This is a genomic window from Sheuella amnicola (assembly GCF_010499255.1).
GTDB classification, from domain to species: domain Bacteria; phylum Pseudomonadota; class Gammaproteobacteria; order Burkholderiales; family Burkholderiaceae_B; genus Zwartia; species Zwartia amnicola.
On record NZ_JAAGRN010000004.1, the window covers coordinates 286,423 to 342,283 of the forward strand.

General features: G+C 52.9%; 59 protein-coding genes (2 of these 59 running past the window's edge). 33 read left to right on the top strand and 26 right to left on the bottom strand.

All coding sequences use genetic code 11. The features are described from left to right. Together G3I67_RS07895 and G3I67_RS07900 are read right to left on the bottom strand one after the other, a co-directional pair. Positions 1-467: the 5' portion of a response regulator transcription factor gene (locus tag G3I67_RS07895; protein WP_163653864.1), read on the bottom strand. The gene continues 196 nt to the left of window position 1, outside the view; only the first 467 of its 663 coding nucleotides appear in the window; its start codon is at positions 465-467; its stop codon lies off the left edge, out of view. A gap of 21 nt (positions 468-488) precedes the next feature. After that, positions 489-791: a PepSY domain-containing protein gene (locus G3I67_RS07900; RefSeq protein ID WP_163653867.1), complete on the bottom strand. Its 303-nt coding sequence runs from the start codon at positions 789-791 to the stop codon at positions 489-491. Positions 792-993: 202 nt separating this feature from the next. On the opposite strand from G3I67_RS07900, the gene G3I67_RS07905 reads away from it, so the two are divergent. Genes G3I67_RS07905 through G3I67_RS07925 form a run of 5 tightly spaced genes read left to right on the top strand, consistent with a single transcriptional unit; the run spans position 994 to position 3,837 of the window. Continuing rightward, positions 994-1,419: a DUF1924 domain-containing protein gene (locus G3I67_RS07905; protein WP_163653870.1), complete on the top strand. Its 426-nt coding sequence runs from the start codon at positions 994-996 to the stop codon at positions 1,417-1,419. Beyond that, positions 1,416-1,913 (top strand): diheme cytochrome c, encoded by a 498-nt coding sequence (locus G3I67_RS07910; protein WP_163653873.1) that lies wholly within the window; start codon positions 1,416-1,418, stop codon positions 1,911-1,913. Before G3I67_RS07905 ends, G3I67_RS07910 begins: the two co-directional genes overlap by 4 nt. 11 nt (positions 1,914-1,924) lie before the next feature. Continuing rightward, on the top strand, positions 1,925-2,560 hold the full coding sequence (locus tag G3I67_RS07915) for a cytochrome b/b6 domain-containing protein (protein ID WP_163653876.1): 636 nt from the start codon (positions 1,925-1,927) through the stop codon (positions 2,558-2,560). Further along, positions 2,544-3,491, top strand: coding sequence for a DMT family transporter (locus tag G3I67_RS07920; RefSeq protein WP_311197065.1), 948 nt, complete (start codon positions 2,544-2,546; stop codon positions 3,489-3,491). Before G3I67_RS07915 ends, G3I67_RS07920 begins: the two co-directional genes overlap by 17 nt. Positions 3,492-3,543: 52 nt before the next feature. After that, positions 3,544-3,837, top strand: coding sequence for a DUF1330 domain-containing protein (locus G3I67_RS07925; protein ID WP_163653879.1), 294 nt, complete (start codon positions 3,544-3,546; stop codon positions 3,835-3,837). An 83-nt stretch (positions 3,838-3,920) separates the two neighbouring features. Here G3I67_RS07925 and G3I67_RS07930 read toward each other — a convergent pair whose 3' ends face one another. Both G3I67_RS07930 and G3I67_RS07935 read right to left on the bottom strand, forming a co-directional pair. Then, positions 3,921-5,114, bottom strand: a complete 1,194-nt coding sequence (locus tag G3I67_RS07930) for an MFS transporter (protein WP_235931785.1) — start codon at positions 5,112-5,114, stop codon at positions 3,921-3,923. Beyond that, positions 5,114-6,103 carry a Bug family tripartite tricarboxylate transporter substrate binding protein gene (locus G3I67_RS07935; protein WP_163653882.1) on the bottom strand — a complete coding sequence of 330 codons (990 nt, stop codon included), beginning with the start codon at positions 6,101-6,103 and terminating at the stop codon, positions 5,114-5,116. The genes G3I67_RS07930 and G3I67_RS07935 overlap by 1 nt, the downstream gene beginning before the upstream one ends. A gap of 163 nt (positions 6,104-6,266) precedes the next feature. On the opposite strand from G3I67_RS07935, the gene G3I67_RS07940 reads away from it, so the two are divergent. Further along, entirely contained in the window at positions 6,267-7,814 is a 1,548-nt protein-coding gene (locus G3I67_RS07940) for a D-arabinonate dehydratase (protein ID WP_163653885.1), read from the top strand. A 28-nt stretch (positions 7,815-7,842) separates the two neighbouring features. Here G3I67_RS07940 and G3I67_RS07945 read toward each other — a convergent pair whose 3' ends face one another. The 4 genes from G3I67_RS07945 to G3I67_RS07960 all read right to left on the bottom strand — a co-directional run bounded on the left by G3I67_RS07945 (position 7,843) and on the right by G3I67_RS07960 (position 11,523). Beyond that, positions 7,843-8,589 (bottom strand): enoyl-CoA hydratase-related protein, encoded by a 747-nt coding sequence (locus G3I67_RS07945; protein WP_163653888.1) that lies wholly within the window; start codon positions 8,587-8,589, stop codon positions 7,843-7,845. Positions 8,590-8,689: 100 nt separating this feature from the next. Beyond that, a complete protein-coding gene (locus G3I67_RS07950) occupies positions 8,690-9,397 on the bottom strand; it encodes a Bax inhibitor-1/YccA family protein (protein WP_163653891.1) in 708 nt (235 codons plus the stop codon). 153 nt (positions 9,398-9,550) lie between these two features. Then, positions 9,551-9,985, bottom strand: coding sequence for a DNA polymerase III subunit chi (locus G3I67_RS07955; RefSeq protein WP_163653894.1), 435 nt, complete (start codon positions 9,983-9,985; stop codon positions 9,551-9,553). Between the two features lie 8 nt (positions 9,986-9,993). Beyond that, on the bottom strand, positions 9,994-11,523 hold the full coding sequence (locus G3I67_RS07960) for a leucyl aminopeptidase (protein ID WP_163653897.1): 1,530 nt from the start codon (positions 11,521-11,523) through the stop codon (positions 9,994-9,996). Between the two features lie 164 nt (positions 11,524-11,687). Here G3I67_RS07960 and G3I67_RS07965 point away from each other — a divergent pair, with 164 nt between their 5' ends. Further along, a complete protein-coding gene (locus G3I67_RS07965; RefSeq protein WP_163653900.1) occupies positions 11,688-12,635 on the top strand; it encodes a CysB family HTH-type transcriptional regulator in 948 nt (315 codons plus the stop codon). Between the two features lie 18 nt (positions 12,636-12,653). Here G3I67_RS07965 and G3I67_RS07970 read toward each other — a convergent pair whose 3' ends face one another. Next, on the bottom strand, positions 12,654-13,280 hold the full coding sequence (locus G3I67_RS07970) for a C40 family peptidase (RefSeq protein ID WP_163653903.1): 627 nt from the start codon (positions 13,278-13,280) through the stop codon (positions 12,654-12,656). A 99-nt stretch (positions 13,281-13,379) separates the two neighbouring features. On the opposite strand from G3I67_RS07970, the gene G3I67_RS07975 reads away from it, so the two are divergent. The 5 genes from G3I67_RS07975 (at position 13,380) to G3I67_RS07995 (ending at position 19,580) form a co-directional block, all read left to right on the top strand. Continuing rightward, positions 13,380-15,266 carry a propionate--CoA ligase gene (locus tag G3I67_RS07975; RefSeq protein WP_163653917.1) on the top strand — a complete coding sequence of 629 codons (1,887 nt, stop codon included), beginning with the start codon at positions 13,380-13,382 and terminating at the stop codon, positions 15,264-15,266. Then, positions 15,263-15,670, top strand: coding sequence for a GlcG/HbpS family heme-binding protein (locus tag G3I67_RS07980; protein WP_163653920.1), 408 nt, complete (start codon positions 15,263-15,265; stop codon positions 15,668-15,670). Before G3I67_RS07975 ends, G3I67_RS07980 begins: the two co-directional genes overlap by 4 nt. Positions 15,671-15,712: 42 nt before the next feature. Beyond that, on the top strand, positions 15,713-17,014 hold the full coding sequence (locus G3I67_RS07985) for an MFS transporter (protein WP_235931786.1): 1,302 nt from the start codon (positions 15,713-15,715) through the stop codon (positions 17,012-17,014). 110 nt (positions 17,015-17,124) lie between these two features. Beyond that, the gene (acs, locus tag G3I67_RS07990; protein WP_163653923.1) at positions 17,125-19,104 is read left to right on the top strand and encodes an acetate--CoA ligase; all 1,980 of its coding nucleotides are present in this window, start codon (positions 17,125-17,127) and stop codon (positions 19,102-19,104) included. Positions 19,105-19,118: 14 nt separating this feature from the next. Beyond that, on the top strand, positions 19,119-19,580 hold the full coding sequence (locus tag G3I67_RS07995; protein WP_163653927.1) for a CopD family protein: 462 nt from the start codon (positions 19,119-19,121) through the stop codon (positions 19,578-19,580). Positions 19,581-19,601: 21 nt separating this feature from the next. Here G3I67_RS07995 and G3I67_RS08000 read toward each other — a convergent pair whose 3' ends face one another. From G3I67_RS08000 to G3I67_RS08025, 6 genes are all read right to left on the bottom strand, one after another. Beyond that, positions 19,602-21,137: a D-arabinonate dehydratase gene (locus tag G3I67_RS08000; protein WP_163653930.1), complete on the bottom strand. Its 1,536-nt coding sequence runs from the start codon at positions 21,135-21,137 to the stop codon at positions 19,602-19,604. A gap of 8 nt (positions 21,138-21,145) precedes the next feature. Next, positions 21,146-22,012: a carbohydrate ABC transporter permease gene (locus G3I67_RS08005; protein ID WP_163653933.1), complete on the bottom strand. Its 867-nt coding sequence runs from the start codon at positions 22,010-22,012 to the stop codon at positions 21,146-21,148. A 17-nt stretch (positions 22,013-22,029) separates the two neighbouring features. Continuing rightward, on the bottom strand, positions 22,030-22,929 hold the full coding sequence (locus G3I67_RS08010) for a carbohydrate ABC transporter permease (RefSeq protein ID WP_163654137.1): 900 nt from the start codon (positions 22,927-22,929) through the stop codon (positions 22,030-22,032). Positions 22,930-23,021: 92 nt separating this feature from the next. Next, on the bottom strand, positions 23,022-24,344 hold the full coding sequence (locus G3I67_RS08015; protein ID WP_163653936.1) for an ABC transporter substrate-binding protein: 1,323 nt from the start codon (positions 24,342-24,344) through the stop codon (positions 23,022-23,024). A gap of 94 nt (positions 24,345-24,438) precedes the next feature. Beyond that, positions 24,439-25,509: an ABC transporter ATP-binding protein gene (locus G3I67_RS08020; protein ID WP_163653939.1), complete on the bottom strand. Its 1,071-nt coding sequence runs from the start codon at positions 25,507-25,509 to the stop codon at positions 24,439-24,441. Continuing rightward, positions 25,509-26,462 carry a C-terminal binding protein gene (locus tag G3I67_RS08025; protein ID WP_163653942.1) on the bottom strand — a complete coding sequence of 318 codons (954 nt, stop codon included), beginning with the start codon at positions 26,460-26,462 and terminating at the stop codon, positions 25,509-25,511. Before G3I67_RS08025 ends, G3I67_RS08020 begins: the two co-directional genes overlap by 1 nt. A gap of 135 nt (positions 26,463-26,597) precedes the next feature. Between G3I67_RS08025 and G3I67_RS08030 the strand changes: the two genes are divergently transcribed. Together G3I67_RS08030 and G3I67_RS08035 are read left to right on the top strand one after the other, a co-directional pair. Next, the gene (locus tag G3I67_RS08030) at positions 26,598-27,365 is read left to right on the top strand and encodes an SDR family NAD(P)-dependent oxidoreductase (protein ID WP_163653945.1); all 768 of its coding nucleotides are present in this window, start codon (positions 26,598-26,600) and stop codon (positions 27,363-27,365) included. A gap of 23 nt (positions 27,366-27,388) precedes the next feature. After that, the gene (locus G3I67_RS08035; protein ID WP_163653948.1) at positions 27,389-28,459 is read left to right on the top strand and encodes an Ldh family oxidoreductase; all 1,071 of its coding nucleotides are present in this window, start codon (positions 27,389-27,391) and stop codon (positions 28,457-28,459) included. On the opposite strand, the gene G3I67_RS08040 is transcribed toward G3I67_RS08035, so the two are convergent. Then, positions 28,387-29,181: a FadR/GntR family transcriptional regulator gene (locus tag G3I67_RS08040; RefSeq protein WP_163653951.1), complete on the bottom strand. Its 795-nt coding sequence runs from the start codon at positions 29,179-29,181 to the stop codon at positions 28,387-28,389. The genes G3I67_RS08035 and G3I67_RS08040 overlap by 73 nt on opposite strands. Positions 29,182-29,242: 61 nt before the next feature. On the opposite strand from G3I67_RS08040, the gene G3I67_RS08045 reads away from it, so the two are divergent. From G3I67_RS08045 to G3I67_RS08055, 3 genes are all read left to right on the top strand, one after another. Beyond that, on the top strand, positions 29,243-29,992 hold the full coding sequence (locus tag G3I67_RS08045) for an SDR family oxidoreductase (protein ID WP_163653954.1): 750 nt from the start codon (positions 29,243-29,245) through the stop codon (positions 29,990-29,992). A gap of 44 nt (positions 29,993-30,036) precedes the next feature. Further along, positions 30,037-30,888 (top strand): 2,4-didehydro-3-deoxy-L-rhamnonate hydrolase, encoded by an 852-nt coding sequence (locus G3I67_RS08050; protein WP_163653957.1) that lies wholly within the window; start codon positions 30,037-30,039, stop codon positions 30,886-30,888. Positions 30,889-30,951: 63 nt separating this feature from the next. Beyond that, the gene (locus G3I67_RS08055; protein ID WP_311197066.1) at positions 30,952-32,712 is read left to right on the top strand and encodes an IlvD/Edd family dehydratase; all 1,761 of its coding nucleotides are present in this window, start codon (positions 30,952-30,954) and stop codon (positions 32,710-32,712) included. Positions 32,713-32,751: 39 nt separating this feature from the next. On the opposite strand, the gene G3I67_RS08060 is transcribed toward G3I67_RS08055, so the two are convergent. Then, a complete protein-coding gene (locus G3I67_RS08060) occupies positions 32,752-33,975 on the bottom strand; it encodes a diaminopropionate ammonia-lyase (RefSeq protein WP_163653963.1) in 1,224 nt (407 codons plus the stop codon). Positions 33,976-34,162: 187 nt separating this feature from the next. Here G3I67_RS08060 and G3I67_RS08065 point away from each other — a divergent pair, with 187 nt between their 5' ends. Beyond that, complete coding sequence (locus G3I67_RS08065) at positions 34,163-34,621, top strand: Lrp/AsnC family transcriptional regulator (RefSeq protein WP_163654140.1); 459 nt, start codon at positions 34,163-34,165, stop codon at positions 34,619-34,621. Positions 34,622-34,654: 33 nt separating this feature from the next. Continuing rightward, a complete protein-coding gene (locus G3I67_RS08070; RefSeq protein WP_163653966.1) occupies positions 34,655-35,908 on the top strand; it encodes a Zn-dependent hydrolase in 1,254 nt (417 codons plus the stop codon). 3 nt (positions 35,909-35,911) lie between these two features. Here G3I67_RS08070 and lipP1 read toward each other — a convergent pair whose 3' ends face one another. The 6 genes from lipP1 to G3I67_RS08100 all read right to left on the bottom strand — a co-directional run bounded on the left by lipP1 (position 35,912) and on the right by G3I67_RS08100 (position 39,785). Further along, positions 35,912-36,853 (bottom strand): LipP1 family hormone-sensitive lipase, encoded by a 942-nt coding sequence (gene lipP1 / locus G3I67_RS08075; RefSeq protein WP_163653969.1) that lies wholly within the window; start codon positions 36,851-36,853, stop codon positions 35,912-35,914. Between the two features lie 77 nt (positions 36,854-36,930). Further along, entirely contained in the window at positions 36,931-37,674 is a 744-nt protein-coding gene (locus G3I67_RS08080; protein WP_203583578.1) for a sulfite exporter TauE/SafE family protein, read from the bottom strand. Between the two features lie 59 nt (positions 37,675-37,733). Beyond that, positions 37,734-38,132, bottom strand: a complete 399-nt coding sequence (locus tag G3I67_RS08085; protein ID WP_235931787.1) for a nitrile hydratase accessory protein — start codon at positions 38,130-38,132, stop codon at positions 37,734-37,736. Beyond that, the gene (gene nthB / locus G3I67_RS08090; RefSeq protein WP_163653975.1) at positions 38,129-38,791 is read right to left on the bottom strand and encodes a nitrile hydratase subunit beta; all 663 of its coding nucleotides are present in this window, start codon (positions 38,789-38,791) and stop codon (positions 38,129-38,131) included. The genes G3I67_RS08085 and nthB overlap by 4 nt, the downstream gene beginning before the upstream one ends. Positions 38,792-38,794: 3 nt before the next feature. Continuing rightward, on the bottom strand, positions 38,795-39,472 hold the full coding sequence (gene nthA / locus G3I67_RS08095; RefSeq protein WP_163653979.1) for a nitrile hydratase subunit alpha: 678 nt from the start codon (positions 39,470-39,472) through the stop codon (positions 38,795-38,797). Between the two features lie 10 nt (positions 39,473-39,482). Continuing rightward, entirely contained in the window at positions 39,483-39,785 is a 303-nt protein-coding gene (locus G3I67_RS08100) for a putative quinol monooxygenase (RefSeq protein WP_163653982.1), read from the bottom strand. A 210-nt stretch (positions 39,786-39,995) separates the two neighbouring features. Here G3I67_RS08100 and G3I67_RS08105 point away from each other — a divergent pair, with 210 nt between their 5' ends. Together G3I67_RS08105 and G3I67_RS08110 are read left to right on the top strand one after the other, a co-directional pair. Further along, entirely contained in the window at positions 39,996-40,529 is a 534-nt protein-coding gene (locus G3I67_RS08105; protein WP_163653985.1) for a thiamine pyrophosphate-binding protein, read from the top strand. A gap of 10 nt (positions 40,530-40,539) precedes the next feature. Continuing rightward, complete coding sequence (locus G3I67_RS08110; protein WP_163653988.1) at positions 40,540-41,139, top strand: thiamine pyrophosphate-dependent enzyme; 600 nt, start codon at positions 40,540-40,542, stop codon at positions 41,137-41,139. Here the strand turns inward: G3I67_RS08110 and G3I67_RS08115 are convergent. The 3 genes from G3I67_RS08115 to G3I67_RS08125 are packed head-to-tail and all read right to left on the bottom strand — an operon-like array spanning position 41,136 to position 44,054. After that, positions 41,136-41,423 carry a cupin domain-containing protein gene (locus G3I67_RS08115; RefSeq protein WP_163653991.1) on the bottom strand — a complete coding sequence of 96 codons (288 nt, stop codon included), beginning with the start codon at positions 41,421-41,423 and terminating at the stop codon, positions 41,136-41,138. The genes G3I67_RS08110 and G3I67_RS08115 overlap by 4 nt on opposite strands. A 58-nt stretch (positions 41,424-41,481) precedes the next feature. Next, positions 41,482-42,348 (bottom strand): DMT family transporter, encoded by an 867-nt coding sequence (locus tag G3I67_RS08120; protein ID WP_235931788.1) that lies wholly within the window; start codon positions 42,346-42,348, stop codon positions 41,482-41,484. A gap of 59 nt (positions 42,349-42,407) precedes the next feature. Further along, a complete protein-coding gene (locus G3I67_RS08125) occupies positions 42,408-44,054 on the bottom strand; it encodes an electron transfer flavoprotein-ubiquinone oxidoreductase (protein ID WP_163653993.1) in 1,647 nt (548 codons plus the stop codon). A gap of 126 nt (positions 44,055-44,180) precedes the next feature. On the opposite strand from G3I67_RS08125, the gene G3I67_RS08130 reads away from it, so the two are divergent. The 12 genes from G3I67_RS08130 to G3I67_RS08185 all read left to right on the top strand — a co-directional run. After that, entirely contained in the window at positions 44,181-44,621 is a 441-nt protein-coding gene (locus tag G3I67_RS08130) for an acyl-CoA thioesterase (protein ID WP_311197067.1), read from the top strand. A 35-nt stretch (positions 44,622-44,656) separates the two neighbouring features. Beyond that, positions 44,657-45,358, top strand: a complete 702-nt coding sequence (locus tag G3I67_RS08135) for a CoA transferase subunit A (RefSeq protein ID WP_163653996.1) — start codon at positions 44,657-44,659, stop codon at positions 45,356-45,358. Between the two features lie 12 nt (positions 45,359-45,370). Then, positions 45,371-46,027, top strand: a complete 657-nt coding sequence (locus G3I67_RS08140) for a CoA transferase subunit B (protein ID WP_163654000.1) — start codon at positions 45,371-45,373, stop codon at positions 46,025-46,027. Further along, positions 46,024-47,004, top strand: a complete 981-nt coding sequence (locus tag G3I67_RS08145) for an isoaspartyl peptidase/L-asparaginase family protein (protein WP_163654003.1) — start codon at positions 46,024-46,026, stop codon at positions 47,002-47,004. Before G3I67_RS08140 ends, G3I67_RS08145 begins: the two co-directional genes overlap by 4 nt. Further along, positions 47,001-48,911, top strand: coding sequence for a dipeptide ABC transporter ATP-binding protein (locus G3I67_RS08150; protein WP_163654006.1), 1,911 nt, complete (start codon positions 47,001-47,003; stop codon positions 48,909-48,911). Before G3I67_RS08145 ends, G3I67_RS08150 begins: the two co-directional genes overlap by 4 nt. 67 nt (positions 48,912-48,978) lie before the next feature. After that, the gene (gene gsiB / locus G3I67_RS08155; protein WP_163654010.1) at positions 48,979-50,529 is read left to right on the top strand and encodes a glutathione ABC transporter substrate-binding protein GsiB; all 1,551 of its coding nucleotides are present in this window, start codon (positions 48,979-48,981) and stop codon (positions 50,527-50,529) included. Positions 50,530-50,554: 25 nt separating this feature from the next. Then, positions 50,555-51,475: a glutathione ABC transporter permease GsiC gene (gene gsiC, locus G3I67_RS08160; RefSeq protein WP_163654013.1), complete on the top strand. Its 921-nt coding sequence runs from the start codon at positions 50,555-50,557 to the stop codon at positions 51,473-51,475. An 8-nt stretch (positions 51,476-51,483) separates the two neighbouring features. Continuing rightward, positions 51,484-52,350, top strand: coding sequence for a glutathione ABC transporter permease GsiD (gsiD, locus tag G3I67_RS08165; protein WP_163654016.1), 867 nt, complete (start codon positions 51,484-51,486; stop codon positions 52,348-52,350). A 2-nt stretch (positions 52,351-52,352) separates the two neighbouring features. Continuing rightward, positions 52,353-53,372 carry a DmpA family aminopeptidase gene (locus G3I67_RS08170; RefSeq protein ID WP_235931789.1) on the top strand — a complete coding sequence of 340 codons (1,020 nt, stop codon included), beginning with the start codon at positions 52,353-52,355 and terminating at the stop codon, positions 53,370-53,372. An 80-nt stretch (positions 53,373-53,452) separates the two neighbouring features. Further along, positions 53,453-54,100, top strand: coding sequence for a VTT domain-containing protein (locus tag G3I67_RS08175; RefSeq protein WP_163654020.1), 648 nt, complete (start codon positions 53,453-53,455; stop codon positions 54,098-54,100). A gap of 21 nt (positions 54,101-54,121) precedes the next feature. Continuing rightward, the gene (locus tag G3I67_RS08180) at positions 54,122-54,967 is read left to right on the top strand and encodes a M55 family metallopeptidase (RefSeq protein ID WP_163654023.1); all 846 of its coding nucleotides are present in this window, start codon (positions 54,122-54,124) and stop codon (positions 54,965-54,967) included. 21 nt (positions 54,968-54,988) lie between these two features. Beyond that, positions 54,989-55,861 carry the 5' portion of an aminopeptidase P family protein gene (locus G3I67_RS08185; protein WP_163654026.1) on the top strand. 942 nt of this gene lie beyond the right edge of the window, so only the first 873 of its 1,815 coding nucleotides appear in the window; it begins with the start codon at positions 54,989-54,991; its stop codon lies beyond the right edge, outside the window.

Sequence of the window (55,861 nt, forward strand, 5' to 3'; positions counted from 1 at the left end):
TTGAATTCGTGAGCTGTCAATGTAACGGGATGGCCATCGACGGTGACGCGAGCGCTTCGGGTATCCAACAGAATCGGACCACACTGCAGGGTCGAGCTTGCATTGCCGGTTGCGCGACGGATCAACGCACGGATACGGGCAAGCAACTCCTCCATGTGAAAGGGTTTGCTCAGATAGTCATCGGCCCCCGCATCGATTCCTGAAACTTTCTCGTGCCATCCATCCCTTGCTGTCAAGATCAGTACCGGAATCGCGATTCCCTTGCTGCGCCATTGCTTGAGCACCGTCAAGCCGTCGATCAGAGGCAAGCCCAGATCCAGAATGATGGCATCATAGGGTTCCGACTCTCCCATATATGCGGCATCACGACCATTATCGGATCGATCGACAGCATAACCGGCTTCGTGAAGCGATTGGGCAATTTGTTCCGATAGTGTGGGTTCGTCTTCGACCAACAAAATGCGCATGAAACGTTCCTTGGGATGCGTTTATTTTCGCCGGTCTGAGATTACTGTGCCATCCGCGGCGTTAACTTTCAATTTTATTCTCAGTCCGTCGTTCCTGAGCATCTTGATTTCATAAATCCATTGATTGCTTTTGCGTTCGAGTTCGATTTCAAGGATTTGTCCCGAGTAAGTGTTTTCGACTTTCTCGATAATCGTTCGCAATGGCATGATCTGGCCCGACTCAAGCGCTTGTCTGGCCATGTCATGGTCTTTGGCATCATCGGCGTGGACGTTCGGATGCCCCGATAGCAACAGTGCAGCCAGTATCACCGACAATAATCTCATATGCACGGGGATGTGTCCTCTCGGTTCAAATTTTTTCGATTCAAGGTCGTCATTGTCATGCAACGACATCCGTATTCTGATCCTGAGTTCCTGAATACAAGATGAATAAGCGATTCAGATTCAGTACAGTCGCCTGCCCTCAAAATGACGGCATGGAGTGTGAATTTGATTTTTGAACCGTTTAGTTAGTCAGAGGGTGATCATGAAAAAAAATAGGAATTTCCATCATCGGTTCGCATTGTGTGCGAGTTTACTGCTTACGCTTTCGATTGCACCGTTGTACTCGCAAGCTGCCGATACGACTCCAGCCGAGCAGTTGAAGGCATACAACAGTCAGGCGGGACGTGCCGGCGATGCCAGGCAGGGGGAATTGTTCTTTACGCAAAAACATGGCGGAAAGTGGTCCTGCGCGACTTGCCACAATGCTCCACCGGTATCGGATGGCAAGCATGCCTCTACGGGCAAACTGATCAAGCCTTTAGCACCTGCCGCCAATCCTGTTGCCTTTACGGACACAGCCAAAATCGAGAAATGGTTCAAGCGTAATTGCAAAGATGTTCTGGAGCGCGAATGCAGTGCTGCCGAAAAGGCTGATGTGTTGTCCTATTTGATGGGAGTCAAGCCATGAGTCGCTCTATGTTTCGTCAATCTATCTTGCACGCGCTGATGTGTGTCGTATCGGTTTTTTTTGTCATACCCCATGCAACGCAGGCGGGTGAAAAAAAATTGAAACCTGCAACGCTCTCCAAGGCGTATCAGACCGAATGCGCAGCATGCCATCTTGCATACCCGCCGGCGATGCTTCCGGGTCAGTCATGGGACAACATCATGAAAGGGTTGTCCAAACACTACGGTACGGATGCCTCGATTGATGATGTCGATGCCTTCAAGGAGATTTCGCAATGGCTTCAGGATCATGCAGGTACTTACAAGAAGCCGGCGTTGTTTCCGCCTCCGGATGATCGCATCAGCAAAACATACTGGTTTGTGAAAGAACATCGCAAAATCGCATCGGATGTCTGGCTGCGCGATTCGATTAAAAGTCCTTCCAACTGTGCGGCCTGCCACACCAAGGCCGATCAGTTCGACTACCGCGAACGCAATATTCGTATTCCGGATTAAGGAGTGATTTCATGCAAATGCGTAAAGTGACCGACTCAGCAACCAGGATGTTTCACTGGTTATTTGCGTTTTGCTTTCTAGGCGCATATGTCACCGCCGAGAGCGAGACATTCCGTCTGATCCACGTGACGCTGGGTTATACGATGGCCGGTTTGCTGGTGTTTCGTATTCTTTGGGGCTTGTTTGGACCTAAGTACGCCAGGCTTGGCGCGATGTTCAGAAAGTTGTCCCTGGCACCCGAGTGGGGGCGCACCTTGTTGTCGGTGCGCAGTCCGGGCGCATTGTGGAACGTGAACTGGAAGCAAGGACAAAATTTGCTGATGAGTTTCGCCGTTGTCTGCTTGTTGATCATGGTCATTCCGATTACGTTGACTGGTTATGCGACCTACAATGATTGGGGATTCAGGTGGCTGCAGAAGATTCACGAGTCGATCGGCGAATTTTATTTGTTCATCGTGTTTGCTCATCTAGCGATGATTGTGTTGATCAGCCTTATGCGTCGCAAAAACCAGGCGCTGCCAATGATCACGGGTAAAGTTGCCGGGCCCGGGCCGGACTTGATTCGGTCCGAATATTATTGGGTTTCGGCATTACTTGCGATCGCGGTGATCTGTTGGTGGATATGGAGTTTTGTGGCTGCCATATAATCTGCGCATCATGGTTGCAGATCCTTCACGCAAAACCGCACTGTCCAGGCTGGCATTCGCTTCGCTGCTGCTGATCGCATTGCTCATGGGCGCCAACCATGTCGGTGCCCGTGTCGCCTTCAATCACGGTCTGGACGTTGCTACGGCCGTCACGGTCCGCAGCACCTTTACAGCCATCGTTGTCACCATTCTGATATTCCTGCAACAAGTACCATTGCGCCTGACTCGTCGGCATTTAAAGGTGTTGCCTTTGATCGGGATACTGATTTCGATTCAGAGCCTGACAATTTATGCTTCTGTTGCGCGTTTGCCTGTTTCGCTCGCGTTGCTCGCCTTCAATACATATCCGCTGTGGATCGCACTTTGGGCCCGGTTGTTTTACAAGACGAAACCCGAGCCCCAGGTCTTGCGTATCATGCCCGTTATGTTGCTTGGCCTGGCGCTTGCTCTTGACGTGTTTGGCGCCACCTCCGGTCTAGGCTTGAAAGAGCAATGGGGGCAGATCGGTTCAGGCGTGGCATTCGCGCTTACGGCGGGCGCAACATTTGGTCTGGCTATGGTGCTGACTCAACATGAAGCGAGTGACCTGGATGGTCGCGTCCGTACAGCGGCAACCATGTGGATGGTCGGTCTGGTTGCCCTGGCTGCCACGCGTGCAACCGGAAGTTTTCATTGGCCCAATGCGATCGAAGGCTGGTGGGGGTTAGCCGCTTTGGCCGTGTTGTATGGTGCCGGCTTTACGCTGATGTTTACGTTGTTGCCTAAACTTGGCGTGGTAGGTAATTCCGCGATTATGAATGTCGAACCGATATGCGCACTTGTGTTGGCCTGGTTGATACTGGATCAAACGATTGCTCCGGTTCAGGTTGTGGGCGCCTGCATCGTCGTGGGCGCAGTGATCAAACTTGGTTTGAGAAAAAAGTCCGGTTAAGGCATGATGGCGGCTTGATCGAAATTCTTTCAACAATATTCGTGAGGCAAGTATGGCAAAAGCATATTGGATCAGTTCCTATCGTTCAGTTTCGAACCCGGAGGCTTTGGCTGCCTATGCCAAACTGGCCGGCCCGGCTCTGACCGCTGCGGGCGGAACGTTTCTCGCGCGTGGCATGCCTGCCGCAACTAAGGAAAACGGTCTCGAACAGCGTACCGTGTTGATTGAGTTTCCAAGTGTCGAGGCAGCTGTGGCCGCCTATAACAGTGCCGGCTATAAAGAAGCCTTGGCTGCACTGGGTACCAATTCGGTGGATCGCGATATTCGTATCGTCGAAGGGGCTTGATAGCTGCCTGATCGATATTCGAGTTCAACAAAAAAAACGGCCGCAGTGCAAATGCGGCCTTTTTTTTATAGGTTTACAAGATACTACTTCTGATGTTTCTTGTATTTCGGCCAAAGCCAGATCAACGCTGCGCCCGTTAGTCCGACAGGCAAAAACGATCCCCAATTCAGTAGAGTCCAGCCCTGTGTCGTCACGAGCGCACCCGAACTGAAGGCTGTGACGGCCATTGTCGCGAAAACAAAAAAGTTGATCGCACCTTGAGCCTTGTCTTTTTCTTCCGGCCTGTAGGCCGATATGGCCAATGCGGTTGAACCTGTGAACAGAAAGTTCCAGCCCACGCCAAGTAAAAACATCGAGGCAAGAAATTGAGGCACTTCGGTACCCGACAGCGCAACCACGATACAGATCAGGTTCAGCAGTACACCCACCGCCATGATTTGCAGCGTACCGAATCGTTTGATGAGTGAGCCGGTGAAAAAGCCCGGAGCGAACATGCCAATGACATGCCATTCAAGCACAAGCGCAGTATCCTTGAACTCAAGTCCGCATACTTTCATTGCAAGGGGCGTGGCGGCCATGAGCAGATTCATGACCCCGTATCCAAGCGCGGCACCGATTGCGGCAACCATAAATACCGGTTGTTTCATGATTTCCATCAATGGCCTGCCTGGAGGCAGATCTTTTTTGACGGCGACTTCATCCGGAAAGTGAATGAAATGCATGACGCCCAATCCCACAAATCCGGCAACGGTCAAGGTCAGATAAGCACCCAAAAATTCGGTGTCGAACGAATTGCGCGTCCAGTGCGCAAGATTTGGTCCGACGATCGCACCCAAAATGCCTCCGGCCAATACCCAGGAAACGGCTTTTTCGCGCAAGCTGACATCCGTCAGTTCGGCAGCCGCGAATCGGTAAAGTTGGCCATTTGCGCTGTAGTAGCCTGCGACAAATGTTCCGAAAATCAAAAGGGCGAAATTTTTTGAGTAGGCTGCATATGCACAAATCAGCGAAGACACAATTGCAATCAGCAATCCAAGCTGAAATGATTTTTGCCGACCAAAACGTTTTTGAGTTCGCGCAACGATGGATGTCGCAAGCGCGCCTCCAACGACATAGCCCATGATCGGCAATGTTGCCATCCATGCCTTGGTCGTCAGACTCAACCCGACCAAGCCGTTGATTGCGACAAATGTCACGTTGTTTGTCAGGAAGATCCCCTGACACAAAATCAACAACACCAGATTTTTATTGAAGAGTTTAGGTTGAGTTTGCATCATTAGCCCGGTGTGAGTTTGAGTTCACTGGTCAGTTGACGGTAAACCGGCCACACTTCACGAATCATTTTGGTCAGCGGTTCACCGACAAGCACAGGTTCGTCCGAGCCGATCGTGTCTAACAGTTGGGCCATCTTGGGCGATTGTTGTCCACCGGTTGATGCCTTGGTCAATACTTCAATCACTTCCTTTGGCGTGCCGCTTGGTGCCAGCAACATGTTGTATTCGAGTAGTTTGGTGAAGGCAGGGCTGGTAAAGCCTTGTTCAGCCCAAGTCGGCACATCGGGGAATTTGGTGCTGCGGCGATCTGAGATGATTGCAATCACGCGCAATCCATCTTTTTGCGCAAAAGGTCCGATGCTGATGACCGATCCGGTGGCGACATCGGTTTGTTGACCGACCAGATCCGTGAACATGGGCGGTGTTCCTTTGTAGCTCACAACTGTGAATTGGCCACCGGTCTCTTTGGCTAGCTGTGAAAGCAGTAATTGCCATCCTGATCCGATACTGTAGTTGCCGGCATTCAGGGGCTGTTTTTTGGATAGCTCGACCAGTTCTTTCGCGTTTTTGACCGGCAGACTGGAACGCACCGCAGTGGGTAGACCGCCCGCAGTGACTGCAGCGATCGGCACTAAATCTTTATCCGGATCGATCAGTGGTTTTTTGAATAGAACCGGTGCTTGAGCTAGCTGGCTATGCAATCCGACAAACAGTGTGTAGCCGTCAGGCGTGGAGTGCGCCACGTTTTCAGCGGCGATCATGCCACCTGCTCCGGGCTTGTTTTCAACAATCACCGAAACGCCAAGCTTCTGGCTGAGTAAATCGGCAAATGCACGCGCAGTCGCGTCTGTTGTTCCCCCAGGGTTTTGCGATACGACAATTTTGATCGGCTTACTCGGATAATTTTGAGCATGCGCCGTAGCGGTAGAGATTGCTATCAATGTACCGATTGCCGCTGTGAGCCCGGTGGTGAAACGGTGTAACCCGCGCATCTATATTCCCCTTGCGTATAAGTAAATGACTTGTCTTTCTTTGTGTAAAGAATAGCATTTAGACGATATAGGGTTTACCCTTGATTTGAATGTCTTGTGAAAGGAGCGTGAATGCATGCACCATAGAATGTACATATTCATAACCGTAAACAAGACACTTGACATGACCGACACGAATCAAAAGACAATCACCGGACCGATTATTCGTTTACACCCGGGCGACAACGTAGTTGTTGCCAGAGTGGATGTGCCCATCGGTACACCCATCCCGAGTGAAAACATGGTCAGTCGAAGCCAGGTCTCGGCTGGCTACAAGATCGCAGCGCGAAAAATCCTCAAAGGCGAGCCGATCCTCAAGTACAGCGTGACCATCGGTTTCGCCAATACAGATATCGAAGCCGGCACGATGGTGCATAGCCATAACACCGAGTTTCGCGAGTTCGACCGCGATTATGCGCATGCAAGCGCATACCAGCCGGTTGACATGATTCCTGAAGCCGAGCGCGCTACTTTTCAGGGTTATGTTCGCCCCAACGGCACTGTCGGTACACGAAATTTTATTGGCGTCATGTCGACGGTGAATTGCTCCGCGACTGTTGTTCACAAGATTGCCGAATGGTTTACGGCTGAGCGTTTGGCAGAATTTCCGCATGTTGACGGCGTGGTTGCATTAAGTCATTCGATCGGTTGCGGCATGGAAATGTCTGGAGAGCCGATGGCATTGCTCAGACGGACGATGGCGGGTTATGCGCGCCATCCCAACATGGCCGGAGTGTTGATTATCGGGCTCGGTTGCGAGCGCAACCAGCTCAAAGGGTTGCTCGAAGAGCAAGAGCTTGCCGGTTTGCCTAATCTGAAAACATTCGTGATGCAGGAAACGGGCGGTACAACCAAGACGATTCAGGCCGGGGTGGAAGCGGTGCGCGCGATGCTTCCGGCGGCAAATGAAGCGCGTCGCCAGACTGTCTCGGCAAGTCATCTTTGCGTAGGCTTGCAGTGCGGTGGATCCGATGGTTTTTCTTCCATCACCGCTAACCCGGCTCTGGGAGCTGCAGTCGATTTGCTCGCGCGCCATGGCGGTACCGGCATCTTGTCAGAAACGCCTGAGATATATGGTGTTGAACACACGCTGACTCGACGAGCCGCTTCAAAAGAAGTGGGTGAAAAACTGATTGAACGAATCCGCTGGTGGAAGGATGTCTATTCGGTCGGTCGCGACGTGCAGATCAACGGTACTGTCAGTCCGGGCAATCAGATCGGAGGCTTGGCGAATATTTTCGAGAAGTCTTTGGGCTCCTCCATGAAAGGTGGAACCGGACCGCTGATGGACGTGTACAAGTACGCCGAACCTGTCACTACGCATGGTTTTGTCTTCATGGATACGCCAGGATATGACCCCGTTTCGGCAACGGGACAAATTGCAGGTGGAGCAAACCTGATTGCCTTTACGACAGGTCGAGGTTCGATGTTCGGCTCCAAGCCGGCGCCTTGCGTGAAGTTGGCGACAAACACGCCGATGTTCAATCGATTGCAGGACGATATGGATATCAATTGCGGCGAAATTCTGGACGGTACCGTATCGGTTCAGGAAATGGGACGTCGTATTTTTGAATTGTTCCTGCGCACCGCATCCGGAGAGCCCTCCAAGAGCGAACTTCTTGGTCTAGGCGATCACGAGTTCGTGCCATGGCAGATTGGCATCATGGGTTAACGCATGATGCCAATGCACTTGCGACTGATCAGGCTTTGGCTTTAAAAAATCCGGCGAATGCTGCCTGCGCTTCCTCTGATTTCAAGCGCTGCGAGAATAAACCAAGTTCATAGTCGAACGTTTCATGGATTTTGGAGCGTTGCGAATGTTTAAGCATGCGCTTTGACAGTTGCAATGCTTCGGGAGGCAGTGCGGATAGTTCAGCCGCAATTTTTCGTGCATGCGAAAGTGTTTCGCCCGGCCTGCAAAGTCCGGTCAAAAAGCCTGCATCGTAGGCCTCGGTTGCGGTGAACGGCTGCCCCCGGAGCAACCAGTCGGTTGCTCGCCTGGGTCCTACAATTTGCGCAAGCAGCAGGCTTGATGCTCCTTCGGGGCATAGTCCCAGCGGCACGAACGGAATTTTAAAGTTGGCGTTGTCTGCCGCGTAGACAAAGTCGCAATGCTGCAACATTGTGACGCCGATGCCGATTGCACTGCCTTCTATTGCCGCGACGATGGGCAGGTCGCAATTGACCAGGCTGCGCAAGAAAGTCAAGCCGGCGCTGTCGCCCTCAGGACGTGGGGCCTGAAAGTCCTTAAGATCATTTCCCGCTGTGAAGTAGTTGTTTGCTCCAGTCAACACTATTGCCCTGATAGCCTTGATGTCGACTGAAGACACCTGCTCGGCCAGCGTGAGGTAGGTTGCCGTATCGATCGCATTGCGACGCTCCGGTCGATTGATGGTCAGGGTCAGTACGCCTTGAGAAATTTCTGTCAAAACTGTCTGACTAGTCATGAGGTTCTCCGAATTGAGTGTGACTTGATCATAGCGAAAAAAAAGCCCACTTTTGAAAGTGGGCTTCTTGTACCGCCGGGTCGATTATCTGAGGAGAATCTTAGTCTCTGCTGCTGCCACCGAAAATACCGAGGATGGCCAACAAATTCGAGAAAACGTTGTACACATCCAGGTAAATGGCCAGTGTTGCCGACACATAGTTTGTTTCGCCGCCATTGACCACGCGTTGCAGATCGATCAGCATGAATGCCGAGAAGATCACGATAGCGACGACTGAAATCGTCAACATCAGCGCGGGCAATTGCAAGAAGATGTTTGCAATGCTGGCAACCAGCAGAATCACCACTCCGACGAACATGAACTTGGCCATGCCGGACAGATCGCGCTTGACCGTAGTGGCTAGCGTTGCCATCGTGCCGAACACGGCGGCAGTGCCACCGAATGCGAACATGACGAGTTGCGTGCCGTTACTCATGCCTAGAACGAAACCCAGCAGGCGTGACAGCATGATGCCCATGAAAAATGTAAAGAGCAGCAGCAAGCCAACGCCAACCGAGCTGTCTTTGTTCTTTTCGATTGCGAACATCAGGCCGAAGGCGCCGATCAAAAAGAAGATCGCAGTCATGCCAGGACTTGTTGCCATGACGCTGTTCAAACCGCTCATCATGCCGACGGCAGCACCCAGAACAGTCGGGATAAGGGAAATTGCCAGTAACCAGTAGGTATTACGCAACACTCGGTTGCGCACGACCTCTTGCGACGCGGCTTCATAAGGACTGCGGGATAGAGTGGGGCGAAATTCGCTCATGGAATACTCCTGTCAAGAAAAATAAACCCAAGGCCAGTTGGATCCTTGTGTAGCTATGACCGAAAGCATACCTGACAGTTCCCTGAATGGCTAGAGCCAATCAAAATAAAATGAGAATCGTTATTCTCTGATTTTAAAGTGGGCTAATGGCGGTCAGGCCAGTTTATGGGAATGGACATCGTGACCCGCGCCCTGGTAGGCGCGCCAGCGAGCCCTCGCCGTCGCTTTATCGTCCTCATCGTTCGTCACGATTTCAAGCACCCGGGCAACGGTTTGCAGACCATCGGGTATCTGCACGTCCAGATTCAGTAGCCAAATTTCTGCCGAGTCCTGTGAAACAATGGACTCGACATTGCTGCGGTGCGTCATTACTACGGGAGTGACTGGCGCCAGTGGATCCTCAGCCATGACGTGGGGCACGAAGGCTGCGTCGTCGACCGCCCAAAGTTTCTGGTCGAATGCCTTTAAAACCGAAAGGTCACTGCAATAAACAATGATTTTTCGACCGGCCAGAAACTGCCTGAGCGTGGTTTGGCACGCCTGGGACAGTTTTTCGCGGGCTCCGAATGCGAAATCGATTCTGGCCATGCCTTCGATCAGGCCTGGTTGAGCAAATATTGAACCAGAAGCGGAACGGGGCGTCCCGTTGAGCCTTTTGCAGCTCCTCCTTTCCAGGCGGTGCCAGCGATATCCAGATGCGCCCAGGGATAGGCTTTAGCAAATCTCGACAGAAAACATGCGGCCGTGACCGAGCCGGCGGGTTGTCCACCGATGTTTGCCATATCGGCAAAATTGGATTTGAGTTGTTCCTGATACGCGTCGTCAAGCGGCATCCTCCAGGCGGTGTCTCCCGCTTGCTTGCCTGCCTTGAGCAAAGCTTCGGCTAAAGCGTCATTTTTGGAAAACAGTCCGGAGTTCACCGCACCAAGCGCAACCACACAGGCCCCGGTCAACGTTGCGATGTCGATGACAGCTGAAGGCTTGAATCGTTCGGCGTAAGTCAATGCGTCGCATAAGATCAGGCGACCTTCCGCATCGGTATTCAGAATTTCGATTGTCTGCCCGGACATGCTCGTGACCACATCGCCCGGTTTGTTGGCGCGACCGCTTACCATGTTTTCGCAGGTTGGTATCAGACCGATCACTTCGAGCGGCAAGCCAAGTCTGGCCATTGTTTGAAAGGTGCCCAGCACGCTCGCCGCACCGCACATGTCGAATTTCATTTCATCCATTGTCGCGGCGGGTTTGATCGATACCCCACCCGAATCGAATGTGATGCCTTTGCCAACCAATACGATTGGGCCTTTGGCATGAGCATCATGCTTTGCTGCGGTCTTGGAGGGTGCCTTGGCCGGAATTTTGCCTTTGTAGTGCAATACGATGAACTTAGGCGGTTGATCCGATCCCTTAGCTACGGATAAAAACGAACCCATGCCTAATGCGGTAATTTGCTTTTGGTCCAGAACGTTGACCTTGATTGACTTGAATTGCTTGGCCATTTTTTTAGCCATCTCACCCAGATAAGTGGGTGTGCAAATATTTCCGGGCATATTGCCGAGCGTGCGCGCAAACGAGACACCCTCGCCAAGCGCCACGCCTTCTTTCAGTCCTTGTTCGGCGGACGCTGAATCAGATTTGCCGATCCAGGCGGAGATTTTTTTCAGTTTCGGGCGGGCATCGGCATCAGGTTTGCCGAAGCCGGCATCGTAGTGATAGACGGCATCAGCGGTAGCAGCGGCGGTTGCTCGGGCTCGCTCCCTTACTGATGACTCGGGACACGAGATCGATATCAGTGTGGACGTGGCCTCGGCGACGCGAAGTTGAACGCATGTTGCGGCAAAAGCCTGCTCGGCGCGAGCATGCACGCGCGCAGTGTAGTCGGATTGCTTACCCAGACCGACGAGCACGACTCGAGGAGATGCGACACCGGGCAGGTTTCGCAATACAAGCGTGGTGCCGGTTTTGCCGGTGAACTCGGATTTTAGCAACGCCCGAATCGCACCTGAGCTGGCGCGATCGATCATATCCGCCGCAGGGCTGAGAACCCCGTCGGTAAAAATGCCCGCCGATAACGCGGCCGTTTTTGTCTGATGGATAGATACCGAAGTGTTTATGCTGTATTCCATTTGGCTACCTTGAAGCATCGAGTCACAGCCTTCGATTATCCCGCATTTTTGGGCACGCCGACGAACTTTTGGGATGATCGGATTTCGATAGAAGCTAATATCTATTTGTTATTTAGAATCTTTTCTTTATTACTTATAATGCTTCTAATAGAACTGAGGCCTTTATGAACCTGCAACAATTCCGCTTTGTGCGCGAGACGATTCGACGTGATTTCAACCTGACAGATGCTGCTCGCCATTTGTTCACCTCCCAGCCCGGTGTCTCGAAAGGGATTCTGGAGTTTGAAGACGAGTTGGGTGTGCAAATTTTCGAGCGACACGGCAAGAGGATCAAGGGGTTGACAAAGCCGGGTCAGGCGGTGGCCCAAGTTGTCGACCGTATCATGCGCGAAATCGACAATCTCAAAAAAGTCAGCGACGAGTTTGCTCGCAGGGATGAAGGCAGTCTTGTGATTGCGTGTACCCATACCCAGGCGCGTTATGTCTTGCCCAAAGTGATTCCCGCTTTCCGCCAATTATTTCCGAAAGTTCATCTTTCTCTCGCCGAGGGTAATCCACCGCAGTTGGCTCAGATGGTGCTGCAGGAACAAGCGGATATCGCGATCGCAACCGAGTCGCTTGCGCTGACGCCGGGCCTGGAAACGCTGCCGTGTTATGTGTGGGAGCATACGGTTGTGGTGCCGCCTGATCATCCGCTTGTTGAGCTTTCGCGAAAAAAAGGGTTCTCGTTGACTCTGGAACATCTGGCTGCGTATCCCATTGTGACGTATGACCGTGCTTTCTCGGGGCGTCGATCGGTGGACAAGGCTTTCGATGGCAAAGGGATTGAGCCGGATATTGTCCTTGAGGCGATTGATGCGGATGTGATCAAAACTTACGTCGATGTTGGTATGGGGATCGGGATTATTGCCGGTGTGGCGTTCGAGCCTGCTCGCGACACCAATCTGGTGAGCTTGCCGGCAGGACATCTTTTCGGTGAGCAGACTACGCGCATCGCCATCAAATCAGGCGTGTTTCTGCGCGACTATGTCTACACGTTCATTTCCTTGCTGGCGCCGGAGCTCGATCCTGAGCAGGTCAGAGATCAGGTCGAACGCAGCCAGGAGGAGTGACTCCCTTTGTCGATGAGATCATTTGGATAGCTCAGCCAGATCCAATCTGCGTGCGCCGGTGTATCGTTTGTCCCAGTAACGCATTGTCATGCTTTCGACGCGAACGACCCCGCCTTTTGCGGGCGAGTGCACAAAGAGATCGTCACCAATATAAACACCAACATGTGAATAACGGCGTCCCATGGTATTGAAGAACACTAGGTCACCGACTTTCAAGTCCTGACGACTGACATAGCTTCCGAGCAGCGCCTGTTCGTCGGCACGAGGTGGAAGCTTCAATCCCAGAGATTGTTGAGCAGAATACAGCACGAGTCCGCTACAGTCGAAACCCGTGTCGGGGGACTTGCCTCCGTATCGATAGCTGATGCCCAAATGCGACATGGCCTGGGCAGCAAGCGGATGATCTATACGGATGTCTTTGTAACTTTTGGTGGTGCTCGACTTTTGCCGAGATAAAAGCGCACCGATCGGATCGTTCGATGTTCGCCAGTCATAAGGCGTGTTCATGGCGCTTGCGCCGGTTCCGGAATTAGTTGCGCAACCTGCCAACAGAATGCTACATATGGCTGTCAGCAGGCACAGCCATCTCTTGCGAGTCGACTGATCGATTAGAGCTGAAGTGAAGGGCTGAAAAAATATGCGCATGCAGTCCCGAGAAAGGCTCGTGCAAGGTTATCCTGCAACAATCATCATAGTACAAAATCAGATGACAGCTGAAAATCACATTGTTCCGGAGACGAGAAAATGAATGCCGTTCAAGACTTCCATCATCGTTCGATACATGATCGGGATCGCTTCTGGAAAGAGCAAGCAGCAAGCGTCTTTTGGGAAACTCCGTTCACAAAAGTTCTGGATGATTCCAGATTGCCTTTCGCGAAATGGTTTGTCGGCGGCAGGACTAATCTTTGTTACAACGCGGTGGATCGCTGGCTGGATACAAGGGCCGATGAACCTGCGTTGATTTGGGTTTCTACCGAAGTCGATCAGGAAGAAATCTATACGCGTCGACAATTATTCGATGAAGTGAATGCTGTTGCGGCCATGCTTCAGGCACAAGGCGTCGGTCGTGGCGATCGTGTCCTGATTTATATGCCGATGGTTCCTCAAGCGGTGTTCACTATGCTGGCTTGCGCACGACTTGGCGCGATTCATTCGGTCGTGTTTGGCGGTTTTGCTTCTGTTAATTTGGCTCAGCGTATCGATGACGCATCGCCCAAGGTGATCGTTTGCGCCGATGCGGGTTCTCGAGGCGGCAAGGTGACACCATACAAACCTCTTCTGGACAAGGCGATCTCCTTGTCCAAGCATCCGCCAGGCAGGGTTATTGTCGTTAACAGGGGTTTGTTCGAATTTGAACCGGTGGCCGGACGCGATCTGGATTATGCCGCATTAAGAAAACAGTTTGACGGCGCTAAAGTGCCGGTCACCTGGCTCGAATCGTCGGAGCCAAGTTATGTTCTGTACACCTCAGGCACTACGGGCAAGCCCAAGGGTGTTCAGCGCGATACGGGCGGGTATGCCGTCGCGCTGGCATCTTCGATGAAACACATTTTTAACGGCAAACCCGGTGACACCTATTTGTGCACAAGCGACATTGGCTGGGTAGTCGGCCATTCCTACATTGTCTACGGCCCTTTGATCGGTGGACAGGCAACCATACTTTACGAGGGTACTCCGATCCGTCCCGATGGGGGCATTCTCTGGAGTCTTGTCGAAAAGTACAAGGTTCAGACCATGTTTTCCGCACCCACTGCAATTCGTGTGCTTAAAAAACAAGATCCGGGGCTGTTGAAAAAATACGATTTGTCTTCATTGCGTGCACTGTACATGGCCGGCGAGCCTCTGGACGAACCCACTGCTCAATGGATTTCGGAGGGTTTGGGCAAGCCGATCATCGACAATTATTGGCAGACCGAAACCGGCTGGCCGATATTGGCAGGCCAGCCCGGCATCGCCCCGATTCCGACCAAATTCGGTAGCCCATCCTTCCCGGTTTATGGTTTCGATGTTCGCGTGATTGATGAACAGACCGGTCAGGATCTCGGGCCGAATAAAAAGGGCGTGGTTGCGATCGTGCCTCCTTTGCCGCCTGGCGCCATGTCCACCATCTGGAACGACGATGCGCGCTTTGTCGAAACCTATTTTTCCTCCATTCCCAATCGTCAGGTGTATTCGACCTTCGACTGGGGGTTGTATGACGATGATCAATATTGGTTCATTCTTGGACGCACCGACGATGTGATCAACGTTGCGGGTCACCGCCTGGGCACGCGCGAAATCGAAGAGTCGATCAATAGTCATCCGGCCGTCGCCGAGTGCGCGGTCGTTGGTGTGGCCGATCAGCTTAAAGGTCAGGTTGCGGTCGGTTTCGCTGTGCTTAAGGATGCAGGGTTGATCGACCAGCCTCAGGCCGCGATGCGCCTGGAGGGTGAAATCATGAAGGTGGTGGATGAACAACTGGGAGCCGTGGCGCGTCCGGCCCGGGTTCGCTTCGTGACAACACTGCCCAAGACGAGGTCTGGTAAAGTGCTGCGTCGGGCAATTGTTGCCGTCTGCGAGGGACGCGATCCGGGGGATTTGACTACGATCGAGGATCCGAGCGCACTTGAACAAATAAAGGATTCATTATGAAAACAAAAGCTGTCTTGACTGACGCCGATGTATCCAAGATGCTTGCTGCCGCAAAGGCGTGCGCAAATCAGAACAAATGGGCTGTGACGATTGCGATCGTAGATGATGGCGGTCATCTGCTTGGATTGCAGCGTTTGGATGGCGCGCCTCCTGTATCGTCCCACATCGCTCCGGCCAAGGCTAATACTGCTGCACTGGGTCAGCGTGAAACCAAAGTCTACGAGGATGTGATCAACAATGGTCGCATGGCTTTTCTGTCGGCTCCGACCATCTCGGGCATGCTGGAGGGTGGCGTGCCGATCGTGATCGATGGCATGGTGATCGGTGCGGTGGGAGTTTCTGGTGTGAAGTCCTCTGAGGATGCTGAAATCGCACGGGCCGGCATTGCGGCGTTGACAGCGTAAATTCGGCTGACATACCCCCGCCAAGTTTGTTTCTGTTAAGTGATGAGCAAGGTTCCCCGTACGCTTGCCCCTGGGGTGCGTGCGGTTGAAGTCTGGTCATGGGCTATGCTCGACTTCGCCAATTCCGGCTACACGACGGTCGTTCTGACCGCCGTCTTTAGCGCATACTTTGTCGGCGTTGTGGCGGGTGGTGCAGCTTGGGCAACCTTGGCCTGGACTGCTGCACTATCGGCATCCTATTTGCTGGTGATGATGACGCTTCCCAGGCTGGCTGCGCTTGCCGATGCACATGCGGCCAAGAGGCGACTGCTTTTTCTAAGCGTTCTGGGGTGCGTCTCAGGCACGCTGATTCTTTCGCGGGTGGGTGCGGGCAATGTCTGGCTTGCCGTGCTTGGCATTGTTTTTTCCAACTATTGTTTCAGCCTTGGCGAATCCGCGATTGCTTCATTTCTTCCTGAGCTTGCGCAGCGCGAAGCACTGGGTCGAGTCAGCGGATGGGGATGGGGCCTTGGTTACGTCGGAGGGCTTATCTCGCTTGCGATTGCACTGATGATCGTGACGCGAGGCTCAAATCTTGGCTTTGACGCAATCCATACAGTTCCTTGGGTCATGGTCGCGACTGCATGCCTTTTTTTATTGGCTACTGTGCCGGCCTGGTTTTTATTGAAAGAGCGCGCTGTTGCCACGGGTCAAAGTGCGCGTTCAACCCTGGGTGCGATCAAGCATGCGTGGATTGAGACGGGGGGCCGGTTTACGGAGTTTCGACGACTGCTTTTATGCATTGTGAGTTATCAGGCCGGGATTTCGGTTGTTATTACATTGGCTGCGGTCTACGCCGAGCAGGTAATGGGATTCGATATGCCGCGCACCATCCTCCTGATTGTTGCGGTCAATGTGACAGCCGGACTGGGCGCACTGCTTTTTGGTTCGTTTCAGGACAGGGTCGGCCATCGTTTAGCATTGCGTGTCACGCTGCTTGGCTGGATTTTGACAGCGTTCCTGGCGTTTCTGGCCGTGCAAGAGTGGTTGTTCTGGGTAGCGGCCTGTCTGGCAGGACTCTGTATGGGCACGAGTCAGAGTGCAGGGCGTGCTATGGTCGGGTTGATGGCGCCGTCGAGTAGACTTGCCGCGTTTTATGGTTTGTGGACATTTTCGACGCAACTAGCGGCCGCGACCGGCCCACTTGTTTACGGAATGATCACCTGGGTCAACAATGGCAACCAGCGGTTTGCCATGTTGTGTACTGGTGTTTTTTTTGTGTTCGCACTTTTTGTGTTGGGAAGATTATCATTAGACAAAGCAATCGCCGAGCGTGATGCCTCGGCGAGTACCGGGCATGTGTAAGGAAGAAGTAAGAGCGTCAGATTACTGTTTCCGGCAAACTCGGTACAAAATTAGAGACAAAATACAAAACGGCGATCATCGCCGATCCCGGTTATTCAGGAGACTCATCCATGTCAAATTCCATTCAGTCTGTTCTGGTCGAGACGCGTGTTTTTCCCCCACCCCAGGACTTTGCCAAACAAGCCAATGTGTCGGGCGCCGCGGGGTATCAGGCGTTACTCGATGAGGCCGACCAAAATCCTGAAGGATTTTGGGGGCGCATGGCACGTGAGAATCTGCAATGGACCAAACCGTTTACGCAGGTTCTCGATGAATCGCGCGCACCTTTTTATCGCTGGTTTGGCGACGGCGAATTGAATGTTTCGGCGAATTGTCTGGATGCGAATCTCAAAAATGGCAACGCGAACAAGATTGCGATCATTTTCGAGGCGGATGGCGGCGAAGTTAAAAAAGTCACCTATCAGCAGTTGCATGATCTTGTTTGTAAATTCGCCAATGGTTTGAAGTCTCTTGGCTATAAGCATGGCGATCGTTCCATTATCTATTTACCGATGTCGATCGAGGCTGTCGTCGCCATGCAGGCATGCGCCAGATTGGGTATCACGCATTCTGTCGTATTCGGCGGATTTTCCTCAAAAAGCTTGCATGAACGCATCACCGATGTTGGTGCAAGCCTGGTCATTACCGCGGATGAACAGATGCGCGGTGGTAAAGCCATTCCCCTGAAGCCGGCGGTCGATGAAGCGATTGCGATGGGCGGGTGCGAGGCTGTTCGCCATTGCATTGTTTACAAACGCACCGGTGGCAAAATCGCCTGGGATGCCAAGCGCGATATCTGGATGAGCGATTTGGCCGACAAACAGTCGCCCGTGTGCGAACCTGTCGCGGTCAATGCCGAACATCCTTTGTTCATCCTTTACACGTCCGGCTCGACCGGAAAGCCCAAAGGGGTGCAACACTCTTCGGGTGGCTATCTGCTCTGGGCTAAGCTGACGATGCAATGGACGTTCGATGCGAAACCAAGCGATATTTTCTGGTGTACGGCTGATGTGGGTTGGGTGACAGGTCACACCTACATCACCTACGGCCCACTTGCTGCAGGTATGACACAGATCGTGTTCGAGGGTGTGCCAACTTATCCGGATGCAGGTCGTTTCTGGAAAATGATTCAGGACCACAAGGTCACGACTTTTTACACGGCGCCCACCGCGATTCGTTCTCTGATCAAGGCGTCCGAAGCCAATGCCGCTCATCATCCCAAGTCGTACGACTTGTCCAGCCTGAGGCTGCTGGGTTCCGTTGGCGAGCCAATTAATCCGGAAGCGTGGATGTGGTATCACACCAACGTCGGCGGTGAACGATGCCCGATTGTAGATACCTGGTGGCAGACTGAAACCGGTGGTCACATGATTACGCCCTTGCCGGGTGCGACACCGCTTAAACCAGGTTCGTGCACGACGCGCTTGCCAGGAATCACCGCTGCGATCGTGGATGAAACCGGCGGAGACGTTGAGCCAGGCCATGGCGGATTCCTGGTAATCAAGCGCCCCTGGCCATCCATGATCCGAAATATCTGGGGTGATCCCGATCGTTTCGAAAAGAGTTACTTCCCTTCGGAGTTGCGTGGCTACTACCTCGCCGGGGATGGTGCGCAGTGCGATAAGGATGGTTGCTTCTGGATCATGGGTCGCATCGACGACGTGTTGAACGTTTCAGGTCACCGACTCGGAACGATGGAGGTCGAATCCGCACTGGTTGCACACGAGCTTGTGGCCGAAGCCGCCGTAGTCGGAAGACCCGACGATACAACCGGGGAAGCCGTTGTCGCATTCGTCGTTCTCAAACGCTCTCGTCCCGAAGGCGATGAGGCAACCGCGATTGGCAAGCAACTGCGTGACTGGGTCGCGAAAGAAATCGGTCCGATCGCCAAGCCGAAAGAAATCCGTTTCGGAGACAATTTACCCAAGACTCGTTCCGGAAAAATCATGCGTCGTTTATTGCGTGTGGTTGCCAAAGGCGAGCAAGTGACGCAGGACGTCTCGACGCTGGAGAATCCGGCGATTCTGGATCAGTTGTCCAAACCCGTTTAACTCGTATCGAATCCATGTTGCTCGCTTCGCTTTTTACCGTGCATGTTCTGTCCGCCCTGATCTGGGTGGGCGGAATGTTTTTTGCTCACATGGCATTGCGTCCTACTGTTGCGACCGTGCTGCAACCGCCAGAGCGATTAACCTTGCTGGTAGGCGTATTCGCAAGATTTTTCGTCTGGGTCAAGATATCAATCGTGTTGCTGTTTCTGACAGGCTTTTGGATCATCCATATCTACGGCAATTTCGCCAAGGCGGGATGGCATATCCATTCGATGCTGTTGATTGCAGTCATCATGACGATCATTTTCGGTGTGATTTACGCAGGGCCTTACAAAGCCCTGCGTTATGCGGTGAGCTTGCAGCAATGGCCCGCGGCCGGGGCTGCTATGGCAACGATCCGGCGTCTGGTCGGAATCAACCTCGTTCTGGGATTGATTACCGTTGTGATCGGAACGAGCGGGCGCTTTCTGGTTTAAGGATGTGCATCACTGCACGTTTTACATCACAGCGCCGACTTGCCACGGCACAAATTCATTTTGGCCATAACCATGCAACTCGCTTTTGGTGCGTTCGCCCGAGGCGACTTTGATGATTAATTCGAAGATCTGGGCGCCTTTTTCTTGAATCGACATGCCGCTGTCGACGATTTCGCCGCAATTGATATCGATATCCTCGCTTTGTCGCTGCCACAAGGCGTTGTTGGTCGATAATTTGATGGAAGGAGAAGGCGAACAGCCGTAAGCGGAACCCCGGCCTGTCGTGAAGCAGATCATGTTGGCTCCGCCCGCGACTTGTCCGGTGGCCGACACTGGATCATATCCGGGCGTGTCCATATAAACAAAGCCCTTTGCCGTTACGGGTTGCGCGTATTCGTATACCGCTTCCAGACGCATGGTTCCGCCTTTGGCGACCGCGCCGAGCGACTTTTCCAGAATGGTCGTCAATCCTCCGGCTTTGTTGCCTGCCGAGGGGTTGTTGTTCATCTCTCCCTGATTGCGTTCACAATAGTCTTCCCACCAGTGAATGCGCTCGATCAATTTTTCGGCGACTTCTTTCGATGCTGCGCGACGCGTCAATAAGTGTTCGGCTCCGTATATTTCGGGTGTTTCGGACAGAATGGCGGTCGCACCATGTTGCACCAGCATATCCACTGCCACACCGAGTGCCGGATTGGCCGAAATGCCTGAATAGCCGTCGGAGCCGCCACACTGCAAGCCCAGTGTCAAATGACTAATGGGCACTTCGGTGCGGACCACATTATTGGCATGAGGCAGCATCTGTTTGATCAATTCAATGCCTTTCTGCACTGTCTTTTTGGTGCCACCGCTTTCCTGGATGTTGAACGTGCGGAACAGGGGGTTTTCGGAAAGATGTTCGGCTGTCAATAGATCGCTGATCTGATTGGTTTCGCAACCAAGACCGACCATCAGAACTCCGCAAAAGTTGACATGACGCGCGTAACCGGACAAGGTTCTGCGCAGCATATCGATACCTTCACCTGTGTTGCCCATGCCGCAACCACTACCCATGGTAAGTGCAACAACGCCATCAACATTCGGAAATGCTGCCAGGGCTTCAGGATGGGTTTCGCGATCAAAGTGCGCGGCTATCGCACGCGCAGCCGTTGCCGAACAGTTCACGCTGGTGAGGATGCCAAGATAATTGCGCGTGGCGACACGTCCATCGGCACGAACAATCCCCTTGAATGTGCGTGGCGTTTTGACGTATTCGGTTGGTTTGGCATCCACGCCAATAGCGTAGTCGCGCTCGAATGCGCCGCCCTCGGCTCCCATGCCGAGATTCTGGATGTGAACATGCGTGCCGGGTTCGATATCCGCCGTTGCGAAACCAATGATCTGGTTATAGCGACGAACGGGTTCACCTTTGCCGATTTTTCGGGTCGCGATCTTGTGGCCGGGCGGGATGAGTCCACGCACAGTCAGATTCTCGGATTCGATCTTTACGCCGGATAAAAGTTGCTGGCGCGCAATGACGACGTCATCCTGAGGGTGAAGACGAATAATCGGGTCCATCTTGATTCCTATTCTTTTACCGAGCCGGTCATGCCGGACACGTAGTATTCAACAAAAAACGAGTACACGAAGGCAACCGGTAGTGAGCCCAGCAAGGCACCCGCCATCAACGATCCCCAATGATATACGTCTCCTTCGACCAGTTCGGTAATCACCCCGACAGGTACGGTTTTAATTTCGGAGGACGAAACAAATGTGAGCGCGTAGATGAATTCGTTCCACGACAGGGTGAAGGCGAAAATGCCGGCGGAAATCAGTCCCGGTACTGCCAGGGGCAGGATAATTCGCGTCAGAATCTGCCAGCGTGATGCCCCATCGATCATGGCGCATTCTTCAAGCTCGTAGGGGATCGACCTGAAATATCCCATCAGCAACCAGGTACAGAATGGAACAAGAAATGTCGGATACGTCAATATCAGGGCAAGGCGCGTGTCAAAAAGTCCGTACTGATAAACGATGCTGGCCAATGGGATGAAAATGATGGAGGGAGGCACCAGATAGGCAAAGAAAATCAGCATGCCAACAACTTTAGAGCCTTTGAATCGCAACCGTTCGATCGCGTAGGCGGCAAGCACCGAAGTGAACAGCGAGATGAACGTCGCGCATACCGACACGATCACCGTATTGAGTAACCATGATGGGTAGGATGTGTGAAACAACAGTTTCTTGAAATGCGCCAGGGTCGGATTGATCAGCCAGAATGGGTTGCCTGACTTGGAAATCAATTCTTCATTCGGTTTGAACGCGGTCATCCCCATCCAGTAAAAAGGAAAGAGAAGAATGATCAGCATCAGGATCAAAGGGATATAGACGGTCACCCATCGACGCGGTATCGAGGTCAGGAAATCCATACCCTGATTGTTCGTTTTGGACATTGCGATTTTCCCGAAAATTATTTGTCTGCGCCTTGCTGCCATGCGCGGCGCTGCAAGCCAAAGTAACTGAACATGATGGCAGCCAGAAGCAAGGGCACCATCATGGTGGCGATTGCCGCGCCTTCACCCATCGATCCGCCCGGTATGGCGCGCTGAAAAGCAAGTGTCGCCATCAAGTGCGTGGCGTTGAGCGGCCCGCCGCGCGTCAGCACATAGATCAGCTGAAAGTCAGTGAATGTGAACAGCACCGAAAAAGTCATCACAACAGCGATGATGGGCGTCAATAATGGCAATGTGATGAAGCGAAATTGTTGCCATGGTGTCGCGCCGTCAATCGATGCGGCTTCGTAATACGAAGGAGAAATGGTTTGCAGGCCGGCAAGCAGCGATATCGCGACAAATGGAATGCCGCGCCAGACGTTGGCGATGATGACCGACATGCGAGCCAGCCAGGGTTCGCCTAGAAAGTCGATATATGTGTCGATCAGGCCCATTTTGACCAGAGCCCAACTGACCACCGAAAATTGAGAGTCGTAAATCCACCAGAATGCGATTGCGCTCAACGCGGTCGGCACGATCCAAGGCAGCAGTACCACAGCCCTGAAAAAGGATTGAAAAGGCAGATTCTTATTCAAAATAAGAGCGAGCCATAAACCAAGCAGAAACTTGGCGATGCTGGCGACGATGGTGTAGAAAAGAGTATTGAATACCGAGAGTTGAAACACACTGTCTGTGATCAGGTATGTGAAATTCTCAATGCCGATCCAGCTGCCTGCGCGTCCGATTTTTGCATCGGTGAAGCCGAGCCATGTGCCCAGCCCCAAAGGGTAGGCAAGCAGTCCAATCAATAGAATCGCAGCCGGCAACATGAATGCGAAACCGAGCGCATGACGGTTGGACTGGAAGCGTTCCAGCAAAGAAAGGGATTTCATATCAGCCTGTACTGTCAACTTGAAAACAATGTCGACCTTCGAACGAATGTCGCTCGAAGGTCGCGTTCATGTGTTGCTTAGCTCTTGTAGTAACGCTTTGCCCGTTCGGCAGCGCGCGCAGCGGCCTCTTTGGGTGTGCGATTGCCGCTTGATGCTTCCGCAACCATATCGAGCACGATGTAATCGGCCAGACAAGCTGCCGATGCCGCACCCAGTGGTCCCGAGTAGCCGTGGTAAGTCATCATGGCAGGACCTTCGCCATAGACTTTTGCTTTCGGGTCGGCGGTCCAGATCGGATTCTTTTCGTAAGCCTTCAGGGTTTGCGCACCATAACCGATCGATTTTTCCAGCCATGGATTGTACTGATCAGCCTCCATCAGCCAGCGCGCAAGCTCTCGCGTGGCGTTCGGATACTTGGTGTAGGCAAACAGCATCATCTGGGTGATTTGCATCAGCTCCATCGGCTTGCCAACAGGGCCGACAGGGAAGTGCGCATGCTGAATGTCTTTCGCCATTTCCTGCATCTTGGGATCTTGGGACGTCTTGGCTGCGTAGTACACCGAAATGCCGTTGGCTGTCAGGCTGATCTGTCCATCCAGGAATGCTTTGTTGTTATTGGGATCCTGCCAGGACAACGTGCCGGGTACGAAGGTCTTGTAGAGTTGGGCAGCGTACTCGAGCGCCGCGATGGTCTCGGGAGAGTTCACGACAACGTTGCCTTTCTCGTCGACCAGGCGACCGCCGTGGGACCAGAGCAGCCAGTGCACCCAGTTATTGCCGTCACCGACGGCTTTGCCCAGGGCGAAGCCTGCTGGCGTACCCTTGGCCTTGAGTGCCTGGCAAAGCTTCAGAAAGCCAGCCGTATCTTTCGGCATTGTGTCGAATCCGGCCGCTTTCATGTGGCTTTCACGATAAACCATCGCATTGGCGATCACTGCCCATGGCACGGAAATCCATTTATCCTTGAGCATGCCGTATTGTTTCGAAACGTCATACCAGCCACCGTACTTGTTTCCAAGATAATTACAGAGTTCCGTCACATCGAGCAGCTTGGTCGGATACTGAAACGGATCATCAAACCATCCCATGATCATGTCCGGGCCGCTACCGACGTTTGCGCTAACCGCTGCTTTGGGACGGACATCTTCCCAGCCTTCATTATCAACCTTAACTTCGACTCCCGTTGCTTTGCTGAAAGCGGCAACGTTAGCCATGAATTGATCTTCGTCTCCTTGCACGAAGCGCTTCCAGCGCAATACGCGCAGCTTGGCGCCGGCTTCCGGCTTATATGACAGCGTAGGCGCCTGGGCGAGGCTCAAGGGGCTGTAACCGGCGATTGCAGAGGCGCCCGCAACGGCGGCACTGGTTCCGATAAATTCACGACGTGAAAAATGCTTCATCTCTGATCTCCTTTGGTACCGCAGTTAAGAGTGCTTCTTTAAAAAACAAACGCTGCTTGAATATTCAGGTACTTTCTAATCGAAGTACTTTCAACTATTTCATTACGTTGCCTGTAGCCGAATCAAAAAGATGGCACTGCGCAAAATCGGGGCGAAGTTTGATCATTTGTTCCGGTTGTATGTCGACACGATCCCTGAAGACAATTGTCATCTGGGTGCCGGCAAGTTCGCATGCGACGAACGTGTCGGCTCCGGTCGGTTCGATAACGTTAGCCTTGACTGTGATCGGACCGCTCGAGTCGATCATCAGATGCTCCGGACGTGTTCCGAGCAACACCTCCTGTCCCGCATTTCCGATCGCATGTTGCTTGACAGTGACAGTCGACCCGTCTCGCAACTCGACCGCGGTTTTGCCGTCTTGATGGATGATTTTCCCGGGCAGCATGTTCATGGCAGGCGATCCGATGAATCCAGCGACAAAGGTGTTGATCGGGTTTTCATATAGCTCAAGCGGGCCGCCGACTTGCTCGACGCGGCCATCTCGCATGACGACGATTTGGTCGCCCATGGTCATCGCTTCGATTTGATCGTGGGTGACATACACCGATGTTGTCTTGAGTCGCTGATGCAATGCTTTGATTTCGGTTCGCATTTGAACGCGAAGTTTGGCGTCAAGGTTCGATAGCGGCTCATCGAATAAAAACACCTGGGGATCCCGTACGATGGCGCGTCCCATGGCAACGCGCTGGCGTTGCCCGCCGGATAATTGTCGCGGGAAGCGGTCTAGCAATGCAGTCAGTCCCAGAATTTCGGCGGCGCGCTTGACGCGCGCGTCGCTGTCGGCTTTGTCCGCTTTTGCCAGCATCAGCGAAAACGCCATGTTGTCGCGAACTGTCATGTGCGGATACAAGGCGTAGTTCTGAAACACCATGGCGATGTCTCGCTCTTTGGGCTGCATGGTGTTGACGCATTTGTCGCCGATGAATATTTCGCCTCCGGTGACTTCCTCCAATCCCGCAAGCATCCTAAGCAAAGTCGATTTGCCGCATCCGGAAGGGCCAACCAGAACAGTGAAAGATCCTTCGGGAATGGAAATATCCACGCCATGCAGGATTTCGGTGTCCTGAAAGGACTTTTTGACGCCTCGCAGGGTAACGCTAGCCATTATCGTGTTCCTTGAATAACAACGTAATCGGGCTTGCCGGTCTTGGCAAAAGTAATGATGTTCTGCGCAGCCTTGCTTCGCAGTTCGATCTCCGCTTCACGCGAGAAGAAAGCGGCGTGCGGAGTCAGAATCGTGCGCGGATGGCTGACCAAGGGATGGTTTCCGGGCGGCTCGATCGGTAGTACATCCAGTGCAAGCCCGCCCAGTTGTCCGGAATTCAATGCGTCCAGGGCATCGTCCACGTCCACGATACCGCCGCGTGCGGTATTGACGATATAACTGCCGGGCTTCATGAGCTTAAGCACGTCCTTGTTGACGATGTTACGTGTCTCGTCGTTCAAGGGCGTGTGAATCGATATGATGTCGGCCGTCTTGAATAAAGTTTCCATGTCGACGCGCTCGACATACGGTGGAAAGTCGTAGGCCATGATATGAGGATCGCAGGCGATCACGCGGCCGAAAGTTTCACGAGCGATGTGCGCAAAACGCTTTCCGATTCGTCCGAGGCCAAGAATTCCGACCGTCATGTTCAATGGACGCTTGAGGACACCCGGAGTCAGGTAATGCCAATTGCCGGTACGGATGTCGCGATCGTAAAAACTCAAGTGACGGGTGAGGTTCAGGGCCATCGCGAATGCATGACTCGATACTTCATGCACTCCATAGTCGGGGGAGTTGCCTACCCATACGCCGCAAGCTTGCGCATCAGCCGTATTGATCGTATCGAAGCCTGCACCGTAGCGGCTGACGATTTTCAGTTTAGGCAGCGCTTCAAAAACCTTTCTGTTGGCAGGCGCGTATTGGAGCAAAAAAGCATCGACGTCGCGTCCGGCCGCGATCAGTTCGTCTTCAGTCTTGCACTGAGCAGTCACGACCTCGAGGCCGGCTTGTTTGAATAATCCAAGTTCGAGATCGACATTGGGAAAGTCGAAATCGGTGATCAATACTTTCATGAACTGAAGGTCTCCAGCGTTTTATGTTTGACTTGAGTGATTAAGGATATTATGGTTGTATGAACTGATCAATTGGTCTGACCAATTTTTTTTGCAAAATAACGGGAAAACCCCTAATTTTCTGAGGCAAACGATATGAGTAAACCAGCGATATACGATTTTTCCGGCAAACATGCGGTTGTGACCGGTGGGGCTGCCGGAATCGGCGAAGCTTGCGCGGCACGTTTGCTCGGTGGTGGGGCCAAAGTTTCAATCTGGGATCGCGATGCGGCTGCGCTCAAGGCCGCGCAGATTCGATTGGGCGGCAATGTGAATCCTGTTCAGGTGGATGTGTCGGATGAACAATCGGTGCTGCAAGCCCTGAGAGCGACACAAGCCTATGGCGAAAGGATCGATATTCTGGTCAATAGTGCCGGCATTACGGGACCGAACACTACTGTGATCGAGTATCCGGTCGAAGAGTGGAATCGTGTTTTCGATATCAATGTTCGCGGTACATTTCTGACATGTAAAAATATCGCGCCTGTCATGAAAAAATCGAATAATGGCGCGGGTTACGGACGCATCGTGAATATTGCTTCCGTTGCCGGCAAAGAAGGCAATCCCAATGCATCTGCCTATAGTGCGTCTAAAGCGGCGGTGATGGGGCTGACGAAGTCATTGGGTAAAGAGCTCGCTCAAACCGAAATCAAGGTGAATTGCATCACCCCGGCTGCAGTCAAGACCGGCATGTTCTCCCAAATGACGCAACAGCACATTGATTTCATGCTTTCGAAAATTCCGATGAATCGTTTCGGTGAAATTCAGGAAATCGCCAATCTGGTCGCCTGGCTGTCGTCCGATGAATGCAGCTTCTCGACCGGAGCCGTATTCGATATTTCCGGCGGTCGCGCTACCTATTGATTCTTTCATTGAACGGGACAAACATGAATCAGGCACTTGCTTCGCGCACGGCTTATCGTAGCGAAGACTTACTGGCATACGCTACCGAACTGCTTAAACATGCAGGTGCTGAACAACGTATCGCGCAAGTCGTTGCCAATACTTTGTTGCAAGGCGACTTGCTTGGCCATGATACGCATGGGCTTGCGCTGCTGCCTGGCTATCTAAAAGACCTTGTGGCCGGCGGGATGACTCCGACGGGTAAGCCACGCATTCTCAACGACAAACCAGCAGTTCAGTTATGGGATGGCATGCGTTTGCCGGGACCATGGCTGATCGAGCAGGGTATGGATATGTTGATTCCGCGTGCGCGCGAGTTGGGGGTGGCGTCGCTTGCGATTCGACGCAGTCATCATATCGCTTGCCTGGCCGTGTACCTGATGCGTGCGGCTAAAGAGGGCATGTTGATGGTGCTGGCTAGCTCTGATCCTGCATCGGCCAGTGTGGCACCGTTTGGCGGCACGCAGGCGGTGATGACGCCTAATCCTATCGCGATTGGGTTTCCTTGTTCGCTTGGCGATGTTCTGATCGATATCTCTGCCTCGATCACAACCAATGGAATGAGCAACCGCAAGGCAGCGGCAGGCGAAAAATTCGCCGAAGACTGGCTGATGGATGCCTCGGGTCACCCAACCAATGATCCCAGTGTATTTGCACAAAATCCGCCCGGCACCATTTTGCCGATAGGGGGGTTAAGCTATGGCCATAAAGGCTACGGACTCGGGCTGATGGTTGAGGCGCTTACGGGTGGTCTTGCCGGCTGGGGTCGTGCCGATCCGAAAGAAGGGTGGGGCGCAACGGTTCACATCACCATGTACGATCCGGATGCGTTTGGCGGTCGTGCCGACTTTTTGCGGCAGATGGACCATCTAGCGGGGTCTTGCTTGCATAATGTTCCGCGTCCGGGGGTATCCAAAGTGCGCTTGCCGGGGCAATCAGGTTTGGCGCTGCACAAGCAGCAACTGGCAGAAGGTGTGCGACTTCACCCGGGGATTTTGCCTGCCTTGGCTGACTTTGCGGATAAGGCGAGCTTGGATGCGCCAATCCCGCTTTGATCTGGCTGCCCGTTTTTCAGCCAGCTGGCTGAAAAACGCTTGTAGGCGCGCTCCATGTGATGGCGCATTGCCTGACGCGCCTTTTCGGGGTCGCGGGCTTTTACGGCGCGAACGATCGCACGGTGTTCTTTAATCGCTTGTTCCCAGGTGGTTCGCGTGTCGAAGTAATTAGACAAGCGTGAGAACAAAACTCCCATGCGCGCATCGAACATTTGTTCGACGATGCTGGTTAGCACTTGATTGCCGGTGGCACGGGCAAGCGTTGCGTGAAACTCCCGATCAGGATCAAGAGGATTACGGTTGTCGAATGAATGATCGATCATCTGCTGTAAAAGCGCTTCAAGTTGCTCGACGTCTTCGTCGTTTCGGCATGATGCAGCCTGCGCAGCGATTTCCGACTCGATTAGCAGACGCGCTTGAATCAATTCAAACGGGGCGAAATCCTTCACCGCGATATCGTTTTTCTTGCGCCCTTTCTGTTTGGCGTCTTCGGGCTTGCAGACGTAGACTCCCGAGCCCATTTTGATTTGCACAACGCCTATAACCTCAAGCGCGATTAGCGCTTCGCGCACCGAAGGGCGCGACACTTTGAATTTTTCGGCAAGATCGCGCTCGGAGGGCAGGCGGCTGTCAACCGGAAATTCTCCGGCCTCAATCAATTTGAGCAACTGATCGGCGATTTGTTGGTATACCCGGCGGGTATCGATGGATTGAATCGGCATTGTTGGATTTTGACACAATAACTGGTAAATTGGTAAAGCCAATTTTATGGAGACAACAAGCATGCGCTTGCAAGGGAAAACAATCGTCGTCACCGCGGCAGGTCAAGGCATCGGGCGGGCAACTGCGCTGGGTATGGCAAAAGAAGGGGCGACGGTTTGGGCAACTGACCTGAATCCGGATTTGCTCAAGGCTTACGAGGGTGTTGCGAATATTAAAACCAGCACATTGAATGTGCTCAAGACCGACGAGGTCAATGCTTTTGCGAAAAAGGTGGGCACCATCGACGTGCTGTTCAATTGCGCTGGTTTCGTCCATCAGGGCGACATCATGCATTTGAGCGAAGACGAATGGGACTTCAGCATGGATCTGAACGTCAAGTCCATGTATCGCACCATTCGCGCCTTTCTGCCCGGTATGCTCGAAAAGGGGCAAGGTAGCGTCATCAATATGGCTTCGGCCGCATCCACCATCAAAGGCGCTCCGAATCGAGTGATATACAGCGCGTCCAAGGCGGCTGTGATTGGTTTGACGCGCGCGCTTGCGGCCGATTATGTTTCGCGCAACATCCGGTTCAACTCGATTTGTCCCGGCACAATCGAGTCACCCTCGTTGGGCGAGAGGATTCAAGCGGTGTCCAGCCAAACCGGCAAGACTGTTCAGGAGGCTCGTGACCAGTTTATTGCCCGTCAACCGATTGGACGACTCGGCAAAGCGGAAGAAATCGCTTATCTTGCTATTTATCTGGCTTCGGATGAATCCGCTTTCACGACGGGCACGGCGCAAATCATCGATGGCGGCTGGTCGCTCTGATGCGGCCGATCTGACACAGACATCCATTCACAAAAGGAGTATTCATGAAACTTGTACGTTATGGCGCTAAAGGAAAAGAAAAACCGGGTCTGATTGATCGTGACGGTAAATTGCGCGATTTATCCAAAGTGATCGAAGACATTACGCCTGATCAATTATCGAAATCAGCTTTGGCCAAACTTGCCAAGCTTGATACCTCCAAGCTGCCGCTGGTTAAAGGCAAGCCACGCTTCGGTGTCCCCTTCACAGGTGTGGGCAAGTTTCTAGCGATCGGTCTGAACTATTCGGATCACGCAGCCGAAGCGGGCATGCCGATTCCGAAAGAGCCCATCATGTTCTTCAAAGCCGATACCAGCTTGTCCGGTCCGAACGATAAAGTCATGTTGCCGCAAGGCTCCAAGAAATCCGACTGGGAAGTTGAACTCGGCATCGTGATCGGTAAAAAGGCACGCTATGTCACCAAGAAAGACGCACTGAGCCATGTTGCCGGATATTGCGTGGTCAATGATGTGTCCGAGCGTGAATATCAACTTGAGCGAGGCGGTACGTGGGACAAGGGTAAGGGTTGCGACACCTTCGGTCCGGTCGGTCCATGGCTGGTCACGACCGACGAAATCAAGGATCCGCAAAAGCTTGATATGTGGCTGGATGTCAACGGCAAGCGCTTTCAGACCGGCAACACCAAGACCATGATTTTCGACGCAGCGACCATCATCAGTTATGTCAGCGAATTCATGACACTGATGCCCGGCGACATTATCACCACCGGTACGCCTCCCGGAGTGGGCATGGGCATCAAACCCAAGCCACGCTTCCTGAAAGCGGGCGATGTGATGACTCTGGGTATTCAAGGCCTGGGCGAGCAGCGCCAGGAAGTTGTTGCATTCAAGAAGTAATCCGCAGTTCCGATGGCGCCAAGTTAAAGGCGCCATCGTTGCCTAATGAACAGGGAGCCGATTGTGGCCAAGTCGAATAAAAAATCCGGGACAAACAAGAAACCTTCATGGAACAGCCGTTCAAGCCAATGGTTTTCACGCAACGACATTTATGGATTCATCTATCGTAGCTGGACCAAAAATCGCGGTATTCCTCATGATCAGTTCGATGGCCGCCCTGTCATTGGCATTTGCAATACATGGTCCGAGCTCACGCCTTGCAATACGCATTTTCGGGTGCTGGCCGATCAGGTTCGCCAAGGGATTCTGGAGGCCGGTGGATTTCCGCTTGAGTTTCCGGTGACTTCACTTGGCGAGACGCTGGTTCGTCCAACCGCGATGCTGTTGCGTAACCTTGCCAGTATGGATGTCGAAGAAACGATTCGCGCTAATCCGCTTGATGGCGTGGTGTTGCTTTTTGGTTGCGACAAGACCACGCCGTCTTTGCTGATGGGCGCGGCAAGCGTCAACATTCCTACGATTGGTGTTTCCGGCGGTCCGATGCTAAGCGGTAAATATCGTGGCCAGAATATTGGTTCAGGAACCAATACCTGGTCGATGTCGGAAGACGTGCGTGCCGGAAAAATGACACTTGATGAATTTCATGAGGCTGAATCATGCATGCATCGCTCCCATGGCAGTTGCATGGTGATGGGCACGGCATCCACGATGGCGAGCATGGTGGAGTCGCTCGGGGTGTCGTTGCCGGGCAATGCCGCGTATCCGGCAGTCGACGCGCGCCGCAACGTACTGGCGCGCGAATCGGGACGCCGTATCGTTCAAATGGTGAAAGACAATATTACGCTGGACAAGATTTTGACCCGCCAAGCTTTCGAGAACGCGATTCGCACCAATGCCGCTATTGGCGGTTCGACAAATGCCGTGATTCACTTGATTGCGATTGCGCGGCGTATTGGCATTGAACTGAGCGTCGATGACTGGGATAAATTTGGTCGCGATGTTCACACACTGCTCAACCTGATGCCAAGCGGCAAGTACCTGATGGAAGACTTCTGTTATGCCGGCGGATTGCCTGTGATCTTGCGCACACTGGGTGAACAGGGACTGCTGAACAAGAAAGCGTTAACCGTGACAGGAAATAGCATCTGGGATAACAACAAAAAAGCCGAGTGCTGGAACCGTGATGTGATTACCACTTGGGAAAAGCCATTCAAAAAGAATACCGGCATCGCTGTATTGCGCGGCAATTTGTGTCCCGATGGCGCAATCATCAAGCCATCGGCTGCGACACCTAAGCTTCTTAAGCATCGCGGCCGTGCAGTAGTTTTCGAAAATATCGAGGATTTCCACAAACGCATCGATAGTCCAAAACTGGACATCGATGAGAATTGCATTATGGTCCTGAAGAACTGCGGTCCCAAAGGCTATCCGGGTATGGCGGAAGTAGGTAACATGCCCTTGCCGCCAAAGATTTTGAAAAAGGGCATTACCGACATGATCCGCATTTCGGATGCGCGCATGAGCGGAACAGCCTACGGGACGGTGGTCTTGCACGTGGCTCCCGAAGCTGCCGCAGGTGGAGTGCTGGCCCTGGTTGAAAACGGCGACATGATCGAGCTGGATGTGGCCAAACGCCGCCTACATCTGGATGTTAGTGAAGAAGTGTTGGCCAAGCGCAAGCTCAAGTGGCAGCCTCCCAAGCCGCCACTCGATCGTGGTTATTACAAGCTGTATGTCGAGCATGTTAATCAGGCTAACGAGGGCGTGGACTTCGATTTCCTGGTGGGATGCAGCGGCAGTGCCGTGCCGAGGGACAATCACTAAGCATTTATGCTTGCGCCCCTGTTGACGCGGGGGCGTTATTCAGTGCGCTAGCCACTCCTTTTGGCGACTTAGAACGGATGCCGAAGTCTCTCCGACCAGTTGTCCATAAACCGAGGGAGCGGTAGCGCCTTCGGAGTTGATAACAAGTATGCGCGAGGCTTTGTCCAGGCCGACAAGCCTGGATGCCGATTGATCTTTCATCAATACGAGCAAACCTGCCAATCCCGCTGCACCGGATTCACCCGAAACAATCGGAATGTCTCGTTTATTGCCGGCTGCAAGCAGTTTCATTGCCTCAATTGCATCTTGATCTGAAACAGTCATGAAAAAATCGACGCCCTGATCGAGGAATTTCCAGGCAATTGGCGATGCCTCGCCGCAGGCCAGGCCGGCCATGACCGAATCAACAGAGCCAGTTGCTTTGGCTGCGTGGCCTTTAATGGCGCTTTGAAGCAGGCAATCTGCTTGTTGCGGTTCGACGACGATGAATCTTGGTCGGTTCGCACCCATGAATTCCCACATGTAGCTCATGATGCCGGCAGCCAGGCCGCCGACACCGCCCTGGAGAAATACGTGGGTAAACGGGCACTCATGGTCAGGGTTTGCCTGTGCCTGTTGCAACACTTCCGATCCAATTGCACTATAGCCCTGCATCACATCGCGGGGCACATCTTGATATCCTTCATATGAAGTATCCGAAACAACATCCCATCCATTCGATTTTGCCAAGCGCGCGGCTTCTTCGACGGACTCGTCGTAGTTGCCTGTAATACGGATGATCTTTGCCCCATATGCGGCTATCGCATCCTCACGCTCCTGACTGACATTCGCATGCAAAACGATTACGCAAGCGCATCCCGTCGCTTGAGCGGCGGCGGCAAGTGCTCGGCCGTGGTTTCCATCGGTTGCGCTTACCACAGTGAAATTTTTAAGTAGTTCGGCATGTTCGCCCTTGAATAGCGCGATCGGATCAAGCCGTTGGTTTTTCCAGCGACGCAAGATCAAGCGAATCAGCGCAATGGGCGCGCCCAAAGCCTTGAAGCTTTCCAGCGTAGACCGTACGGATTCATCTTTGACGAAAATTTTTCCAACTCCTAAATCGGATGCCAAATCCGGAAGGTCGTAGAGCGGAGTCGCGCTGTTGCGTATTTGATCCCATTGATAAAGCCATGAAAGGTTTTCATCGGCAATATCCATGTTCATGATGCATTTCAGATCGGTCGGATAATGTTCGCACGAGGCTTTTTTATTGGCGTGAATCATGTCAAGTCGCAAGCAAAAGTAGATTGATGGAAATAATATAAGCAGAGCCGCGCAATAATGTTGCAAATTTAGGTCGATAAAGGGTTCAAATTCGCAACCTGACATCGATCAAATCTGCAAAAATCATCCATCATCATTCTTGAATCTTCCCGCCAGCGTAGGACTTTTCACAAGAGATCAACTCATCATGCATCTGGATGCTTACGACCTGAAGCTTTTGCGTTTGTTACAGGTCGACAGCAAGCTTACTCAACGCCAACTGTCCGAATCGGTCAATTTATCGCCTTCAGCGGTGAATCGACGCATTGCTGCAATGGAAGGGGCTGGTGTCATCACATCAACAGTGGCTGTTGTCGACCCTGCTTTGGTGAATAGGCCGATTACGATCCTGGTTGAAGTCAAGCTTGAAAATGAACGTCTTGATCTTTTTGATGCCGTTAAAAAAAGATTTGTCGATTGTCCGCAAGTGCAACAGGTTTATTACGTCACGGGCGATTTTGATTTTATGCTGATCATGAATGTCAAAGACATGACTGAATACGAACAACTTACGCGAGAACTGTTCTTTGATTCCGGCAACATCAAAGGTTTCAAGACATATGTAGCAATGCAACGATCCAAAGCGACTTTTAACGTGCCTATTTAAATAAAGCCGGATTTACTGTTCAAATAAAACACCATGTCGGAAACTTCTCTTCAGTTGGATGCGCAAACTCTGCTTGAGCAGATTGAAATCTTGGGTGCGATTGGATTTGATGTCGACTTCGGAGGTCGGACACGGATTGCGTTAACTGATGACGAGAAGCGTGGTCGCGATCAACTGGTTCGCTGGATGAATGATCTTGATCTTGATGTGCGTATCGATGGCATCGGCAATATTTTCGGAATTATGCATTCTGAAAATCCTGAGATCAATCACACGTCGCTGATGATCGGTTCTCACATCGACTCCGTTCGTCATGCCGGTGCATTGGATGGATGTTACGGCGTTCTTGCCGGTTTGGCGGTCGTTCGAGCCTATCGTAGGGCAGGAGCGAAGCCCCGGCGCCCGATTATTGTGGCGGCATTCACAAACGAAGAGGGCGTGCGGTACCAGCCTGACATGATGGGGTCTCTTGTGTATGCCGGTGGCCTGGCGCTTGATGAGGCGCTCGATGCCATAGGTACGGATGGCACGCGTTTGGGAGATGAACTCTCGCGCATTGGCTATGCCGGGGATATGCGTCCCGGTGAAGTCCTTCCGCGAGAGTATCTTGAATTGCACATCGAACAAGGCCCCATCCTGGAAGCTGAAGGATATGAGATTGGAGTTGTCGACAATTTACAAGGAATATCCTGGCAAAAAATCACTGTGCAGGGCACGGCCAATCATGCCGGCACAACGCCTATCCGACTGCGGCATGATGCCGGGTATGTCGCAGCCGCTGTTGTAGCCTTTTTGCGCGAACAGGTTGCGAATACCTCGAATGGTACGACATTGGCGACAACGGGATCGATACGTTTTGAACCGGATTTGATCAATGTGATCCCTCGCAAGGCTGAGTTCACAGTTGATTTGCGCGATCCGGATGAACAAAAGCTTTTGGCAGCCGAAAAAAAATTAGCCGGATTTTTAGCCAGCATCTCCGAGCGAGAAGGCGTGAAGATCGAAAGCGAAAGGCTGGTGCGTTTCGAACCGGTGGAATTTGACCTTGATCTCAGAAATGAAATTGAAGCCTCATCGAAACGGCTTGGTTTTTCAACCATGCGGATCACCTCGGGCGCAGGTCACGATGCGCAGATGATTGCCCGGATCGCCCCGTCGGCTATGATTTTCGTGCCAAGTCGAGGCGGAGTGAGCCACAATCCGCGAGAACATACGGATGATGTGCAATTGATTCAAGGCGCCCAGGTTTTGCTTGACGTCGTGCATCACCTCCTGGTGCGGACTTGAGCTTCAATTTCCGAAGCGATCTCTCAATGCTTGCGCGCAAAGTTTGACTGCGGTGTTGGCCTCGGTGATGACGCGGCCCATCGGTACAAATCCATGGATTTGTCTTTCGAAGCAGATGTATTGAGTAGGCACACCGCTTGCCGAGAGCTTGTCGGCGTATTTGCTTCCCTCGTCTCGCAATGGATCGTAGCCTGCCGTGATGACAAAAGCGGGGGGCAGCCCTGCATGATCATCCGCCAGAAAGGGCGATCCCCGCCAGTCCTTGCGCATCCATTCTTCAGGCATATAGTGGCCCAGAAAATAATCCATCGAATCCTTGGTCAGCAAATAACCCTGCGCGTTGGTGATCATGGAGCCTTCTTTGGCGGTGGCATCGGTCATCGGATAGATCAGCAGTTGCAGTGCAGGCTTGAAGCTATTCGATTTTTTCAACCCCAATGCAACTGTGGCCGCCAATTGCCCACCGGCGCTATCGCCACCGATAGCGATTCGGGCCGGGTCTATTTTTAGCGAAGCGGCATTGACATGCACCCATTGCGTTGCGGCCAGACAATCATCAAAAGCTGCAGGAAAGATATGCTCCGGCGCCAGACGATAGTGGACGGCATAAACGGTGCAATGTGCGTAATTGGACAGATCACGGCAAAGCACATCGTGTGTGTCCAGGTCTCCGATGACGTGGCCGCCTCCATGGTAATAGACCAGACAGGGAAGAATCTGATCGGCAGTGCTGCCGATCGGACGGTAGCCGCGTAGCGTGATTTCACCGCCAGGACCCGGTACGCTCAGGTGGTGAACTTCGGCAACCTCGGCTGGATCGTTTTGTGCAAAAAAACGGCGCTGTGCATACGATTCGCGCGCGGCAGCCGGTGTCAGGGTGTGCGTTGGAGGGATGCCCTTTTCGATCACTAGGTCAATGATATTTTTACATTGTGGATCCAGCATGTCATGCCCCTTCAAATTTGAAATTTGTTAATTTTTTTGATCGCTTAATCATATCTTGAAAGCTGAAGTGGGGCATGTCACGCCATGCTGTCCCACAGAAGCTTGAGGCCGGACAAGCCCAGCGCAATCGTTGCGAAGTAAAAAAATGGGCGTTCCGGGATGAGTTTGAGTATGCGCATTCCAAGCCAGACACCAATTGGCACTAGTGGCATAAACATCAGCGACATCTTGAGTGTTTCGGCCGTGAAGAGGTTCAGTCCAATGTAAAAAGGCACCTTCGCCAGATTGATCACAGTGAAAAAAAATACGGTTGTGGCCACGAAGGTTTCACGACGCTGCTTCCACGACAATAGATAAATCATTATCGGAGGTCCACCAGCATGCGCAAGGGTACTGGTGAAGCCGGATCCGGCGCCGCATAGCCATCCAAATGGCTTGGATGGACGCGTGGTCGATTGTGCCTGCCCGCGCTGTCTGATCAATCGATCGAGACTGAAAAGTATGGCGATAGAGCCTATCATTCCCTTAACCAGTTGATCGGATAACACGCCAAATGCGAATGTTCCAATCACGATTCCGACCAATGCACCGGGTATCAGAACTTTTAAGTCATGCCAGTCAGCTTGACCGCGCCAGGCCCTGATACCAAACATATCCATGGCAATCAGGATTGGTAGCATGACCGCGGCCGCGTCACGCGGAGAAATCCACATTGCAAGAAACGGTACGGCTAAACCACCCAGCGCTCCACCTAGTCCTGATTTTGAAATGCCTGTAATCAGAACCGCAATTGCAGTCACCACCCAGGCGGCGGTGTTCATGTTTTCCATTTTTTTTTTACGATAGTGGCCGTTTTTATTATTTGGCCTTGTTGTCGTCCCTAGCGCGCGTGATTCAGGACAATGGGCTGTCCGTGCGGAGTATGCGACGCGGCATCGGCCCAATCTTGTTTTCGTTGAGCCAATGTTGCGGTATCCAGCAACTTTTTAAGTTTCACGATTCGCTCAAGTGCGGCAAGCCAATGCTGATAATACGTTTCGCCTGTATCGGGATCCCCATCGTTTTGTGCTTGTTTGATTGTTTGCGATAACGTGTCTGCCCATTCGTTCCAGCTAAATAGACCGCGTTCATGCAGCGCAAGGGTCATGGCAAATGCTTGAGCCTGCCAGGGGGCTGCAAACACGGGGCCCTCATCGTCAACCGGCAAGCCGGGAAGCGCAACTCGGATTTCATCGAGACTCATTAACGGAACCGAATTTTGATCACACTTCAGATTCATGCTGTCACCGCCATAAGATAAGGCTCCCAGCAGTCAACGCATATCGTTGATGCGGTTGTGTCTGCTCCCCATAACTCTTCGGCTTCGAATCTCACGGTATAAAGCCATTTCGGGTGTTCGCCCAGTCCCTGTCCGTTGGTGTCGGGATAAACGTGCGCACCATGGATGGCGGCAATCGTTCCGGTCTTGTCGCGACAGTAACGGGGCAAGCGGGTGTGGGTAGTGGGGTTCATTTGTCTGGTACGGACTTTTTGTCCGACAGCAAACAAAGCGTCGGTTTGTGCGGGTCGTGCAGTCGGGCCGCCTCGCGCCAGCGTGGCTGCGACATGATCTTTCGATAATGTGCGCACACCCTCTACAGGTGGTACGAGCGCATGCGTTGAATTGACTTCCTCCGGTGTGATCAAGCCCGTTTGGATGAGTAGTCTCTGCAGAGCTTCAATCCAGATTTGGTAGTAACTGATCGAGAGGTATTGAGCTGCCGGCAGACTTTCTCTTGTCGACCTGGCTTGATCGATATTCCATTTGCCTGTTGCACCCATTGCAAGGGTAATGGCGAGCGCACGGGCTTCCCAGGGATGATGAAACAGAGGCTCGTTGGCTTCAACAATAACCGGACCATAGCCTTGCATACCGCCCATGTCGTGAACGTTATTCATGCATCACTCCCTTAGGTCGGCCGGATCGATCGCCAATCCGCAGCCGATCATCGAATTGCGCGTCACGAGAGCCGATAGCTGTTCTTCAGTCCATCCTTGCGTTGCGTCTGGTCGCATCGGCAGGACGAGATAACGAATTTCAGCGGTGGAATCCCATACTGTGATTTTTGTACTGTCAGGTAGTTGGACGCCGAATTCTTTGAGAACGCCTCTCGGGTCGATGACAGACCGTGATCGGTAAGGTGCAGACTTGTACCAGACGGGGGGCAGTCCTAAAACGGGCCAGGGATAGCACGAGCACAGCGTGCAGACGACCATGTTGTGGGTATCGGGCGTATTTTCGACCACAACCATGTGTTCGCCCTGTCGCCCGACATAACCAAGCGAACCGATTGCGGCATCCGCATCGTCGAGTAGCCACTGTTTGAATTTCGGATCGTGCCAGGCTTTGGCCACGACATGAACGCCATTGCGCGGACCGACTTTGGTTTCGTATGTTTCGATCAGAACATCCAGTGCCTGAGGATCGATATAACCCTTGTCTATCAGGAGTGATTCAAGCGCCCGAACGCGCAGGTCGATGTCGGAAAGTTCGGACATTTCATGGTCGTGATCATGGTGGTGTCCATGCCCATGGTCATGGTGATGTCCGTGAGCATGCTCTTTGCGTTCGTTGCTCATGCCAGTCTCATCAGGTTGGTGACATTACGTGAATCACGCGCTCGGCGATCATCTCCTTTGTCTTGGCGCCGTAGGCGACCATGTGTGGCGCAGCGGCGTGCGCCTTAAGGGCTTCGCGGCTTTCCCATTTTTCGATCACGACAAAGGTATCGGGACCCCATTGCGCCAGCATAGCCGGCTCGGCATCCACCGCGGCACCGTATTCGATACAACCATCTTCTGCCCTGACAGCAGGAACGTTGGCGCGGAAATGGGTAAGAATTTGATCGCGCATGCCGGGTTTGGCGGTGATGATGGCCAGAACGTGAATCATAATTTGGTCTCCCTGATTTTAGTTTTGTATAAGTGCATTCTTGCATGGAACTGCTACTTCGGACAAACGTGCTTTAAACCAGGGTTTGATGCGAGTTTGACGCGACAAGCCATATCAATTCGTGATTCATTCAATCAGTTATTTTTATTTTACTAATAAATACATTACAAAATATGATTGAATCCTACCCAACTACTTTGGTTCAAAATCATGAGTGAAGAACAACCAACCAATCCTTGGCAAGAGTCCATCTATCAGGTGCTTAAAAGTGGCGGAATCAAGCAGGTTTCCTATGTTCCGGACGCGGGTCATGCGCATGTCATCCGTCGTGTGCACGCCGATCCCCAGATGCGCGGCATCGTGCTGACCACCGAAGAGGAAGGTGTGGCTGTCGCCAGTGGCGCCTGGCTTGGCGGACAACGTTCGACTTTGCTGATGCAAAGCAGCGGCGTGGGCAATTGCATCAATATGATGTCCTTGCTGCAGAGTTGCCGATTTCCCTTTTTGACTTTGGTCACGATGCGCGGCGAGTATGCCGAATTCAATCCATGGCAAGTACCCATGAGCAAAGCGACGCAAGGTTCTATGGAACTGATGGGAATCACGGTTTTGCGCGCCGAGCGCGCCGACGAAGTGGAGGATGTCGTCAGTGCCGCGCTTGATGCGGCTTTCGAAGGTGGCGAGCAAGTCGCGGTTTTGCTGTCGCAAAGCCTCATTGGCCGCAAAAAGTGGATCCGCAATTAAGGAGGCGAACATGACAACACGAGATACGACTGCAGCGACTATTGATCGCCGAGAATTTGTGAAGAAATTGATTGATCAATGTCCTGATGCATTGATTGTCACGGGCCTGGGCTCACCAACCTATGACGTTTTCGCAGCGGGTGATCGCGACAAAAACTTTTATCTCTGGGGAGCGATGGGAGGGGCTGCGCTAATCGGACTCGGGCTTGCGATTGCCCAGCCCGAAAAGCAGGTTGTCGTTGTGACGGGTGATGGCGAACAATTGATGGGTATCGGCGGACTTGCGACAATCAGTGCGCAAAAACCCGCTAATCTGACAATTGTTGTGCTGGATAACGGACATTTCGGCGAAACCGGCATGCAGTTGAGTCACACCAGTCACGGCACAAGCCTGGCTGCGGTGGCGCGAGCCTGTGGCATCGCAAATGCTTATGAAGTCCACGACATCAAGGATATTGCGACAGTGGTTGAAGGCGTGCATAAACGCGCCGGCGTCAATTTCGCTCAGGTCTTCATCAAGGCAATCGATTTACCGCGTGCGTTGCCATCGAGAGACGGGGTGCATGTAAAGAACCGTTTCCGTCAGGCACTCGGATTCGCGCCTTTCTAGCGGATTTCTATTTCCACGAAAATCACAACCTGATCGCTGGCATTGATCACGTTGTGATTCACGCCGGCGTTGCGTGTGTACGATTGTCCGGCGACTAATTCAAATGCTTTTAGCCCATCCGGCGTTTCAAGATGAAGCAGACCGTTGGTCATCGGCACAACAATGTAGTCGTGCCCGTGGGTATGCCAGCCTGTTTCGGCTCCGGGCGTGAATTTCCATTCTGTCACGATCGCACGATCGTTATCGATTTGTACTGTTGGCTGGGCTTGCGGACGTGCACTCATTTCAGTCTCCGGGGTCGATGAATATTTTCGACCGAAAGGTTTTTAATCGATTTTTGAATCAGCGTTTGACGCCGAATTTTCTGCCTGCGGCTACGACAAAAAACACTAAAATAGCAAATGCCAACGTCATCGTATCCAAATTTTCGCCAAGCAGCATAGCTGAAGCTATTAAGGTTAGAAAAGGCTGTACTAGCTGGGTTTGGCCGACTCTGGCGATCCCGCCCAGCGCCATGCCCTTGAACCAGGGAAGAAATCCTAAATACTGACTGATGAGTGCCGCATAGACAAAACCCGTCCAGCCTCGAATCGTCACATGACTGAAATCCGGTGCGTACATTGTCGCAATTACCACTAGCACTGGTGATGCGATCACCAGTGCCCAGGAAATGACTTGCAATCCACCCAGTGTTTTGGAGAGAAAACCGCCTGTTGCGTATGCGATCGATCCGGTTACGACCGCTAGTAAAAGAGCCAGATCAGCCCATTGCAAGGCTCCGCTTCCCCGAATCAGCGAAAACGCAATCACGAGTGCGCTTCCGATCAAGGCCATGACCCAGAAGCCTATTGAGGGCCTTTCCTTGAATAGCAAGGCACCCGCAGCCGCAGTGGTAAGCGGCATGATGCCAAGCATGACTCCCCCGTGGGATGCATCGACGTGCTTCATGGCGAGCGCGGTAAAAATCGGAAACCCAAAGCCCACGCCCAGGATCACGAGCAATAAGTATTTGAGCTCGCTCGGGTTTGGAAAACGATGTTTGCCCAGTATCAAAAACATCGCGGCAAGCAGAGCTGCAAGCGACGCACGACCTGTTGCAACGAACAGGGGGTCAAACGATTCAAGCGCAAGCCTGGTCGCGGGTAGCGTCAGGCTGAACAGAGCCACCGCCCATAACCCTAACAGCATGCCCTTGGTTTCTGTTTTCAAAGTATCACCAAATAAAAACGGCCCCGCATTTGAACGAGGCCGTAAGGAGCGTGAGGAGCTTACATGCTGCTGTAAACCGGACCTTCTCCGCCTTGCGGCGTGACCCAGACGATGTTCTGGGTCGGATCCTTAATGTCGCAGGTTTTGCAGTGCACGCAGTTCTGGGCATTGATTTGCAGGCGATCAGAACCATCGTCCTCCTTGACGAATTCGTACACGCCGGCAGGACAGTAACGAGCCTCCGGTCCGCCATACGTCTCAAGATTGACCTTGACCGGTACTGAAGCGTCTTTCAGTGTCAGATGAATCGGCTGGTTTTCTTCATGATTGGTATTGGAGATGAACACCGAGCTCAGGCGATCGAAAGTAAGCACGCCATCGGGTTTTGGATACTCGATCTTGGTGCACAGCGCTGCAGGTTGCAGACAGGCATGATCGGCCTTGGTGCGATGGATGGTCCAGGGCATGTTGCCTTTGAGCAACCACTGTTCTATGCCTGTCATGACAGTTGCAATCGTCCGGCCTTTCTTGAACCATTGCTTGAAATTGCGGGCCTTATTGAGCTCAGTGTGCAACCAGGATGTTTTGAAGGCTGCAGGGTAGGCGGGCAATTCATCGTGGCTGCGCTCTGCAACCAGTGCATCGAAAGCGGCTTCAGCCGCCATCATGCCGGACTTGATCGCTGCGTGACTGCCTTTAATGCGTGAAGCATTCAGGAATCCGGCTTCGCAACCCACGAGCGCGCCACCGGGGAACACTAATTTAGGCAGCGACAGCAATCCGCCCGCTGTGATCGCGCGTGCGCCGTAGGCAATGCGCTTGCCGCCTTCGAAAGTGGAGCGAATTGCGGGATGCGTTTTATAGCGCTGAAACTCTTCGAAAGGTGAAAGCCAGGGATTGGCGTAGTCCAATCCAACCACCATGCCAACGGCGACCTGGTTGTTATTCAGGTGGTAAAGAAACGATCCGCCGTAGGTGTCCGAGTCCAAAGGCCAGCCTGCGGTGTGTACCACCAGACCGGGGCGTGACTTGGAGGGATCGACTTCCCAGAGTTCTTTGATGCCTATGCCGTAGCTTTGGGGGTCGCGACCATCGTCGAGTTTGAATTTCTCGATCAGTTGGCGGCCGAGTTGCCCTCGCGCGCCCTCTGCAAAAATGGTGTACTTGGCCAGAAGCTCCATGCCTTGCTGGTAATGGTCCGTAGGTTGGCCATCGCGACCGACACCCATGTCACCGGTGGCTACGCCTCTCACGGCCCCCTTTTCGTCATAAAGCACTTCGGCTGCCGCAAAACCAGGGAAGATCTCCACACCCAGGGCCTCGGCCTGTTCTCCCAGCCATCGGGCAACCATGCCCAGGCTGACAATGTAATTTCCCTTGTTATGGAAACACTCGGGCAGCAACCAGTCGGGCGTCTTTTTTGCTCCGGTTTCACTCAGAAACAGGAATTCGTCCTCAATGACCGGCGTATCGAGCGGAGCACCTTTTTCCTTCCAGTCCGGAATCAGCTCGGTCAGCGCCTGGGGGTCCATGACAGCACCCGATAGAATGTGTGCGCCGATCTCGCTGCCTTTTTCAAGAACGCATACGGAAATGTCGTGATCACGTTCGGCGGCCAGCTGCTTGAGCCGGATGGCCGTCGCCAATCCGCCCGGGCCACCGCCCACGACGACGACGTCATATTCCATCGATTCACGTTCGGACATGAGGGTCTCCTAGCTTCAAAGTATGATGTTTAATCACGGGATTGTATTGCACAGGCCGTTGTCTTACCTAGTGTTTGCCTTGCAAAGATCCAAACCTATACTTTTGCAAATCTTGCGGAGAAGTTTGTGACAGCAGCGGAAAATGGTCCTCTAAGGGTCGGAGATACATACGAAATTGATGTTCCCATGCGCTGGGCGGATGCCGATGCCCTGAATCACCTGAATAATGCGGTTTATTTCCGCTATATGGAAGAAGGGCGTATCAGCATGTTCTATACCAGTCACGCCCCTCAGTCGAGTCAATTCGGCCCGGTCGTGGTGCATTGTTCTTGCGATTTCAAGAAATCGATTGTTTATCCCGCGACTGTGCGGGTGACTCACCGCTTGATCCGGATCGGGCGCTCCAGCATGGAGCATGAGGTGGATCTTTCGGTGGTTGACGGCGACAAGGCAGAACTCAGGGCCCAAGGCCGATCGGTGATGGTTTGGATGGATTTCAAGGCTGATAAGTCCCATCCCTGGCCGGCCGATGTGCTTGAAGCCTTGTCGCGGGTCATGAAACGCTGATAATCTCACTTATCTAATCAGAAGGAGCAGGATGCATGAATAAGATTTACCCAAGCGCCAAAGAAGCGCTGTCGGACATTCTTAAGGACGGGCAGACCCTGGGTGTGGGCGGATTCGGATTGTGCGGAATCCCCGAAGCTCTGATCGATGCCGTGCGCGATCTTGGCGTAAAAAACTTGACGTGCATCAGCAACAATGCCGGTGTAGACGATTTTGGTTTGGGTATTTTGCTCAAAACCCGCCAAGTCCGAAAAATGATTGCCAGCTATGTTGGCGAAAACAAGGAATTCGAGCGCCAGTATTTGTCAGGCGAGCTTGAGCTTGAATTTACGCCACAGGGCACGCTTGCTGAGCGGTTGCGTGCGGGCGGGGCAGGCATTCCGGCATTTTTCACCGCAACGGGGGTCGGTACGATTGTGGCCGACGGCAAGGACATTCGCGAGTTCGATGGCAAGAAATACGTCATGGAGCGTGCCTTGACGCCTGAAATTTCGCTGGTCAAGGCATACATCGCCGATAAGAGCGGCAACCTGATATTCCATAAAACAGCGCGCAACTTTAATCCTCCTGTGGCAATGGCCGGCAAACTGACCGTGGTCGAGGTTGAAAAGGTGGTTGAAAACGGTTCGCTGGATCCCGATCAGATCCATTTGCCGGGTATTTACGTTCATCGCATCGTGATTAACGCAAACCCTGAAAAACGCATCGAACAACGCACCGTTCGCCAGGCGAACTGAGGAGTCAAAAACATGGCATGGAATCGAGATGAAATGGCCGCACGCGCGGCCCGTGAATTGAAAGATGGTTATTACGTCAACCTTGGAATCGGCTTGCCGACGCTAGTGGCGAATCATGTGCCCAAGGGCATCGAAGTTTGGCTGCAGTCCGAAAACGGTTTGCTCGGTATCGGTCAGTTCCCCCTGGATAGCGAAGTCGATCCCGACTTGATTAATGCAGGCAAGCAGACGGTAACGACGCTGCCCGGGTCGTCGATATTCTCATCTGCCGACTCTTTCGCAATGATTCGCGGTGGCAAGATCAACCTGGCCATTCTAGGCGCTATGCAGGTTTCCGAAACAGGCGACCTGGCCAACTGGATGATCCCAGGCAAGATGGTCAAGGGCATGGGCGGAGCAATGGATCTGGTCGCCGGAGTCGGTCGCGTGATTGTTCTGATGGAACATGTCGCCCGTAAAAAAGACGGTACGGTTGATATGAAATTGCTACCCAAATGCACGTTGCCCCTCACTGGTGTTGGCGTCATCGATATGATCATTACCGACTTGGGTGTGATGGAAGTCACACCTCATGGCCTAAAGCTGATCGAGCTTGCGCCGGGCGTGACTGTCGATGAAATTCAGTCGCAAACGGGTGCAAAACTGGATGTGACTGGCGTAGCCGCATGAAACCGGTCATTGTGATACACGGCGGAGCTGGGGCGATCAGTCGCAGCGCGATGACGTCGGAAAAAGAGCGTGAGTATCATCAGGCGCTAGCCGACATATTGAGAAGCGGGCAAAAAATACTCGAGCAGGGCGGCTCCGCAGTCGAGGCTGTGACTGCGGCTGTAGTCGGTCTCGAGGATTGTCCCTTGTTTAACGCCGGGCGCGGCGCCGTGTTCACCAGTGATGCCACACATGAACTTGACGCGGCGATCATGGATGGCCTCACACTGAGAACCGGAGCGATCGCCAACGTGCATCGCATCCGCAATCCGATTCTTGCCGCACGTCAGGTCATGCTGGCGAGTCGCCATGTCTTTTTTGTCGGCGAAGGCGCCGAAAGATTCGCGGCGGCTCAAGGTCTTGAGCTCGTCGATCCTTCGTATTTTTCCACGCCATCGCGTCTTGAGCAGCTCGAGCGTGTGAGACGCGAAAACCCCGATGCGGCTGTGCTGGATCATGATGGCCAGTCGAAGGTCGAAAACCAGCCTGCTGCCGAGATTCATCCGCTGGATATGGATAAGAAGTTCGGAACCGTTGGTGCGGTTGCGCTGGATCAGCATGGCAATCTGGCTGCTGCGACATCGACGGGCGGTATTACGAACAAGCAAGTCGGACGTGTTGGTGATGCGCCCGTGATCGGGGCGGGCACTTACGCCAGCAATCAGACATGCGCGGTTTCCGCCACGGGGACCGGAGAAATGTATATTCGCAAAGTCGCTGCGTACGATATTGCCGCACGCATGCGGTACGCGGGTCAAACTTTAGAGCAGGCTTGCAACGCGGTCATGTTCGAAGAGCTTCCGTCCATAGGCGGCAAGGGAGGGCTGATTGCCGTGGACGCGCAAGGTCATTTCATCATGCCTTTTAATACCGAAGGGATGTATCGAGGTTATGCTCATCCTGGACAAGCTCCCGTGACGGAAATTTATCGTTCATGAATTCGTCTTTGACCATGCCCGACAATCGGGTTTTGCAAATATACGATTTGAGTGTTCGTTTCGAAGGGGCTGAGCGCACTGTCCAGGCCGTGCGCAATTTGACTTTTCATGTGGATCGTGGCGAAACATTGACCATTGTCGGTGAATCCGGTTCGGGAAAGTCCGTTACTTCTCTTGCACTAATGCGATTGATCGAACAAGGTGGCGGAAAGATCCATTCCGACGCAATGGCATTGCGCAGGCGCGATCAGTCAGTGATCGACTTGTATCGGGCGAATCCCGCAACGATGCGATCGGTTCGCGGCGCAGACATGGCGATGATCTTTCAAGAGCCGATGACATCGCTTAATCCCGTTTTTACTGCTGGCGAGCAGATCGCCGAATCGATTCGGTTGCACCAAAACGCGACGGTGACGGCTGCCCGCGCAGAAACATTGCGATTGCTTGAGCAAGTCCGGATTCCCGAAGCGCGATCTGTGATGGGCCGCTATCCGCATCAATTGTCCGGAGGAATGCGTCAGCGTGTCATGATTGCCATGGCGCTGGCATGCAAGCCTGCGCTTTTGATCGCGGACGAGCCGACCACCGCGCTGGATGTGACGATTCAAGCGCAGATTCTGCAGTTAATCAGGGACCTGCAAAAAGAAATGCAAATGGGCGTGATTTTGATCACGCATGACATGGGCGTGGTGGCCGAAGTCGCCGATCGCGTGCTTGTGATGTACCGAGGTCAAAAAGTCGAAGAGGGTTTGTCGACGCAGATTTTCCACGCGCCTGTTCATCCCTACACGAAAGCATTGCTTTCTGCCGTGCCCCAATTGGGTTCGATGCGGGATACGGATTTGCCTGCGAGATTCAAGCTGGTTGAGGTGGATAAGACTTCATCAGGTGGTGCAAGAAATGGGGGTGCCGGCCCTGATTCATCCAGCGCGCCGCAAAGCGCTCCGGAAATTCCTTTGCCGTACCATTCAAGTAAGCCAATACTGAGCGTACGCAAGCTCGTGACCCGCTTTGACCTGCGTGGCGGGATATTCAATCGCGTTCAGCGCAGGGTACATGCGGTTGAACAAGTCAGCTTCGATCTGTTTCCCGGCGAAACGCTAGGGCTTGTCGGGGAGTCCGGATGCGGCAAGTCCACGACCGGGCGAGCGCTGTTGCGGCTTGTCGATGCTCAGTCGGGTGAAATCGAATTCGATGGTCAAAATGTCGTGACGCTTGCAAATAACAAGCTCCAGTTTTTACGTCGCAATATCCAGTTTGTGTTCCAGGATCCGTTTGCATCGCTCGATCCGCGCATGACGGTCGGTTTTTCGATTATGGAGCCATTGCTGGTGCATCGTGTCGCAACGCCGGATGAAGCTCGTCAGCGGGTGGCCTCGTTGCTTGAGCGCGTCGGCTTGCACCCCGAGATGGCGCAACGTTATCCGCATGAATTTTCGGGCGGTCAGCGTCAGCGCATATGTATCGCTCGCGCGTTGGCGTTAAACCCCAAGGTTGTCATCGCCGATGAATCCGTTTCAGCGCTTGATGTGTCTATTCAGGCGCAGATCATCAATTTATTGATAGAACTCCAGCAGGATCTTGGGGTCGCTTTCCTGTTTATTTCGCATGATATGGCTGTGGTTGAACGCGTGAGTCACCGTGTCGCAGTCATGTACTTGGGTCAAATCGTCGAAATTGGTCCGCGCAGGGCGATTTTTCAGAACCCTCAGCATCCGTACACCCGTAAATTAATGTCGGCCGTACCTGTGGCTGATCCTGCGCGACGTCATTCAAAGCTCGATGTTTCTGCGGACGAATTGCCGAGTCCGATTCGGGGCTTGAATGATATGCCGGTTGTCGAGCCGCTTGTAAAGGTCGGTCCCGATCATTTCGTCGCGCGTCATCGAGTAGGTGGCGCGTATTAATTTTGTTTCAAGGCGTTGTTCGAGTATCTCAATCAAGTAGCACAACAAGATTTTTCAGGAGATGGATATGTTGAAAAGATTTTCCCCGTCGCGCACCTTGGCGGCATGTGCGTTGGCGTATGGCGTTCTTTCCGCCCCAATGGTTCTGGCGGCTAAGGATGTGACTTTCGCGGTTTCGATCGCGCTTGAAACGCTGGATCCCTACAATACCAACAGCACGTTGAATCAGGCCGCCGGCAAAGCGTATTACGAAGGCCTGTACGAATTCGACAAGAATTTGAAAATCCAGCCCAAGCTGGCGACTGAATACTCGGTTAGCCCGGATGGATTGGTCTATACGTTCAAGTTACGCAGTGGCGTGAAATTTCATGACGGCACCGATTTTGATGCCAATGCCGTCAAGGTTACGTTCGATCGCGTATCCAATCCCGAAAACAAGCTGGCGCGCTATACGCAGTTTAATCGCGTAGCAAAGACCGAAGTGGTCGACCCTCAAACCGTACGCATTACCTTGAAGGAACCGTTCTCGGCTTTCATCAACGCGATGGCTCATCCTTCAGCCATGATTATTTCACCCGCCGCATTGCAAAAATACGGCAAGGAAATCGGCCAGAACCCGGTCGGCACCGGCCCATTCAAGTTCGTCGAGTGGAAACCCTCCGAATACATGAAAGTAGCCAAGTTCGATGGTTACTGGAACAAGGGCTATCCCAAAGTAGACACATTGACTTTCCGCACAGTGCCTGACAACAATACCCGCGCAGCTGTGATGCAGACTGGCGAGGCGCAGTTCGCGTTTCCCATTCCCTACGAGCAAATCGCCGTTCTGGAAAAAAATCCCAAGCTTGATGTGATCGATGATTCGCAATCGATCATGGCGCGTTATCTTTCGATGAACACGCAGGTTAAGCCATTCAGTGATGTTCGCGTTCGCGAAGCAATCAATTATGCGATCAATAAACAGGCTTTGGCCAAAGTAGCGTTTTCTGGTTATGCGACTCCATTGGCGGGTGTTGTGCCGATGGGTGTTGATTACGCGGTCAAGATGGCACCCTGGCCCTATGACCCCAAAAAGGCAAAAGAGCTGCTCGCCCAGGCCGGCTATCCGAATGGCTTCGAAACAACGCTATGGTCCGCTTATAACGACGGCACCTCCGTCAAGGTTGTGCAGTTCCTGCAGCAGCAACTCAGTCAGGTCGGCATTAAAACGTCGATCGAGATCCTCGAGTCCGGCCAACGCGTGCAGCGCGTGAATCAGGTCCAAAAACCTGAAGACGCCAAAGTTCGCATTTATTATGCAGGATGGTCGTCTTCAACCGGCGAAGCTGATTGGGCATTGCGTCCGTTGCTCAGCACTCCAGCGTTTCCGCCTGTCATGAATAACACGGCTTATTACTCCAACCCCAAAGTGGACGCCAACATCATGCGCGCGTTGACCGTTAGCAACCGGGATGAAAAAACGGCACTTTACAAAGAAGCGCAGGAGCAAATCTGGAAAGATGCACCCTGGGCGTTTCTCGTGACAGCCAATAACGTGTATGTGCGTAGCAAGAACCTGTCCGGCGTCTACGTTGAGCCTGATACATCGTTGTGGTTTGGCGATATTGACCTGAAGTAATCGTCATCGCGCGGAACAAACACTCATGCTTTCATACTTGGTGCGACGACTACTGGGCATGATCCCGACACTGCTGATTGTGACGGTGATCGTGTTTCTGTTCGTTCATATGTTGCCGGGTGATCCGGCTCGATTGGTAGCCGGGCCCGATGCGGATCAGGCAACTGTCGAGCTGGTGCGTCAGGACCTTGGATTGGATCGGCCCATGCCTGAGCAGTTTGTCCGCTATTTTTACGATTTGCTTCACGCGGATCTGGGCAAGTCCATCCGGACCAAGCGCCCGGTCACGCGGGAAATCGCCGAGCGTTTCATGCCCACTCTCTGGCTTACCATATGGAGCATGCTCTGGTCCGTTTTGGTCGGAATGGCGCTTGGCATTTCTTCCGCGGTCTGGCGCAACAAATGGCCGGATCGACTTGGCATGACACTTGCTGTTTCCGGCATTTCCTTTCCGGCTTTCGCCCTGGGCATGATGCTGATGCAAGTTTTTTCGGTGAAACTCGGCTGGTTGCCTACTGTTGGTGCCGATGGCTGGAAGCACTTCATTTTGCCGTCGATCACCCTCGGCGCTGCGGTGGCTGCTGTGATGGCGCGGTTCACGCGCGCATCGTTTGTCGAGGTGATTCAAGACGATTTTGTGCGGACGGCACGTGCAAAAGGTTTGTCCGAGCCAGTTGTGATCTTCAAGCACACGTTGCGTAATGCCTTGATCCCGGTTGTCACGATGATGGGGCTGCAGTTCGGCTTCTTGCTTGGTGGTTCGATTGTCGTCGAAACCGTTTTCAATTGGCCCGGTATGGGGCGATTGTTGGTCGATGCGGTCAATCAGCGTGATTATCCGGTCATACAAGGCTTGGTCTTGCTGTTTTCGTTTGAATTCATTCTGATTAATCTCATGGTTGACGTGCTCTATGGTGCGATCAATCCCGCGATTCGTTTCAAATAGGGGGCACGATGTCACAAGCAGCGCGTCTGCGCACCCCATGGTCTGAGTTTTACCGCAAGTTTGGTAAGCAACGACTCGCGATGATTGCCGGTGCTTTCGTCATTTTTCTGGTGATTGTCGCCATACTGGCACCCTGGATCGTTCCTTTCGATCCGGAAGACTATTTCGACTATGACGCGTTGAACGACCCGCCATCCGCGACCCACTGGTTTGGGGTCGATGCATTGGGTCGCGATATTTTCAGTCGGGTATTAATGGGCGCGCGTATTTCGCTCGCGGCAGGTTTGCTGTCAGTGGCAATCGGTGCAATGATCGGATCGTTGATGGGCTTGATGGCCGGCTACTATCAGGGTTGGTGGGACCGCGTGACCATGCGGATTTCGGACGTGTTGCTCGCATTTCCGGGGATGCTGCTTGCGATTGGAGTCGTGGCGATCCTTGGTTCAAGCATGGTCAATGTGATTGTCGCCGTCGCAGTTTTTAGCGTGCCTGCCTTCGCCCGACTTGTTCGTGGCAATACGTTATCGCTCAAACACATGACCTATGTCGAGGCGGTAAGAAGCATTGGCGCATCCGACAGCACAATCATCTTGCGCCATATTTTGCCAGGCACGATTTCATCAATTGTGGTGTATGGAACAATGCGGATCGGCACCTCGATTATCACGGCGGCGAGTCTTTCGTTTCTGGGCATGGGCGCGCGGCCGCCGACGCCCGAATGGGGAGCAATGCTCAATGAAGCCCGGTCCGATATGGTGATTGCGCCGCATGTGGCGATTTTTCCGGCATTGGCGATTTTTTTGACTGTGCTGGCATTCAATCTGCTTGGCGATGGCCTGCGCGATGCACTTGATCCCAAGATAGACCGTAGATAAAAATGAACGCTCATTCGATACGATCAGATATGCCAAGGATCGGAACCTTGGGTTCGGGGCCACTGGATGCAATTACGGATGTACCGGGAGTGCGGGTTGGCCATTGCACATTGAACAATGGCCCCATACAAACGGGGGTGACTGTGGTCTACCCCCGTTCGGACTCATTGTTTTGGAACAAAGTTCCTGCCGCGGCCACAGTATTCAACGGTTTTGGAAAGTCAGTCGGGCTGATTCAAGTCGAAGAGCTTGGAGTGCTGGAGACGCCGATCGCATTGACCAACACCTTCAGTGTTTCGGCTGTGGCGCAGGCTCAAATTCAACAGGCGATCGGAATGCATCCCGAAATTGGACGCAGCCTGCCGACGGTCAATCCCCTTGTGTTTGAATGCAATGATGGTTTTCTCAATGACATACAGTCTTTTGCCGTTGAATCCGGACATTATTTACAGGCTTGCTCAGCCGCATCGGCCAAGTTTGAAGAAGGTGCGATCGGGGCCGGACGGGGGATGTCCTGTTTTGGTCTGAAGGGTGGGATCGGATCATCTTCCCGGGTTGTACAAGACCATACAGTTGGCGTGCTTGTATTGTCTAATTTTGGTCGTCTTCCTCATTTGACGATACGAGGCGAGCGCATTGGGTTGAACCTCTCGCATGATGCGGGACCGGAAAAAGGTTCCATCATCATGCTTGTGGCGACCGATGCTCCTCTTGATGCACGACAGTTGCGACGTCTCAGCGCGCGAGCCGGTGTTGGTTTGGCAAGAATGGGCTCTTTCATGGGGCACGGCAGTGGCGATATTTCTTTGGCCTTTTCGACTGCTTATACCATCGCCCAGGATCGCGAGACTGTAATGCCTGCTATTGCGATGCTGCATGAAACCCTGTTGGATGGATTGTTCGAAGCGACAGCCGATGCCTGCGAACAGGCGATCGTATCTTCGCTGTGGCATGCCGAAACCGTCGTGGGGCGCGATGGACATCGGCGCCGGGGTTTGCGCGACGTCTGGTCACCGTGCTGAGATATCTTTAACCCGGTTGGCTACAATGCTGCAATGCGAGCGAAATCATTCGTCGCTTTTTTTGAATCAAGGATTTGAATATGGATTTGCTGTCGACTCTACTGGATTTGCTGCTTCATATCGATAAGACGATGTTGCAGTTTATCGAGACGCATGGAGCCTGGATCTATGTTCTGCTTGTTCTGATCATTTTTTCGGAAACGGGCTTGGTGTTCGCCAATTTCCTGCCTGGTGATTCGCTTCTGTTTGTTGCTGGAGCCATTTGCGCGATGGGTAAGATGGACTTATATCTGTTGATGGGGCTGCTGACTGCCGCTGCCATTACGGGGGATGCGCTGAATTACGCTATTGGTCGGTGGTTTGGCGAAGCACTGATCCGCCGCACAAAAATCGTCAGCCCTGAGCGGATGGCTTACACACAGGGATTTTTCGATCGTTATGGTGCCCAGACGATTATCATCGCCCGTTTTCTGCCGATCGCACGCACCATGGCGCCATTTGTCGCTGGTTTTGCAAAAATGGATCCCAAGCGTTTTCTTTCCTACAACGTGTCGGGAGGAATTCTCTGGGTGGTTTCATTGACGCTGGCCGGTTACTGGTTCGGAAACCTTCCTTTCGTGCGCGACAATCTAACTGCCGTGATTCTGGGGATCATTATCGTTTCGTTGTTGCCGGGGATCATCGCGGTATTGCGCGCCAAAATGTCTGCGCGCAATTCGGGCAGATAAATTCACTTAACGGATTTCCCCATGAAAATACTGATCTCGGCCGATATCGAAGGTGTGGCGGGCGTATTTAATGTCGAGCAGACACGTCCGGGCAATTCGGAATACGAACGTGCCAGGCGCTGGATGACAGAAGAGACGAACGCGGCTATTCGGGGTGCTTTCAAAGGTGGTGCCCAGTCGGTTCTGGTCAATGATTCGCACGGCAGTTTCCGTAACTTGCTCGCGGACCAGTTGGATGCGCGAGCGCAGTTTGTGATGGGTAAGCCGAGATATCTCGGAATGATGTCCGGCCTGGAATTGGGTTGCGAAGCTGTGGTGCTGTTGGGGTATCATTCTCGCGCACAGGGGCGCGGCATCCTAGCCCACACCATCAACAGTTTTGCTTTTGCCCGCGTTGAAGTGAATGACCAAGTCATGGGTGAGGCCGGTCTTTACGGGTCGCTCGCAACCGAAATGGGCGTGCCCGTTCTGTTGGGGTCGGGCGATGATCAATTCATTTCCGAAAACACGCAACATTTTCCATCAGCCGTATGGGTGCAAACCAAAACGGCCTACGGACACTCTAGCGGTGTCACAAGATCGATGGTCGATGTGCAGCAGGAGCTCGAAGAGAAAACGGCCTTGGCGGTTCGCACTCATATCGAGGCCGCAAATCAGTCAGGACAGACGCTTGAAACTCAACTGCGTATGCAGGCTCCGATTCGATGCCGTCTAACGACGCAGGGCCCATCCATAGCCGATTTGTTCTGCACTCTTCCCACACTGACCAGAATTGACGGTGTAACGATCGGATTTACAAGCGCGACAATGCACGACCTGATCCGTACCCTCAATAGTTTGGCCGCCATGTCTTTCATGCTGCGATAGTCGATTACGGGATTTTGATTTATGTCGAAAAATGCTGCTTCTTTCACAACAGGCAGTCCACTAGAGAGATTGCGCGAAGCGATGCGATCGGCAGGAATTGATGCCTGTTTGATCCCTTCGGCCGATCCCCATTTGTCTGAATACTTGCCCGCTTATTGGCAGGTTCGGGCATGGTTGACTCCCTTTACCGGATCTGTCGGTACTGTTGTGGTGACGCAAGATTTTGCCGGCATTTGGGTTGATAGTCGTTATTGGGTGCAAGCCGAAACCGAACTGGCGGCAACAGAGTTTGTGTTGATGAAAATCGGCACTGCAGCGGATGCTGCACATACGACTTGGCTGGCCCAAAATATTCGTCCGCATGGCGTTGTCGCGGTGGATGGGCGTGCATTAGGCTTAGCTGCGCGAGATGTGTTGAAGTCCCTCTTTGCCGACAAGCATATTGAGCTTGAGCTTGGACTGGATTTGCCCGGTCAGTGCTGGACCGAGCGCCCAGCGTTGCCTGCCGACCCCGTATATGAATTTAGTATCGAATTTGCCGGAGAGTCTCGGCTGGAAAAGCTTAGGCGTGTGCGTCGGGTCATGAAAGAGCAAGGTGCGCAGTGGCATCTGATTTCAACCGTGGATGATATCGGTTGGTTGTTGAATTTGCGCGGCTCGGATGTCGCTTACAACCCTGTGTTTCTCTCGCATGTCCTGATCGGTGAGCAAAGCGCCCACTTGTTCGTATTGCCCGGAAAAATCGATACTGATCTTGAAACCAAGCTTGCCGTCGATCACATCCAAGTGCATCCCTACGATCTGGCGGTGCAATATGTAACAGAGCTGCCGGGTCAGGACGTATTGATGTTTGATCCTGTTCGTACGACATGTGCATTGATCGACCGTGTCAGT

What these genes read in the sequence shown, in the direction of transcription:
- G3I67_RS08175 (WP_163654020.1), top strand. Translation starts at nt 53,453, where the DNA reads ATGGATTTGCTGTCGACTCTACTGGATTTGCTGCTTCATATCGATAAG.
- G3I67_RS07905 (WP_163653870.1), top strand. Translation starts at nt 994, where the DNA reads ATGAAAAAAAATAGGAATTTCCATCATCGGTTCGCATTGTGTGCGAGT.
- G3I67_RS08035 (WP_163653948.1), top strand. Translation starts at nt 27,389, where the DNA reads ATGAATCAGGCACTTGCTTCGCGCACGGCTTATCGTAGCGAAGACTTA.
- G3I67_RS07900 (WP_163653867.1), bottom strand. Translation starts at nt 791, where the DNA reads ATGAGATTATTGTCGGTGATACTGGCTGCACTGTTGCTATCGGGGCAT.
- G3I67_RS08050 (WP_163653957.1), top strand. Translation starts at nt 30,037, where the DNA reads ATGAAACTTGTACGTTATGGCGCTAAAGGAAAAGAAAAACCGGGTCTG.
- gsiB (WP_163654010.1), top strand. Translation starts at nt 48,979, where the DNA reads ATGTTGAAAAGATTTTCCCCGTCGCGCACCTTGGCGGCATGTGCGTTG.
- G3I67_RS07930 (WP_235931785.1), bottom strand. Translation starts at nt 5,114, where the DNA reads ATGATGCAAACTCAACCTAAACTCTTCAATAAAAATCTGGTGTTGTTG.
- G3I67_RS08115 (WP_163653991.1), bottom strand. Translation starts at nt 41,423, where the DNA reads ATGAGTGCACGTCCGCAAGCCCAGCCAACAGTACAAATCGATAACGAT.
- G3I67_RS08030 (WP_163653945.1), top strand. Translation starts at nt 26,598, where the DNA reads ATGAGTAAACCAGCGATATACGATTTTTCCGGCAAACATGCGGTTGTG.
- G3I67_RS08180 (WP_163654023.1), top strand. Translation starts at nt 54,122, where the DNA reads ATGAAAATACTGATCTCGGCCGATATCGAAGGTGTGGCGGGCGTATTT.
- nthA (WP_163653979.1), bottom strand. Translation starts at nt 39,472, where the DNA reads ATGAGCAACGAACGCAAAGAGCATGCTCACGGACATCACCATGACCAT.
- G3I67_RS08150 (WP_163654006.1), top strand. Translation starts at nt 47,001, where the DNA reads ATGAATTCGTCTTTGACCATGCCCGACAATCGGGTTTTGCAAATATAC.
- G3I67_RS08080 (WP_203583578.1), bottom strand. Translation starts at nt 37,674, where the DNA reads ATGAACACCGCCGCCTGGGTGGTGACTGCAATTGCGGTTCTGATTACA.
- gsiD (WP_163654016.1), top strand. Translation starts at nt 51,484, where the DNA reads ATGTCACAAGCAGCGCGTCTGCGCACCCCATGGTCTGAGTTTTACCGC.
- G3I67_RS07915 (WP_163653876.1), top strand. Translation starts at nt 1,925, where the DNA reads ATGCAAATGCGTAAAGTGACCGACTCAGCAACCAGGATGTTTCACTGG.
- G3I67_RS08070 (WP_163653966.1), top strand. Translation starts at nt 34,655, where the DNA reads ATGTCGGAAACTTCTCTTCAGTTGGATGCGCAAACTCTGCTTGAGCAG.
- G3I67_RS07975 (WP_163653917.1), top strand. Translation starts at nt 13,380, where the DNA reads ATGAATGCCGTTCAAGACTTCCATCATCGTTCGATACATGATCGGGAT.
- G3I67_RS07935 (WP_163653882.1), bottom strand. Translation starts at nt 6,103, where the DNA reads ATGCGCGGGTTACACCGTTTCACCACCGGGCTCACAGCGGCAATCGGT.
- G3I67_RS07925 (WP_163653879.1), top strand. Translation starts at nt 3,544, where the DNA reads ATGGCAAAAGCATATTGGATCAGTTCCTATCGTTCAGTTTCGAACCCG.
- gsiC (WP_163654013.1), top strand. Translation starts at nt 50,555, where the DNA reads ATGCTTTCATACTTGGTGCGACGACTACTGGGCATGATCCCGACACTG.
- acs (WP_163653923.1), top strand. Translation starts at nt 17,125, where the DNA reads ATGTCAAATTCCATTCAGTCTGTTCTGGTCGAGACGCGTGTTTTTCCC.
- G3I67_RS08040 (WP_163653951.1), bottom strand. Translation starts at nt 29,181, where the DNA reads ATGCCGATTCAATCCATCGATACCCGCCGGGTATACCAACAAATCGCC.
- G3I67_RS08045 (WP_163653954.1), top strand. Translation starts at nt 29,243, where the DNA reads ATGCGCTTGCAAGGGAAAACAATCGTCGTCACCGCGGCAGGTCAAGGC.
- lipP1 (WP_163653969.1), bottom strand. Translation starts at nt 36,853, where the DNA reads ATGCTGGATCCACAATGTAAAAATATCATTGACCTAGTGATCGAAAAG.
- G3I67_RS08105 (WP_163653985.1), top strand. Translation starts at nt 39,996, where the DNA reads ATGAGTGAAGAACAACCAACCAATCCTTGGCAAGAGTCCATCTATCAG.
- G3I67_RS07965 (WP_163653900.1), top strand. Translation starts at nt 11,688, where the DNA reads ATGAACCTGCAACAATTCCGCTTTGTGCGCGAGACGATTCGACGTGAT.
- G3I67_RS08060 (WP_163653963.1), bottom strand. Translation starts at nt 33,975, where the DNA reads ATGATTCACGCCAATAAAAAAGCCTCGTGCGAACATTATCCGACCGAT.
- G3I67_RS08020 (WP_163653939.1), bottom strand. Translation starts at nt 25,509, where the DNA reads ATGGCTAGCGTTACCCTGCGAGGCGTCAAAAAGTCCTTTCAGGACACC.
- G3I67_RS07970 (WP_163653903.1), bottom strand. Translation starts at nt 13,280, where the DNA reads ATGCGCATATTTTTTCAGCCCTTCACTTCAGCTCTAATCGATCAGTCG.
- G3I67_RS08065 (WP_163654140.1), top strand. Translation starts at nt 34,163, where the DNA reads ATGCATCTGGATGCTTACGACCTGAAGCTTTTGCGTTTGTTACAGGTC.
- G3I67_RS08025 (WP_163653942.1), bottom strand. Translation starts at nt 26,462, where the DNA reads ATGAAAGTATTGATCACCGATTTCGACTTTCCCAATGTCGATCTCGAA.
- G3I67_RS08170 (WP_235931789.1), top strand. Translation starts at nt 52,353, where the DNA reads ATGAACGCTCATTCGATACGATCAGATATGCCAAGGATCGGAACCTTG.
- nthB (WP_163653975.1), bottom strand. Translation starts at nt 38,791, where the DNA reads ATGAATAACGTTCACGACATGGGCGGTATGCAAGGCTATGGTCCGGTT.
- G3I67_RS07945 (WP_163653888.1), bottom strand. Translation starts at nt 8,589, where the DNA reads ATGACTAGTCAGACAGTTTTGACAGAAATTTCTCAAGGCGTACTGACC.
- G3I67_RS07955 (WP_163653894.1), bottom strand. Translation starts at nt 9,985, where the DNA reads ATGGCCAGAATCGATTTCGCATTCGGAGCCCGCGAAAAACTGTCCCAG.
- G3I67_RS08135 (WP_163653996.1), top strand. Translation starts at nt 44,657, where the DNA reads ATGAATAAGATTTACCCAAGCGCCAAAGAAGCGCTGTCGGACATTCTT.
- G3I67_RS08005 (WP_163653933.1), bottom strand. Translation starts at nt 22,012, where the DNA reads ATGTCCAAAACGAACAATCAGGGTATGGATTTCCTGACCTCGATACCG.
- G3I67_RS08145 (WP_163654003.1), top strand. Translation starts at nt 46,024, where the DNA reads ATGAAACCGGTCATTGTGATACACGGCGGAGCTGGGGCGATCAGTCGC.
- G3I67_RS07995 (WP_163653927.1), top strand. Translation starts at nt 19,119, where the DNA reads ATGTTGCTCGCTTCGCTTTTTACCGTGCATGTTCTGTCCGCCCTGATC.
- G3I67_RS08085 (WP_235931787.1), bottom strand. Translation starts at nt 38,132, where the DNA reads ATGAATCTGAAGTGTGATCAAAATTCGGTTCCGTTAATGAGTCTCGAT.
- G3I67_RS07910 (WP_163653873.1), top strand. Translation starts at nt 1,416, where the DNA reads ATGAGTCGCTCTATGTTTCGTCAATCTATCTTGCACGCGCTGATGTGT.
- G3I67_RS08110 (WP_163653988.1), top strand. Translation starts at nt 40,540, where the DNA reads ATGACAACACGAGATACGACTGCAGCGACTATTGATCGCCGAGAATTT.
- G3I67_RS07985 (WP_235931786.1), top strand. Translation starts at nt 15,713, where the DNA reads ATGAGCAAGGTTCCCCGTACGCTTGCCCCTGGGGTGCGTGCGGTTGAA.
- G3I67_RS08100 (WP_163653982.1), bottom strand. Translation starts at nt 39,785, where the DNA reads ATGATTCACGTTCTGGCCATCATCACCGCCAAACCCGGCATGCGCGAT.
- G3I67_RS07980 (WP_163653920.1), top strand. Translation starts at nt 15,263, where the DNA reads ATGAAAACAAAAGCTGTCTTGACTGACGCCGATGTATCCAAGATGCTT.
- G3I67_RS07960 (WP_163653897.1), bottom strand. Translation starts at nt 11,523, where the DNA reads ATGGAATACAGCATAAACACTTCGGTATCTATCCATCAGACAAAAACG.
- G3I67_RS07950 (WP_163653891.1), bottom strand. Translation starts at nt 9,397, where the DNA reads ATGAGCGAATTTCGCCCCACTCTATCCCGCAGTCCTTATGAAGCCGCG.
- G3I67_RS08140 (WP_163654000.1), top strand. Translation starts at nt 45,371, where the DNA reads ATGGCATGGAATCGAGATGAAATGGCCGCACGCGCGGCCCGTGAATTG.
- G3I67_RS08000 (WP_163653930.1), bottom strand. Translation starts at nt 21,137, where the DNA reads ATGGACCCGATTATTCGTCTTCACCCTCAGGATGACGTCGTCATTGCG.
- G3I67_RS08015 (WP_163653936.1), bottom strand. Translation starts at nt 24,344, where the DNA reads ATGAAGCATTTTTCACGTCGTGAATTTATCGGAACCAGTGCCGCCGTT.
- G3I67_RS08125 (WP_163653993.1), bottom strand. Translation starts at nt 44,054, where the DNA reads ATGTCCGAACGTGAATCGATGGAATATGACGTCGTCGTCGTGGGCGGT.
- G3I67_RS07940 (WP_163653885.1), top strand. Translation starts at nt 6,267, where the DNA reads ATGACCGACACGAATCAAAAGACAATCACCGGACCGATTATTCGTTTA.